This is a genomic window from Shewanella sp. BJSY2023SW007 (genome assembly GCF_047314525.1).
In the GTDB taxonomy this organism is placed as follows: Bacteria; Pseudomonadota; Gammaproteobacteria; order Enterobacterales; family Shewanellaceae; genus Shewanella; species Shewanella chilikensis.
Genome location: NZ_JBKORL010000074.1, coordinates 1 through 57,549 on the forward strand (window position 1 = coordinate 1; position 57,549 = coordinate 57,549).

Consider the following 57,549-nt stretch of genomic DNA (forward strand, 5'->3'; position numbering starts at 1 on the left):
ATATGGCGGAGGAGCAGGGATTTGAACCCTGGATGGGCTATAAACCCATGCCGGTTTTCAAGACCGGTGCATTCAACCACTCTGCCACCCCTCCGAACGCTGCAAATACTATAGCGAGGATATGAGACTGTAAAGCAGAAAATGTCACAGCCTTATCTATTTGCTCAATCTGCACTCAGTCTTTGGGCGTTTCTTCTGCATGCAGTGCCAAACGCGCCGGATCCGGCTTGGTAAAACCTGCCCTCACCTGCGACCAGTCGGCAAACTGACGCAGTTTATAACCAGCCAATACCAGCACACTGCAACCCAGGATCCCCCAGGCAATCGCAGTTTCCCCGGCCGAGGCCCACACAGCAACCAGACTTGATGCTCCGAATGCCAAAGTTATCTGTAAAAAATTTTGCAGCCCGGCCGCTTTGGAGGCGCACTGACTGAAATGTTGCAGCGCACTGTTAACCACTATCGGATAAATGGCACCATTGGCCGCGGCCAGCACAGAAAATGCAATAAGCAATGGATAGATTGTTTGCGCCTTGAATACCAAAGTCGCCAAGGCTATCGCCAACACACATAGACCAAACAGCGCCAGTAGAAATTTAAGTGTCATCTCGCTGCCTACCCGGCGGATAAGCAACTTACTGGCATAGCCGCCGACGATAAACATGATGGTTTGCGGAATAAAGCTTAAACCTATGGCGTCTGCCTCATAGCCGTGCTGCTCCATCACAATCGGCCAAAGTGTCAGGTAGGCGAAGAAAGCCCCTGAACATGCACCATAGATGAGCACATTGCCCAAATAACCCGTGTTGTTGAAAAAGGTCTTGTAAGCCACTTTTGCTTCAGCTTTGGCAGCACTCTCGCTTGCCGGCTTAACCAACACCATGGTCAGTGCCATCAATGCCAGCGCCGTCGCCGCCAAAATGAAAAATATCGCTTCCCAGCCCAGATGCCCAAGCACCTTGGCACCGAGAATAGGCGCCAATGCCGGTGACAAGGCCACCAAAGGCATGATGTTGGAGAAGATGCGCTGCGAATCTTTGGCATCATACTGCTCTACCACCAAAGCCTGCCAGATAACTGCCGCGCTGCAGACGCCAATCGCCTGGAAGAAACGGGCGCAGTTGAGCATGATGATATTGTCACTGAAACCTATACTGACTGTTGCCAGGGCGAACAGTGCCAAACCACCGAGCAGTGAATTACGTTTACCGAAACGCTGCACCAAAGGGCCGTAGAGCAGTTGCCCCAAGGCCAATCCGGCCAGGAAAGAGGTCAAGGACATGGCTACCTGAGAAGCGCTGGCATCAAGAGAGCTTTCAATTGCTTTGAATGCTGGGAGATACATGTCGGTCGCGATGAAAGCCAACATGCTCAGAAGCGCGAGATAGCATAAAAACATGAAATATTTAAGAGTCATATACAACCTGATTACAACTTAAGACAAAAGTAATATGAATACTGGTGCAGTCTAAAGTCTTGCTCAATCGAGGTGAAACGTTTATTTTTGACTTGTGTCTTCAAATATTCTCACAGCAAGGGATCGCCATGCTTTCTGAACAGTCGTTACAACTTATCGATATTGTTTCTCACCTTGGCAGTTTCACCGCCGCAGCCAACAAGCTGCATAAGGTGCCCTCCGCCGTGAGTTATGCCATTAAGCAGATTGAGGAAGAGTTGGGGGTTGTGCTGTTTGAGCGTCATCACCGCAGCGTCAGTTTGACGCCCGCCGGGGCTCACTTCGTCAAGGAAGCCAGGATCATGCTCAAGCAACTGGACGATCTGAAACGGGAAACCCAGCGGGTGGCCAATGGTTGGCAGCCGACACTGTCCATCGCCCTGGATAATATTGTCAGGGCCGACAGGATCAGTGTACTGATTGCCGACTTCTATCGTCACTTCACCGACGTGGAACTGATCATTCGCATTGAGGTGTTCAACGGTGTTTGGGAAGCCTTGTCTACCGGGCGCAGCGATGTTGCCATAGGTGCGACCACTGCCATTCCGGTCGGCGGCGCCTACCATCACAGAGACATGGGCGACATCGAGTGGGCATTTTTGGTGAGCAAGTCTCACCCATTGGCGGCCATCGACCGGCCACTGGAGGATGAAGAGCTCAGGCCCTTCCCTTCCATTTGCCTGGATGACACGTCAAGAGAGATCCCCAAGCGTCACACCTGGTTGCTGGATAATCAGCGCCGCTTGGTGGTGCCGGATTGGATCCGTGCCATCAACTGTTTCCGCGAAGGCTTGGGGATAGGCTATATGCCGGTGCACCTCGCCAGCCCCTTTATTCGCGCCGGTGCCCTGGTGGAAAAACAGTTGGCAACGCCGTTACCGGCCAGTTCCTGCTGCCTGGCATGGAATGCCAACAAGATGTCACCGGCACTTAAATGGGTGCTCGATTATCTGGGCGATACCGAAAAACTGCACAGAGAATGGCTCGCCTGACTTTAATTCATAAAAGATTCAGTGTTTAATGACACAATTCTTAATAGGAAAACGACAGCGGAACCTAATAAGGTTTAAGCTGCTCTAACATGGAAACTAGCCGGGCCATTAACCCTGGCTATGTCAAGTCAACCTTCGGAGAAGCAAATGACTCAGCAAACCCTTTATTCGAGCCAAACTTCCACTATGGAAGTGAACAAAATGCTCAGAAACACCTACATGCTGCTGGCAATGACCATAGGGTTTTCAGCCGTATGTGCCGCCATCGCCATGGCTATGGGTATCGGCCCCATGATGTCACTGGGACTTTCCATCGGTGGCTTGGTGTTGCTGTTCGTTACCCTGAGAAAAGCGGAATCTGCCGCCGGGATCTTTTGGGTATTTGCCTTTACCGGTATGGAAGGCGCGTCTCTGGGTTATATCCTCAATCATTACGCCGGTATGAGTAACGGCCCTGAGCTGATTATTCAGGCCTTTGGTCTGACATCAGCCATCTTCGTCGCCCTGTCGGCCTATGCCGTGACCACCAAGAAAGATTTTTCCTTTATGCGCGGCTTCTTGATTGCCGGTCTGGTGGTCGTCATTGCCGCTGCGGTGATCAATATCTTTGTCGGTAACGGCGCGGTATTTATGGCTGTCAATGCGGGTATCGCCCTGCTGATGACAGGTTTTATCCTGTTTGATACCAGCCGTATCGTTAATGGTGGTGAGACCAACTATATCCGCGCTACCATTGCCTTGTACCTGGATTTCCTCAACCTGTTTATCAGCCTGCTGCACCTGATGGGTGTTGGTGGCGATGACTGATCCCCACGGGATGGAAAATAGGTTAAAATGGCCCTAATTCAGGGTCATTTTTTTTGGTATGAGCAAACTTATTATTATGGTGAATGGCAGTGTCTACGGCCCGACGGCCGGCTTCCATGCACTCAAATATACCCGGGCGGCGCTGCAAGCGGGCCATGAGGTTCACTGCGTATTCTTTTATCAGGACGGCGTGAGCCAGTCCAATGCCCTATGCGCGCCGGCGTCTGACGAACTGGACTTAACTGCCGCATGGCAACAGTTGGCGAAGGAGTGGCAGCTTAATCTGGTGAACTGCGTCTCTGCCGCCCTGCGCCGCGGTGTGCTTTCAGCACAGGATGCCAAGGATAACGCCAAAGCGAGTGCCAATCTGGCCGCGGGCTTTACCATGGGTGGGCTTGGCGAGTTGGTTACCGGGCTTGAAAAGAGTGATCGTCTGGTGAGTTTTTAATGAAGAAAATAGCCATTATTTTTCGCCGGGCCCCCCATGGCTCGGCTTCCGGGCGCGAAGGCCTGGATCTGGCGCTGCTGAGCGCCAGTTTTGAGCAAGAGGTGAGCCTGATCTTTACCGATGAAGGCGTGCTTACGCTGCTGAAGCAACAGCAACCTGAGCTTATCGGCTGCAAGGATTATATCGCTACCTTGGGTGCGCTGCCCCTCTATGACATAGACACAGTGCTGGTCTGCAAACAATCGTTGCAGGAGCTGGGACTTGGCCGCACTGAACTGGTTATTCCTGCCACTATTTGTGATAACGAGCAGATCCGCCAGACTCTGCTGGATGCCGATGAGGTCATGGTTTTCTGATGATATTGCACCAAATACAAACATCGGCGGCGCGCGACACTGCGCTGTCCTGCGCACTGAGATATGCCGGCAAGACAGATGTGTTTCTGTTGGCAGGCGATGCTGTAAACGCCCTGCTGAAACGTCAATGGGCCATGGCGCTGTCCCCTTTTAAAGTTGTGCTGGTGGCCGATGACGTCAAGGCCCGCGGGCTCGAGGACTTTCTCTCCAATTATGAACAGTTGGATTATCCGGCGCTGGTAGCGCTGACATTAGCTCATACAAAGGTTATTTCGTGGTAGATTTCATTCAATTCAATGACAAGCAGATAGCGACTGATCCTCAAGGGTATTTGAAACAAGTTTCAGACTGGACGCCTGAGCTGGCGCCTGTCATCGCCGCAGCTGAAGATATAGAGCTGACAGATGCCCATTGGGAAGTGGTTAACTTTGTGCGGAACTTTTATCTTGAATACAAGACCAGCCCGGCTATTCGGGTATTGGTCAAGGCTATCGGGCAGGCACTTGGACCGGAGAAAGGTAACTCCAAGTACCTCTACACCCTGTTTCCTATGGGGCCGGCCAAGCAGGCCACCAAGATTGCCGGACTGCCCAAACCGGCCAAGTGTATTTAATGCGACTCGATTCTGCACACAAAAAAGCCCCGGTTCTCGGGGCTTTTTACTATGCAGAATAACTATTTTAAATTCTCATATACCAGCATGGCTGCCTTGCCGAGCGTGGCTAAAAACAGGGCAGAAAAAACTGCGATGACGGCCACGTAGGCAAGCCAGCGCAGGTAGCGCTGACCTTTATCCATATGACCTCGCCCATCAACCTATTTTTTCAATGCCGCCCATATAGCTACGCAGTGCTTCAGGTACTGTGACACTGCCATCGGCATTTTGGTAGTTTTCCAAAATGGCCACCAGAGTACGGCCAACCGCCAGCCCTGAGCCATTTAGAGTATGAATAAGCTTGGGCTTGTTGTCGTCTTTGGCGCGATAACGGGCCTGCATACGCCGCGCCTGGAAGTCACGCACGTTGGAGCAGGAAGAGATCTCACGATAAGTTTTTTGAGCCGGAACCCAAACTTCAACGTCGTAGGTCTTGGCGGCACCAAAGCCCATATCACCGGTACACAGGACGATAGTTCTGTGCGGCAGACCCAGCTTCTTCAGTACGTTTTCGGCGTGACCGACCAACTCTTCCAATGCAGCTTCAGAATCCTGCGGCTTCACCAACTGCACCATTTCGACCTTGTCAAACTGGTGTTGGCGGATAAGGCCGCGGGTATCTTTACCGTAAGAGCCGGCTTCACTGCGGAAGCATGGTGTGTGAGCAGTCAACTTGATTGGCAGCTCGGCTTCATCCAGTATGGTGTCGCGGGCCAGGTTGGTCAGCGGCACTTCGGCGGTTGGGATCAGGCTAAGCCCCTGACCTTCCTCTGTGGCAGGTTTGGTGTGAAACAGATCTTCACCAAACTTGGGCAGTTGGCCTGTGCCCTTGAGGCTGGCTTCGTTGACCAGTAAAGGCACGTAGCATTCTGTGTAGCCGTGCTCCTGGGTATGCAAATCAAGCATGAACTGCGCCAGAGCGCGGTGCATACGGGCAATTTGGCCTTGCATAAAGATGAAGCGCGAACCTGTTACCTTAACAGCACTCTTGAAATCCAGTCCTTTGAGCAGTTCACCAAGATCCACATGATCTCTTACCGGGAAGTCAAACTCCCTTGGCGTGCCCCAGCGGCGGATTTCCACGTTGTCGTTCTCGTCTGAACCGACAGGTACAGATTCATCCGGCAAATTGGGAATGCTCATGGCAATAGCGTCCAGCTCTTCAAGCAGTGCACTCAGCTCCTGCTTTTTGCTGTCCAACTGGCTGCCGAGATCGCCTACCTGCGCCATGATTGGAGCAACGTCCTTACCGCGGGACTTGGCTTGACCTATGGACTTGGAGATGGCATTGCGACTGGCCTGCAGCTCTTCGGTTTCCACCTGCAGCGACTTGCGCTTTTCTTCCAGCTTGGTCAGCCTGTCTACATCGAGGATAAAACCACGGGTCGCCAGGCGCTCCGCAGTTGTTGCGAGTTCATTACGCAGATATTTTGGATCTAACATGTCTACTTGTCTTATCAGTTATACACGTGAAAAAATCAGCAGTTGTCCCAGATAAACCATGGCCAGGCACAGTCCCAGGTTCAACGCCACATTCAGAAATGCCTTTAGCAACTCACCTCCCTGTATCAGCAGTAAGGTTTCATTTGAGAAAGTCGAGAAGGTTGTCAGTGCTCCAAGGAATCCGACACCGACCAGCGCCTTGATCTCAGGGCTGATATGACTGAGTTCTCCCAGTGCATAGATCATCCCCATCAGAAATGAGCCAAGTACATTAACAACCAGTGTACCAAAAGGAAAACCACTGCCAAATAGCTGGAGCACAAATATCGATATCAGGTAGCGCAAAACTGCGCCGGTTGCACCGCCAAGGGCGACAACGGTCAGATTAATCATACCTTTTGTTCTCACTTTGGCTATCGAGTTGGCAAAGCTGCGCCAACTTATCGCGGATCCGTTTCTCGAATCCTCGCTCAGTCGGATAATAAAAACGACTCTCGGCCAAGGCTTCCGGGAAATAACATTCGCCGGCAGCGTAAGCATTGGCCTCATCATGAGCATAACGATAGCCTTCACCGGCGCCGATGGATTTCATCAGTTCAGTCGGAGCGTTTCTCAAGTGCATGGGTACAGGCTGCTGGCCGGTTTCCCGGGCCAATTGTCTGGCCGCCTTAAAGGCTGTATACACCGCATTGCTCTTGGGCGCCGAGGCGAGATAAACAATCGCCTGCGCTATGGCGCGCTCACCCTCTGCCGGGCCAACCCGGTGAAAGCAGTCCCAGGCGTTGAGAGCAACTGTCATCGCGGTAGGATCGGCATTACCCACATCTTCAGAAGCTATCGCCAGCAGGCGTCTTGCGACATACAGAGGATCGCAGCCTCCTTCCAGCATGCGACAAAACCAATAGAGCGCCGCATCCGGCGCCGAGCCGCGAATCGATTTGTGCACGGCTGAGATCAGGTCGTAGTATTGATCGCCATTCTTATCGAACCCCGCCAACTGCTCACCGGCCACCTGCACCAGCATAGCCTCGGTAAAACTACCACCATCCGGCAGCATGTCACTCATCAGCTCTACCAGGTTGAGAACCTTGCGGGCATCGCCATCGGCGAGAGTCGCCAACTTGGCCATCAGCTCCGGTGGCATCTGCAACCGGCGTTTGCCTAGGCCACGCTCTTCATCAGCAAGTGCCTGGGTCACTATGGTAGCAATCTCGGCTTCATCGAGACGCTTAATCAGATATACCCGTACTCTGGAGAGCAAAGCATTATTGATTTCAAACGAAGGGTTTTCTGTGGTGGCGCCGATAAAAATCACTGTGCCATCTTCAATAAAAGGCAGAAAGGCATCCTGCTGGCTCTTGTTGAATCTGTGCACCTCATCGACAAACAGCAAGGTGCGCTGGCCGCGCGATTGCGCCACGTTTTTGGCGTGTTCTATCGCCGAGCGGATCTCTTTCACCCCGGATGTAACCGCAGATATTCGCTCCACATGGGCGTTGGCATAATGAGCAACCAGCTCTGCCAGCGTAGTCTTGCCGGTACCCGGCGGCCCCCAGAACATCATGGAATGGGCCTTGCCGGCTTCCAGTGCCAGTCTCAGCGGTTGCCCAGGTCCCAACAGATGCTGCTGACCGACGTACTGTTCAAGCGTCGCCGGGCGCATTCTTGCAGCCAGGGGGCGAAAGTCGGGGGCGAAATCAAAGCTCAGGCTGGACAAGGTTAACCTTCCCGCCCCGGGCGCTGATCGTCAATGGAAACGCCTTCGGGAACCTCAAATTGGAACAGTGTCTTGTCGCTATCTGTCAACGGCTGCTGCCCGCTCAGGTTGAACTGACTGAGATTACCCTGAGTGTCTTTCAGGGCCAGTTGGGTCAGAGTATCATCCTTGAAACAGACGCTGACCTGTTGCACTCCGGCCTCTTCAGTTTTGGGTGCTATCTGGAAACACTCTTTGTCCAGAGTGATGTTATAGCGAGCCCAACTGGTCTCGTCACGGCGCACCAAAAGCGTCATGGGCGAAGCGGCAATGGCATTTTCCAGCGCCAGCACGCTTACTTCCTCGGCGAACGGGTTATAGATCCAAACGTCTTTACCATCTGCCACTATCACAGATTCATCCGGCTGCTGCAGATGCCAGTAAAACCGATTGGGCTGCGCCAAGGCGAGCTCGCCACTGCCTTGTTGAATAAGTTTGCCATTGATATCTGTAACCTGCTGTTGAAAATCGGCTTTCAGACCGGCAATGGCATCTAACTTAGCTTTGAGTTTTCCGGCATCATCGGCCACGGCCGGTAAGCTCATTGCCAGAGCAAGAAACATAACGTTTTTTTTCATCTGTACCTCAAATCTGTCTTATCTTGGCGGCGGTGGCGCCAATACTTCGCGGTTGCCATTATGGCCCTGGGCACTGACCACCCCTTGAAGTTCCATCTGCTCTATGATACGAGCGGCGCGGTTATAGCCTATTTTGAACTTACGCTGCACACTGGAGATAGAACCGCGGCGGGTTTCGGTAACAAAAGCCACGGCTTCATCGTAGAGTGCATCCAGTTCCTCCTCGCCGCCTTCCGGTGCTTCACCGGGCAGCAACACCTGTTCGCCGTCACTGGCACCCTGAAGAATTTCATCAATATATTGAGGTTTACCACGGGCATGCCAATCGGCAACCACGGCATGCACCTCGTGGTCGTCCACAAAGGCGCCGTGAACCCGGTTGGGCACGCCGGTACCTGGGGGCAGATAGAGCATATCGCCCATCCCAAGCAGGGTTTCGGCGCCCTGCTGATCCAAAATGGTGCGCGAGTCGATGCGGGAAGAAACCTGGAACGCGATTCGGGTGGGGATGTTGGCCTTGATAAGGCCGGTAATCACATCCACAGACGGACGCTGGGTCGCCAGAATAAGGTGTATACCGGCAGCGCGGGCCTTCTGGGCGATACGGGCAATCAGTTCTTCCACCTTTTTACCGACTATCATCATCATGTCGGCAAACTCGTCCACGACAACCACGATAGAGGGCAGCTTGTCGAGTTCAGGCGCCGTATCTTCCATGCTTTCGTTGGACTTCCACAGCGGATCACATATTGGCGTACCAGCGGCCTTGGCCTCGGCAATTTTGGCGTTGAAGCCCTTGAGGTTACGCACCCCGAGCGCCGACATCAGTTTGTAACGCCGCTCCATCTCACCAACACACCAACGCAATGCATTGGCTGCCTCTTTCATATCCGTGACCACTTCACACAAGAGGTGCGGAATACCTTCATAGACAGAAAGCTCCAGCATCTTGGGATCTATCATGATGAAACGCACATCTTCAGGGCCGGACTTATACAGCAGACTGGTGATCATCACGTTGACCCCAACCGACTTACCCGAGCCTGTGGTGCCTGCCACCAAAAGGTGCGGCATCTTGGCCAAATCCACCACGACAGGATCGCCTGCAATGTCTTGTCCCAGCACCATGGTGAGATTGGATTTACTGTCCTTGAATGCCTGGCAATCGAGCACATCACGCATAAATACGGTTTCGCGGAACTTGTTGGGCAGTTCCAGCCCCACATAGGCTTTACCCGGAATAACCTCCACCACCCGCACACTTTCGGCCAGCAGGGAACGGGCTAAATCCTTAGATAAGTTGGAAATTTTTGAAGCTTTGACCCCAGGAGCCAAGTCCAGCTCAAAGCGGGTGATCACTGGGCCAGGATAGACTCCGACCACTTGCGCGGTAATATTAAAGTCAGCGAGTTTGCTTTCCACCAAACGCGCCACCTGATCCAGTTCTTCTTTACTGATAGGGTTTTTCTTGCGGTTGGGCACATCCAGCAGCGAGATGCTCGGCAAGGGATCCATGGGTTGTTTATGCTCTTTGGAAGCGCCCTCTTCACCGGGTAAAATAATAATACCGTTTTCAACCCTGGCTTTCTGGGTCTGCAATTGCCGCTCTTTATGGCTGATAGCCCCTGTTGATGCACGCTTGTCGAAGTCGATTGTGTCACTGCCTTCGGTGCTATCTTGCCAAGGCGGCGTGTCTTCAGCATTGCCCGAGGGAATGTCCGCAGCCTTGTCAGCCGCAGTTCCGGCAACGCCAACCGAAAGCACAGGCTCTACCCTGCCCTGACGCTTGGGCTCAGTATCAGTATTCTCATCGGCCAATTCCGCGGCTTCCCGCTCCAGAGTTTGCTGATCCTTTTTACGGAAACGACTAAGGAGTCCAGGCTTCTTGGCGGGCGCCTCTACGACATCTTCATCGTCATTTTCTTCGAATACTTCTTCCAGCTCAACTGTATCGCGTTCACGGCGGAACTTGTCCACTACCGACATAAAGCCGCGGGTATCTTCGGTTTCTTTCGGACCAGACAGGCGTGCCGGCAACTGCTTGAGCTTGCGAAAACACCAGATAGTTGCCAAGCCGGTGAGCTCAACTATGGTAAGCCAGCTTATTCCGGTCAGCAGAGTGAAGCCCGCACCGACAAAGCAAAGCAGCAGCAATGTGGTACCCAACTGGTTGAAGTAAGGCAACATAGCTTGGGCTATCACATCACCGGCCACACCACCGGCCGAAAATTCATAGATATCGCCGGCATTCATACTGGCCAAGGCTGCCAGGCTGAGCACCATCAATAGGAAGCCAATCAAGCGCAAGCCGACCGAGAAGTAATCCACTTCCAACAGTTTGTGAGCACGCCTGAAGATCAACCAACCGGTTCCGGCGATGATGATAGGGATTAGGTAGGCGGTGTAGCCAAAGAAATAGAACAGAACATCGGCCAGCCAGGCACCTACGGCACCGGTGACATTTTCGATCTCCCCTTGATAATTAGACTGACTCCAACCGGGATCGCCCGGATGAAAGCTGCCCAGCGCCAACAGTATATAAATGGCGATCATGCAGCATAGAATAAGCCCCCCTTCCAGCAGGCGTTGCAGGCCGCTGAGGGTTCTGACGCTATTTCCCTGAGACAAATGCGATTTCCATAAGCAAACGAAAAACGGATGGATTTAAGATACCAGAATCATCCTGAATGTGCAGCGAATAAGCCTGCGAAAGCCACTAAAAGCAAGTGGATAGGGAGACTTTGTGTATCAGACTTTCTATTCCGGATTAAAAAGCAAACAGCCGTGGTGAAAAAAGGAGCCAAATTGACTCCTTTTTCGAGGACGGTATCGGGATCAAGCTTCGGCTGAAATACTGATGGCCACTTTACTGGTTTGCTTCACCTCTTCCATTACCACATAGGTGCGAGTATCGGATACGGAAGGCAATTTCAGTAGGGTTTCACCGAGCAACCTGCGATAGGCAGACATATCAGACACCCGGGTCTTGAGCAGATAATCGAAATCGCCTGATACCAGATGACATTCCTGAATATCATCCAAAAGCTGTACCGCACGGTTAAACTTATCAAAGACTTCCGGAGTATCTCTGTTAAGAGTAATCTCAACAAATACCAGCAAGGATGCACCTAAAAAGTGCGGGTTGACCAGTGCAGTATAACCGTTAATGTAACCTTGTTTTTCGAGGCGCTTAACGCGTTCAAGACAGGGAGTTGGACTCAAACCAACACGTTTGGAAAGCTCAACGTTGGAAATGCGACCGTCAATTTGCAGTTCATTAAGAATATTACGATCGATACGATCCAAGTCTTTTACAGGACTCTTTTTATTATTTACCATATTTTTAACCTTGTTTTATCACTAAAACAACATTTAATTTTGCGTATGTCACAAGTTTAGCAGCATAATCTGCCCGGGCAATACTATACTAGACTTTCCTGAATTGATCACGTTCAGGTCACTATAAAATAACAATTATGCCCATTAAAAGTGGGTTTTTTAGTATATTGAGGCTCGAAAATGATAATTGGTGTTCCAAAGGAAATCAAAAACCATGAATATCGCGTGGGTATGGTGCCATCCAGCGTACGCGAACTGACTATGCATGGCCATCAGGTTTTTATCGAAACGAATGCTGGTAATGGGATCGGTTTTACCGATCAGGACTATATCAATGCCGGAGCGTCCATTTTGGACACGGCCGCCGAGGTTTTTGCCAAGGCTGAGATGATAGTCAAAGTCAAAGAGCCACAGGCCGTAGAACGTGCCATGTTGCGCCATGACCAGATCCTCTTTACCTATTTGCATCTTGCCCCCGATCTGCCTCAGACAGAAGAACTGGTCAACAGCGGCGCTGTTTGTATCGCTTATGAAACAGTTACCGATGATCGTGGTGGCTTGCCTTTGCTGGCTCCCATGTCAGAAGTGGCCGGACGCATGTCCATCCAGGCAGGCGCAATGGCGCTGGAAAAATCCATGGGTGGTCTGGGCATGTTGCTCGGTGGTGTTCCCGGAGTTGAGCCCGCCAAAGTTGTGATCATCGGTGGCGGTATGGTTGGAACCAATGCCGCACAAATGGCAGTAGGGATGGGCGCCGATGTTGTGGTGCTAGATCGCTCCATCGACGCGCTGCGTCGTTTGAATGTACAGTTCGGCTCCAAGGTCAAGGCTATCTATTCTACGGCCGACGCCATTGAGAAACATGTACTGCAAGCCGATCTGGTCATTGGTGGCGTATTGATCCCCGGGGCAGCTGCGCCGAAACTGGTTACCCGAGAACATATCAAGAAGATGAAGCCAGGTGCCGCGATAGTGGATGTTGCCATAGATCAGGGGGGCTGTGTGGAAACCTCTCATGCCACAACTCACCAGGATCCTACCTATATTGTCGATGATGTAGTGCATTACTGTGTAGCCAATATGCCTGGTGCCGTGGCGCGTACTTCGACCTTTGCCCTGAACAACGCGACCCTGCCCTACATTCTCAAGCTGGCCCGTCTGGGTTACCGCGACGCGCTCTTGTCTGATAAGCACTTACTGAATGGTCTTAACGTGATGCACGGTAAGATCACCTGTAAAGAAGTTGCCGAAGCCCACAATATGGCTTATACCGCAGCCAACGAACTGTTACAGTAAATAAATTCATTACTAGGTTAAAGGAGCCTTTTGGCTCCTTTTTTTTCGATTAAACCAATCTGGAAGATTCTGTTCCAAGCGCTTTACCCTTTGGGGGAAATTACCTACAATCGCTGCTATTTGCCAAGGCACGGAGAGAATAAAATGAGCCAAGCCAAACATTGTAACCTACTTATCTTGGGGTCTGGCCCCGCCGGCTATACCGCAGCCGTTTATGCTGCCCGCGCCAATCTTAATCCAGTGATGATCACTGGTATCCAACAGGGTGGACAGTTAACCACAACGACCGAAGTCGAAAATTGGCCCGGCGATGCTGAAGGCCTGACAGGCCCGGCGCTGATGGAGCGGATGCAAAAGCATGCCGAGAAGTTTGATACCGAAATCATCTTCGACCATATCAATGAAGTTGACCTGCAGCAGCGCCCTTTCACCTTGAAAGGTGACAACGGTGAATACACCTGTGATGCGCTGATCATAGCCACAGGCGCCTCGGCCAAGTATCTCGGCCTGCCATCTGAAGAAGCCTTCAAGGGACGTGGTGTATCTGCTTGTGCCACCTGTGACGGTTTCTTCTACCGCAACCAGAAAGTGGCGGTTATCGGCGGTGGGAACACAGCTGTGGAAGAAGCGCTCTATCTTTCCAACATAGCGGCTGAAGTGCACCTGATCCATCGCCGTGACAGTTTCCGCTCTGAGAAAATTCTCATCGATCGTCTGATGGACAAAGTCGAAAACGGTAATATCATTTTGCACTTGGATAAGACATTGGATGAAGTGACCGGCGATGCCATGGGCGTGACCGGACTCAAGATGAAGAGCACCAAAGACGGCAGTATTTCCGATTTGGAAGTGGCCGGGGTGTTTGTCGCCATTGGCCACAGCCCCAACACAGGCATTTTCGAAGGCCAGTTGGAGATGAATGGCGGCTATATCAAGGTTGAAAGTGGCCTCAACGGCAATGCCACCCAAACCAGCGTCAAAGGCGTATTCGCCGCTGGCGATGTGATGGATCAGCACTACCGCCAGGCTATCACCTCAGCCGGAACCGGTTGTATGGCGGCTCTGGATGCCGAGCGCTTCCTGGATGCCCAGAAATAAGCTCTGCCGATATACTGAAAAAGCCAGTCATTGATGACTGGCTTTTTTGTTTAAGACATTGAAATATAGACAAATCACAGGCATGAAAAAAGGGACCTAAGGTCCCTTTTTAACAGCTACTACAACTTATCTCCAGAGAGATTAGTTTGCCAGTGCTTCCTTCGCTTTTTCTACCAGAGTAGCAAACACTACTTTGTCGAATACAGCGATGTCTGCCAAAATCTTACGATCGATTTCGATAGACGCCTTTTTCAGACCGTTGATGAAACGGCTGTATGAAAGACCATTCTGACGAGAAGCCGCGTTGATACGTGCAATCCACAGTTGACGGAATTGACGCTTCTTCTGGCGACGGTCACGGTAAGCATATTGACCTGCTTTAGTTACTGCTTGTACCGCTACACGGAAAGTACGTGAACGGGCACCGTAGTAACCTTTGGCAAGTTTAAGAACTTTCTTGTGACGAGCTCGTGCTGTTACACCACGCTTAACTCTTGGCATTTTTCAATTCCTCCTAATTAAGCGTATGGCAGTTGGCGTGCGATCATAGGCACGTCAGCTTTGGCAACTAAACACTTGGCGCGCAGATGACGCTTACGCTTGGTGCTCTTCTTGGTCAGGATGTGACGCAGATGGGCTTGCTTACGCTTGAAACCATTGGCGGTTTTCTTAAAACGCTTCGCTACACCCTTGTCGGTTTTCATTTTAGGCATTACTAAAACTCCGCATTGGGACATTAATAAAACGCAAGGCGAGCAAAGGCCCGTAGACCTTTGCTACTTTTCAGGGTTGCCCTGCTATTTCTTCTTGGGCGCCAGCACCATGATGGCTTGTCTACCTTCCATTTTCGGGAAGGATTCAACAACCGCATACTCTTCCAGATCGGCCTTGATACGGTTCAGAAGATCCATACCCAGGTTCTGGTGTGCCATTTCGCGTCCGCGGAAACGCAGCGTAACTTTCGCTTTGTCTCCATCTTCCAGAAAACGAATCAGGTTGCGTAGTTTTACCTGATAGTCGTTTTCATCAGTACCAGGGCGGAATTTAACTTCCTTCACCTGGATCTGTTTCTGCTTCTTCTTCTGTTCTTTCTGGGCTTTTGCCTTATCGAACAGATACTTACCGTAGTCCATGATACGGCATACAGGCGGCTCAGCATTAGGACTGATCTCAACCAGATCCAGACCTGCCTCATCGGCTACTTCCTGAGCCTCTTTGATGCTGACGATACCAATGGCTTCACCATCAACGCCATTCAAACGTACCTCAGGTACGCCGGTAATTTCTTCATTAATTCTATTCGGGGCCGCCTGACGGCCTGCTGATTTTTTGATCTTTATGACCTAATCCTCCAACAATTCAAGACTACGGAGTGAAATTTGTTGCTTAACCTTAGCGGCGAAATCATCGATTCGCATCTTGCCTAAGTCCACCCCGTCTCGGGTACGCACAGCGACTTCCCGATTTTCCATCTCCTGATCACCTATGACCAGCAAATAAGGAACCCGCCTCAAAGTGTGCTCGCGTATTTTAAAGCCTATTTTTTCATTCCTCAAGTCTTTAGAGGCACGTATGCCCTGTTCCTTGAAGAATTCGACTACTTCTTCAACATAATCAGCTTGTTTGTCTGTTATGTTCATAACAACAACCTGCACAGGTGCCAACCAGGTTGGGAAGCGACCGGCGAACTCTTCGATGAGAATACCGAGGAATCGCTCCAAAGAGCCCAAAATCGCACGGTGGATCATTACCGGAGTCTGACGGCTATTGTCTTCGGCGACATAGGTCGCGCCCAGGCGTCCTGGCAAAGCGTAGTCAAGCTGCACTGTACCGCACTGCCAGGCGCGGTCCAGGCAGTCGTGCAGAGTGAACTCGATTTTAGGACCGTAGAAGGCACCTTCACCTGGCAGTATTTCAAATTCAATATCGTTGCTGCGCAACGCTTGTTTCAGAGCTTCTTCTGCCCTGTCCCACATGGCATCGTCACCGATACGCTTCTCTGGACGGGTAGAAAGCTTAACCACGATATTACTGAAGCCGAAAGTGGAATAGGTGTCGTACACCATCTTGATACACTTGCTGACTTCGGATTGCACCTGCTCTTCAGTACAGAATACGTGCGCATCGTCCTGGGTAAAACCACGAACTCGCATCAGACCGTGCAAGGCACCCGAAGGCTCGTTACGGTGACAACAGCCAAATTCAGCCATCCGCAGCGGCAGATCGCGATAGGACTTGAGTCCTTGGTTGAAAATCTGTACGTGGCCGGGGCAGTTCATCGGCTTGATGGCGTATTCGCGGTTCTCACTGCTGGTTGTAAACATCGCCTCGGCGTATTTATCCCAGTGACCGGAGCGTTCCCACAGCACACGGTCCATCATCAGAGGCCCCTTCACTTCCTGATAGTCGTACTGGCTCAGCTTCTGGCGAATAAAACGCTCAAGCTCGAGGAATACGCTCCAGCCATCATTATGCCAAAACACCATGCCCGGCGCTTCTTCCTGCATGTGGTACAGATCCAGCTGCTTGCCGATTTTACGGTGATCACGTTTGGCTGCTTCTTCCAGACGAGTCAAGTGAGTCTTGAGCGCTTTCTTGTCGGCCCACGCAGTACCATAAATACGCTGCAACATCTTGTTGTCTGAGTTACCGCGCCAGTAGGCACCGGCAACATTCATCAGCTTAAAGAAATGGCAAAAACGCATGTTGGGCACATGGGGACCACGACACATGTCTGTGTATTCTTCGTGGTGATACAGCGCCGGGGTGGCATCACGGCTAATGTTTTCATCCAGGATCGCCATTTTGTAAGGCTCGCCGCGAGACTCAAAAGTATCACGGGCTTCCTGCCAACTAACCACGCGCTTGACCACGTCATAGTTGGTCTTGGCCAGTTCCAGCATGCGTTTTTCCAGCTTTTCCAGATCTTCCTGGGTCAGTTTATGCTCCAGGTCGATGTCATAGTAGAAGCCGTTATCGATAACAGGACCAATCGCCATCTTGGTTTCAGGCCACAGTTGTTTGATCGCATGACCCAACAAGTGTGCGCAAGAGTGACGAAGGATTTCCAGCCCTTCTTCATCTTTGGCCGTGATGATCGACAGTTCTGCATCTGTTTCGATCAGATCACAGGCATCTTTTAACTCGCCGTTGACTCGTCCGGCAATACAGGCTTTCGCCAGACCAGGACCAATATCAGCAGCAACATCGAGTGTAGAGACTGGGTTGGCAAACTCGCGTTTGCTCCCATCGGGAAGTGTAATTACAGGCATGAAAATTCCTTGTCCAGTGGTGACCCACACGTAGGGCCACTTGGCTATCAATGATAAAAATGTATGTTAGCCCTTGGGTTAAGGCAGTACAGGAGCCTTAAGGTCTCCGCCGGGCAGACTGGTAATTTTACGGGATAAGACCCGGCCCACGCAACCCAAAAACGTTCAATGAATAAGCTTTGGCTCACAGGCCGGGGCTATACTTACTGTATGTTGCAGGCTTGGGTTCTATCGTCCAAAGGCATGGCGCTAGACGGCAGAGGAGGAAACTATGCAACTCAAAAGTCAAACCATTTGTTGCCCCCATTGTGGCCACCATCAAAAAGTAGAACTCGATGCCAGCGGCGGCGATCAGGAGTTTTACAATGATTGTCGGGTATGCTGCAACCCCATCCACATGAGGCTGCACATCAATGACCAGAGGCATATGATAGAACTGTACGTCGATGGCGATGACGAACAACTCTACTGAGAGCTACCACATAAGATCGTCCGGAATAACATAATCTGCGTAAGGATCATCTTCGTCCGTAACTTGCGCGGCGTTGTTCTCGGCCTGCCACAAATAGCCACACCAGGCCGGCACCAACAGATTAACCCGCTCGGCGAGTTTATGAGGCACCAGATAGCTGCTTTGCTCAATTCGCACTATCCCCAAGCGGCCACCAAGTAGCTGATTCTGGAGTTTCTCATTGATATACAAAGGGTATATCTTGTTCTCCAACGTATAGTTGAACTTGATTTCGCCATCTTTCGGCAGCGCCACCGCATTTTGCTTAACTTCGGTGACCAGACCACGAACCAAACCTTTCTCTGTGGCCTCGGCAAAGCGTTGTTCGTTGAGTGCCTTGTCCTTTTCTGCCTGCTGCTTTTTCTGCTGAGCAATTTGCGCTTTCAGCTCGGCTGAGCCGTCATCGATATTGGACTTACGGTTACGTTTCTTCTGGGTTTTGACATCGCGAACTTTTTGCTTGCTGGCGAGACCCGCCTTGAGCAACTGTTCCTGTAATGCGTTTGCCATTTTATAATCTCTCTCTTGCTACTTACTTGATTCTTGCTTTGCTGCCAGTGCTCCGAGCTGACTCATAGCCGCACTAGCACCGCCAAGCGACCAACCGCCGTCAACCGGCAATACGGTTCCAGTAATATAAGAAGCCATTGGCGAGGCGATAAAGAGTGCGGCATTGGCTAAGTCTTCCCCCTCACCATTGCGTTTTAACGGTACACTTTCGGCCACCTGTTGCTGCAATTGCGCCGACGGCGCCAAACGATTGAACCCTTCGGTACCGGCAATCGGCCCGGGAACCAGGGAGTTTATCCGAATACCCTCTGGCCCCCATTCCAAAGCCAGGGTGCGGGTCAACATATCAACGCCCGCCTTGGCGGCGCAAACGTGGATCTGCATCGGCATGGCAATATACGCCTGCGGCGCCGAAATTTGAATAATGCTGGCGCCAGGGCGCTTAAGCATGGGATAGGCTTGCTTCAACACCTGAAAACTGCCCAGCAAATCGATATCCATGACAGATTTAAAACCGTTGGCACTGAGCTTGGCGGCACTGGCGGGGAAATTGCCGGCTGCGCCACTGACAAGCACATCGATATGCGGGAAACTCTGGGCCAAGACGGTAAAGCCTTGCTCGAGTGCCGGTAAATCCCTGACATCGAAGCTCAGGCCCAGATGTTGACCTTGTGGATTGGCTTCATTCAATAACGCCACCGCGACTGCCACTTTTTCCGGGTTACGGCTGGCAACCGCCACATGGGCACCGGCAACCGCGAACGCCTTGGCGATACAGAGGTTAATGCCGCTGGTACCCCCGACGACCACTACATACTTACCCTGATAATCGAACATTGAGCTTCTCTCCTATCCACTGATCATTCGTTATTCCGGTCCATACTGCGAGTTGCCGGTATGTCACAAGTTTATGCCAGCGATTGATGTATCGCCTGCAGTGTTGCCAAAGGATCGGCCGCTTGAGTAATGGGGCGACCTATAACCAGATAATCTGAGCCCGCCGCCATAGCTTCGGCCGGGGTCATGATGCGTTTCTGATCGCCGGCATCACTGCCCGCCGGACGAATGCCCGGAGTCACCAGTTTAAAATCGGCGCCAAGTTCGGCCTTGAGCATACTGGACTCACGGGCCGAGCAGACCACACCGTCGAGACCGGCTTTTTGCGCCAGGCGCGCCAGCCTGCGAACCTGATCTTCGGCGCTACCTTCAACACCAATAAGCTTGAGCTCATCGTCGCTCATTGAAGTCAACACAGTAACGGCAATCAGCAAGGGGGCATTATCCCCGTAAGGTAATAAGGCCCGGCGGGCGGCTTCCATCATAGCGAAACCGCCACTGGCGTGGACATTCACCATCCACACCCCCATTTCGGCGGCGGCAGCAACCGCCTTGGCCACTGTGTTGGGAATGTCGTGGAACTTCAGATCCAGAAACAGATCAAACCCTCGGTCATGGATCTCTTTCACCAGTTGAGGCCCGAACAGGGTAAACATCTCTTTGCCTACCTTAAGGCGACACATAGACGGATCCAACTTATCAATAAGTTGCAATGCTTTGAATTTATTATCAAAGTCCAAGGCGACCACAATAGGTGTCTCTGTCATTTTTACTCCGTTATCTGAGGGTTATTCGCCGTCCAAACCGCGAACCCGTTTAATACTGCCCCAACTCTTGCAGGATGGGCAGTGCCAATACAAGGTATGTGCCGGGAAACCACACTCCCGGCAGCGGTAACTTGGACGGAATCTAATTTGTTGCTCTACCAGTTTTTCCAGCATCGCCAGGCTATCTCGTGCCTGGCCCTGCTCAGCCTGTTTGATATGCATCTGCATCAAGTGCTGGAATCCCCGCATGGTGGGGTGGCGATAGAGAGCTTGCATCACCATGTCTTCGGCGCCTTTGATGTCGCCGTCTTCAATCATACGTTGTGCCAATGCCACCACAACTGAGGCACCCGCGCCTTTATCTATCGCATGAGCCAACAACTCGCGATAACCGTCGATATCGTTGAGCTCTTGATAGAGCTGTCGGGTACAGGCGAGAGCATCGGCAAAAAGTTCGGCATCGGCGTCAATCAGTTGATTAAGCATCTGCTTGGCCTGAGGTAACTGCCCTGCGTCGAGGTAAGCGTTGGCCAGTGACAACAAGGCGCGGCCACATTGAGGGTCTTGCTTAAGCGCTGCTTGAAAGCCCTTGAGTTTACCCGCTTCTTCGCCGGCTTCTTCGGCCAATTGACAATAGAAATGAGCGATAACAGGTTTAAGCCCTTGTTGGCTTTTTCGGGGCAAGCGCTTGGTGATATCTATCGCCTTTTGCCAATCTTTGGTGGTTTGGTAAATGGAGATCAGTTGGGTTTCCGCTTCTTCGCTGTGATCGTCCTGACTGACCAGGTTAAGGAAAATCTCCTCAGCTCTATCGTAGAACCCGGCGGCCATATAGTCCTTACCGAGCTCCATCATCGCCATGTCTCTTTGCTCGGTGGCGAGATTGGGACGGGCTATCAAGTTTTGGTGAATTCTAATGGATCTGTCCACCTCCCCCCGTTTGCGAAACAAGGAACCCAGCGACAGGTGAGTGTCTATGGTTTCATCATCGACATCCAACATGCTGATAAAGAGATCAACAGCCTTGTCCGACTCATTGGAGAGCAGAAAGTTGAGTCCGGTGAAGTAGTCTCGGCTCAGTTTCTTTTGCGCTGAATTCTGTTTCTGCTTCAAACTGCGGCGGCCCATGTACCAACCGTAAGCCGCAGCAATAGGCAGCAACAGAAAGAGAAGTTCGAGCATACTAGGCGTCTTGCCCCTGCTGCTGCGTTAATGTCTGGATCTTTTTACGGGCATTACGCAATGACAATTTCAACTTCATAATGTAGTAGAAAGCAATGACCCAACTGAGGATAAATCCCGCCAGAAATACGACGGCCAACACCACAGGCAAGCGGAACTCTCCCTGAGCCACAAAATAACTGATGGTGACCAGCTGTTCATTGCGAGAGCCAAATACCAGTGCCACTACAAACAACATTGCCACCAGTACGGTTGCGACAAATGACTTCACGTTGCACTCCATAAACGCGTTTCAATGTTCTGATTATCCAGTAAATTGACTGAGCTGACCAGCTTTAGCCAAGCTCCGGGCATAAAAAAGCCCCCTTTCGGAGGCTTTTAATACAACAGCGATTAACGGTTATAAGCGTCAACGCGTTCGCGCAGTTCTTTGCCTGGCTTAAAGTGCGGGACGTACTTGCCATCCAACTCGACTGATGTTCCCGTCTTGGGATTACGACCAGTGCGAGGTGCACGATAGTGAAGTGAAAAGCTGCCAAAGCCACGGATCTCTATGCGGTCACCGCTTTCCAATGTTTTAGCCATTTGCTCCAACATCTCTTTGATGGCGCCTTCTACTTCTTTCGCCGACAGTTGCGACTGCCCACTGGCGAGTTTTTCGATCAGTTCGGATTTAGTCATCCTAGCTACCCCTATTATCAAGCCAAACACAGTCACCTAACAGGGGGCTAGCCCCCTGTACTACAGGCACTTACTTACGAGCTGCTTTAAACGCTTCAGCCATTGCATTAGTCATGATAGCGTCGTCCTGCTTGTTCAGGTTAGCCATCACTTCTTTTTCTTCAGCTTCGTCTTTAGCACGTACAGACAGGCTGATTGCACGGTTCTTGCGATCTACGCCCATGAACTTGGCTTCAACGCTGTCACCTACATTGTAGACGCTTGATGCATCTTCAACACGGTCACGGCTGATGTCAGATACACGGATGTAACCTTCAACAGTGTCAGCCAACTCAACAGTCACACCTTTGGCGTCAACAGCAGTAACAGTACCAACTACGATAGTACCTTTCTTCTTGTCGGCCAGGTAAGCGTTGAATGGATCGTCTTCAGTCTGCTTAACACCCAGGCTGATACGCTCACGCTCTGGATCAACAGACAGAACCACTGCAGTGATTTCGTCGCCTTTCTTGTACTCGCCAACAGCGTCTTCGCCGCTACCGTTCCAAGAGATGTCAGACAGGTGAACCAGACCGTCGATACCGCCGTCCAGACCGATGAAGATACCGAAGTCAGTGATAGACTTGATCTTACCGGTAACTTTGTCGCCCTTGGCATAACGGTTAGCGAAGTCTTCCCATGGGTTGGTCTTGCACTGCTTGAGACCCAGAGAAATACGACGACGCTCTTCATCGATGTCCAGAACCAGAACTTCAACTTCATCACCCAGGTTAACAACCTTGGATGGGTGGATGTTCTTGTTGGTCCAATCCATTTCAGAAACGTGTACCAGACCTTCAACGCCTTCTTCGATTTCAACGAAGCAGCCGTAGTCAGTCAGGTTGGTTACGCGACCAGTCAGACGAGTGTTTTCTGGGTAGCGCTTGCTGATTTCCAGCCATGGGTCTTCACCCAGTTGCTTCAGACCCAGAGATACACGAGTGCGCTCGCGATCGTACTTCAGTACTTTGACGTTGATTTCGTCACCAACATTCACGATCTCAGATGGGTGCTTAACACGCTTCCAAGCCATGTCGGTGATGTGCAGCAGGCCGTCAACACCGCCCAGATCTACGAATGCACCGTAGTCAGTCAGGTTCTTAACGATACCTTTAACTGCTTGACCTTCTTGCAGGTTTTCCAGCAGAGCATCACGCTCAGCGCTGCTTTCAGATTCGATAACAGCACGACGAGAAACAACAACGTTGTTGCGCTTCTGGTCCAGCTTGATAACTTTGAATTCCAGTTCTTTGTTTTCCAGGTGAGCAGTATCGCGTACTGGGCGAACGTCAACCAGAGAACCAGGCAGGAACGCACGGATACCGTTCAGCTCAACGGTGAAACCGCCTTTAACCTTGCCGTTGATGACACCGATTACAGTTTCAGCATCTTCGTAAGCTTTTTCCAGAACGATCCAGGCTTCGTGGCGCTTGGCCTTCTCGCGAGACAGTTGAGTCTCACCGAAACCGTCTTCAACGCTATCCAGCGCAACGTCAACTTGGTCGCCAACGGCGATTTCCAGTTCACCTTGAGCGTTTTTGAATTGCTCAGCTGGGATTGGGCTCTCAGATTTCAGACCGGCGTCAACCAGTACCATACCGTTTTCGATGGCAACTACAGTACCACGAACGATAGAACCTGGGCGGAATTCCAGTTGTTGAAGGGATTGTTCAAACAGATCAGCAAAAGATTCAGTCATGTTAATTAACTTTAAGTAATAAACCACGTATCTATCCTGAACGTGGAGTCAGTAAAATAACTCGCCTCTTCCCTGTGGCGAATGCCTACCCCGCCAGTCTCAGAGACTGACGTCAGATAACTTGTCGACTATGTGCCTGAGCGCCAGCTCCAGCACAGTATCAATTCCGAGTCCAGTAGTGTCTATCACCAGGGCATCTTCTGCGGGCACCAAAGGCGCAACGGCGCGATTCATATCCCGGTGATCTCTTTCCTGGATCTCGGTTAAAAGACGCTCGATATTAACATCGAAGCCCTTGTCCTGCAACTGATTATAGCGCCGCTGGGCCCTTTCTTCAGCCGAGGCTGTCAAAAACAATTTAACCGGTGCATGCGGGAAAACAACGGTTCCCATATCCCGGCCATCGGCTATAAGCCCGGGGGCAACTCTGAAAGCGCGCTGCCTTCTGAGTAAGGCTTCTCTCACCCGGGGAAACGCCGCCACTCTTGAGGCTGCGTCAGAACATTCTTGAGTGCGAATGGCATGGCTGACATCTTCGCCTTCCAGCACTACTTTTATGGCTTCATTTCCGGCTCCCGCCAGAAACTGTACATCCAGGTGTGCGGCCAACAGGGTGATGGCTTCTTCGTTATCCAGTTCCACGTCGTGGTGAATAGCGGCAAGTGCCAGCACTCGATATATGGCACCACTGTCGAGCAGTTTCCATCCAAGTTTGTTGGCAAGCAACTGACTTATAGTGCCTTTTCCCGCACCGCTTGGGCCGTCAATTGTGACAACAGGCGCCCGTTCAGACATAAATTCCTCCGCAGTAATTATCATCTTCCATGAGGACACAGTATGAGTTCACCGAAAATGAGCGGCCAATATTATATATCAACTGCATGCTTTCCGTATGCTGAATTCAAGGTCAATTTCGGGCTGCAGTAATCAACAGCCCGAAATTCAGCCGCTTAACCGGCCAAGGCCACAAAGCGTTGGAAGTAATCCGGGAAGGTTTTTGAGGTGCAATCCGGGTCATTGATGGTGACACCGCATTCGGCAAATGCCAGCAGCGAAAAACACATGGCCATGCGGTGGTCGTTATAGGTATCGATAGCGGCATGCTTGGGCGTAAGTGGTGGATTAACCAGAATATAATCCTCACCTTCTTCCACCTCGGCACCAATTTTACGCAGTTCTGTCGCCATGGCGCTGAGACGATCAGTCTCCTTGATACGCCAGTTGTAGATATTGCTGAGGCGGGTCGGCCCTTTGGCAAATACCGCAGCTGTGGCTATGGTCATTGCCGCGTCGGGAATATGGTTCATGTCCATATCTATCCCCTTGAGCTGGCTGCCCCTGGCAATAATAAAGTCATCTCCCCATTCAATCTCAGCGCCCATGGCGGCCAGCGCATCGGCAAACTTGACATCGCCCTGAATGCTGAGACGGCCAACCCCGGTGACTTTCACCTCGCCGCCGGCGATGGCGCCTGCGGCCAAGAAATAAGACGCCGATGAGGCATCGCCTTCCACCAATACCTTGCCCGGTGACAGATAGCTTTGACCGGATGGGATCTCAAAACGCTGATAATCGTGGTTGATAACCTTGACACCAAATTGCGCCATCAAGGCCAAAGTAATATCGATATAGGGCTTGGAAACCAGTTCACCCTTGACCTTGATATTGACAGCGGCACCGGCCAGCGGCGCAACCATCAGGAGCGCGGTAAGAAACTGGCTGGAGAGATTACCGGCAATTTCCACATCCCCGCCACTGAGACCCGTTGCCTTGATTTTTAAAGGCGGGAAGCCGGGATCCTTCAGATATTGAATATCGGCGCCCAACGCCTTGAGACTGTCGACCAAATCTCCTATCGGCCTCTCCTCCATTCTGGGTTCACCCGTGAGAACAAACTCACCGTTCCCCAGGGTCAGCGCGGCGCACAAGGGCCGCATCGCGGTGCCGGCATTACCGAGAAACAGCTCTTGCAGCTTGTTGCTGTTGATTGCGCCGCCAAGGCCCTGCACGCTGCAGCGGCTCTTGTCTTCGGAAAGCTCAAATTGCACACCGAGCTGTTTCAGCGCTGCCAACATGTGGCGAATATCATCTGAGTCGAGCAGATTGGTCAGTTCTGTGGTGCCGTTGGCCAGGGTAGCCAATAGCAACGCCCGGTTGGAAATACTCTTGGAGCCGGGGATGTTGACCTCCCCATGCATTCTACTTATGGGATCCAGTCGCAATTGCTTCATCTTTTTCGGATTCTTGCATCTGTGTTTGACGGAGCTGCAGCGTCATGCCACATACCGCCAAAGCGGGTTAAAAGACCTTGTCACCGATTATGGGATAAAACCGGCAAATCAAGACAAAAGATTAGATACAGCGAGTGCTGATAGGCCTGAATTAAGTGTTCGTGGCATTAAAGTTACCTGAGCGCCACAGGGATTCAACCGTTTTTTGCTGAAAAAAGCCGATTTCAGCGGAAAATTATTCAAGCAGCGCTAAATAAGCTCTTTGCTGTCCGATTGACTTTCGAAGACGTGACTCACAGATGCGACTCTGCTTTCCTGCAACTGAGCTTTACACCCTGGAAGCCCAGCTTGCCAGTTGCACCACTCAGGCTATCGCTTGCTGCAGCCTCGCCAGCCGTTAACAAATAGCCTAAATGCCGTTATGCTAATCCTCTTCAACAAGTATTCAATCCAGGGAACCCTATGTTCAGCACACTCAAGGCGATGCCAGCCGATCCCATTCTTGGGCTGCTCAGCCAATATCGCGACGACCCTCGCGGTGAAAAAATTGATTTGGGCGTTGGTGTCTATAAAGACATCTTGGGAAATACCCCCATCCTCGACTGCGTTAAAACTGCCGAGCAGCGCCGCACCGCCACAGAAACCACCAAGGTGTATATCGGCCCTGCCGGTAGCAGTGATTTCAATCGGCTCATTGCCGAGCTGGCATTCGGTGAGCAGCACCCTACCCTGAGCTCAGGACGCATTCGCAGTGTCTCCACTCCCGGCGGCACCGGCGCGCTGCGGGTCGCCGCCGACTTTATTAAACGTTGTCGCCCAGGCGCAACCGTTTGGGTCAGCGATCCTACCTGGGCCAATCACAGCGGACTTTTTGAGGCGGCCGGTCTCAAGGTTGAGCGTTATCCTTACTATGACTACGCCACCAAGGCGCTGAAATTTGATGAAATGCTCGCCAAACTCAACACTCTTGGGGAAAACGATGTGGTGCTGCTGCATGCCTGTTGTCACAACCCATCGGGCCAGGACCTCAGCACCGAGCAGTGGGACCAAGTGGTACAAGTCGCCGTCAAACGCGGTTTTACCCCGCTAATCGATATGGCTTACCAGGGCTTTGGTGACGGTGTCGAGGAAGATGCCTACGGCGTTCGCAAGATGGCGGCCGCCGTGGAAGACATGTTGCTCTGCTCCTCCTGCTCAAAGAACTTTGGCCTTTATCGCGAACGTATCGGCGCCTGCAGCATCATAGCCAACAGCAGTGCTGCCGCCGATGTAGCCTTGTCGGTACTGCTTTACGTGGTACGTTGCCTCTACTCCATGCCGCCGGCACATGGCGCGGCGTTGGTGGAAACCATTCTCGGCGACAATCAGCTCAAACAGCAGTGGCTGGATGAACTCAAGGTGATGCGTGACAGGATAAACGGTAACCGTGCCATCCTGGTTGAGCGTTTAAAGGCGATAGGCGTCGAGCGGGACTTCAGCTTTATCGCCCGCCAAAAAGGGATGTTCTCCTTCCTTGGGGTGTTGCCAGAGCAGGTTGAACAACTTAAGCAGGAGTTCGGTATCTATATGGTGGATTCAAGCCGGATCAGTATCGCCGGGATAAGCAATAGCAATGTCGATTACCTTGCCAAGTCTATCGCCAAGGTGTTGCAAGGTTAAAATTGGAGAGTTAGATGAAAAAAGCGAATGCCTCGGCATTCGCTTTTTTATGGAACTTGTTGCAATAACGCGCTTTTCGCCGGGGTTCAGCTGCTGTGCTTGGCCGCAAACGCCTGCATAAAGGCAACCAGGGCCTCAACGCCGGCCAAAGGCATGGCGTTATAGATACTGGCGCGCATCCCGCCGACAATTCTGTGCCCCTTAAGAGCCACCAAACCTGCGGCCTCCGCCTCTTTCAGGAACTCACCATTGAGCGACTCATCGGCCAATTGGAAAGTTACATTCATCCGCGAGCGGTTTTGCGCCGCCACACCATTGCGGTAAAAGTCCAGTTCATCGATACAGGCGTAAAGCAGTTCGGCCTTGGCCTTGTTGAGCTCTGCCATCGCCTCGATACCGCCCATTCGGTGCAGCCACTCAAACACTTCGGCCGCCAGATACCAGGCAAAAGTAGGGGGAGTGTTAAACATGGAATCGTTTTCGGCCGCCAAGCGATAATCCATGATGGACGACTGTGGCATGGCCGGCAAAGCCAGCATCTCTTTACGCACTATCACTATGGCCAAACCTGAAGGGCCGATATTTTTCTGCGCCCCGGCATAAATGAGCCCGTAACGACTGACATCGATTTCACGGGACATGATGGTGGATGACATATCCGCGACTATTGGCCAGGGAGACTCCAACTCTTCAAAAATTTCGATACCATCTACCGTCTCGTTGGGGCAATAGTGCACATAACGATACTTACCACTATCACCTTCCAGCTTAGGCAAGGTTACTTTATTGAGTCCATTGACCTTTTCAACAATGCTCAGGCTATCAATTCTGTCATCTCCGGCCAACTTTCTGGCCTCTGCAGTGGCCGATCTTGACCACTGACCGCTCTCCAAATACAGGGCTCTGCCGTTATTGCCCAAAAAATTATTCACGACAGCCGAGAACTGACCGCGACCACCGCCATGCATAAACAGGACATGATAATCTTCGGGAATATTCATCAACGAGCGTAATCTGGATTCGGCAGCTTTGGTGAGATCGATAAAGGCCTGACTGCGGTGACTGATCTCCATGACGGAGACACCGTGCCCCTGCCAGTCCAGTAATTCCTGCTGGGCTTTTTGCATTACCGCGGCCGGCAACATGGCTGGTCCGGCACAGAAATTATAAATCGTGCTCACTTCATTGTTCTCCTTGAAAAAAAGAGCGTCCAGATGGACGCTCAGATATGCTTGATGCTGTTATTCCTGCTCGGCTTCAGGTGCTTCGGGCGCTTGGCCTTCAGTATCCTCGGCTGCAGCTTCGGCCACTATGGGTTCGCCGTTTTCATCGAATTCCACTTCGTCTTCATCAGACTGGATTTCATCGATACGTTGTAAACCCACCACGGCCTCGTCACCGGCAGTGCGGATAATGGTCACGCCCTGGGTATTACGGCCTATGATGGAAACACCGGCCGCTGGGGTTCTCACCAGTGTGCCCTTGTCGCTGATCAGCATGATCTCATCATTGTCGCCGACCTGAACCGCACCGACTACGGCGCCGTTACGTTCGCTGACCTTGATGGAAACCACGCCCTTGGTAGCACGGCTCTTGGTTGGGTATTCACTCAACTCGGTACGCTTACCAAAACCGTTCTCTGTCACTGTCAGAATGGCGCCATCTTCTTTTGGCACTATCAGTGAAACCACTTCCTGACCGTCTTCGAGTTTGATACCGCGAACACCGGTAGCGGTACGGCCCATGGCGCGCACCTGATCTTCGCTAAAGCGAACAACCTTACCTTCGTTGGAGAACAGCATGATTTCATTGCTGCCGTCGGTCAGGTCAACGCCAATCAACTGATCACCGTCTTTCAGGTTAACGGCGATAATGCCGTTGGCTCTGGGGCGACTGTATTCGATAAGCGATGTCTTCTTCACGGTACCGTGGGAAGTGGCCATGATGACATACTTGTCGGCTTCGTATTCACGAACCGGCAGAATCGCTGTAATGTGCTCCCCTTCGGACAATGGCAGCAGGTTAACGATAGGCTTACCGCGCGACTGACGACTGGCCAGCGGCAACTGATAGACCTTGAGCCAGTAGAGTTTGCCAAAGTCAGAGAAACACAAAATAGTGTCGTGGGTATTGGCAACCAATAGCTTCTCAACGAAGTCTTCGTCTTTGACCTTGGTGGCGGCCTTGCCCTTACCACCGCGGCGCTGCGCCTGGTAATCACTCAGCGGCTGATACTTGGCATAGCCCAAGTGCGACAGGGTCACTACCACATCTTCTTCGCAGATCAGATCTTCGAGGCTGATATCCACGGCAGAAGCGTTGATTTCGGTGCGGCGCTCATCGCCATACTGCTCGAGCACTTCTTCCAGCTCTTCTTTGATCACTTCCATCAGACGCTCCGGGCTTCTGAGGATATGCAGCAATCCGGCGATTAGCTCCAGCAGCTCTTCATATTCCTGGAGGATCTTCTCGTGCTCAAGACCGGTCAGACGGTGCAGACGTAGCTCGAGGATAGCCTGGGCTTGCTGCTCAGTCAGATAGTAGAGGCCATCGCGAATACCAAACTCCGGCTCCAGCCACTCGGGACGGGCGGCGTCATCACCGGCTTTTTCCAACATGCCCTGCACGTTGCCGAGCTGCCAACCGGTTTCCACCAGTTTTACCTTGGCTTCGGCCGGTGTTGGCGAGGCCTTGATCAGCGCAATCACAGGGTCGATGTTAGCCAGGGCGATAGCCAGGGCTTCCAGGATATGAGCGCGTTCACGGGCCTTACGCAGTTCAAACACGGTTCTGCGAGTCACCACTTCACGGCGGTGCAGAATAAAGGCTTCCAGCATCTCCTTAAGGTTGAACAACTTGGGCTGACCATTGGTCAGGGCCACCATGTTGATACCAAAAGAGGTTTGCATCTGGGTCTGGGCATAGAGGTTGTTGAGTACCACCTCGGCCACTTCGCCGCGCTTGACCTCAACGACGATGCGCATACCGTCTTTATCAGACTCGTCGCGCAGGCCGCTGATGCCTTCAATTTTCTTGTCTTTTACCAGCTCGGCAATCTTTTCAATCAGACGAGCCTTGTTCACCTGGTATGGGATCTCGGTAACAATGATCCGCTCGCGGCCATTGTCTTCAGTTTCCACCTCGGCACGGGCGCGCATAATCGCCTTGCCGCGACCGGTACGGTACGCTTCCTCTATGCCTTTCTTGCCATTGATAATGGCGGCTGTCGGGAAGTCCGGGCCCGGGATATAATCCATCAGCTGTTCGATAGACAGCTCAGGTTCTTCGATAAGTGCCAAACAGCCTTTAACCACTTCGGTCAGGTTGTGCGGCGGAATATTGGTGGCCATACCCACGGCGATACCGGAGGAGCCGTTGACCAGCAGGTTGGGGATCCGGGTCGGCAACACGGCCGGGATCATTTCGGTGCCGTCGTAGTTGGGGACATAATCGACGGTTTCTTTCTCAAGATCTGCCAGCAGTTGATGCGCCAGCTTTTCCATACGAATTTCGGTATAACGCATGGCCGCCGCGGCATCGCCATCGATGGAGCCGAAGTTACCTTGGCCATCCACCAGGGTGTAACGCAGCGAGAAAGGCTGCGCCATCCGCACTATGGTGTCGTACACGGCGCTGTCACCATGAGGGTGATACTTACCTATCACGTCACCGACAACACGTGCCGACTTCTTATAGGGTTTATTCCAATCGTTTTTCAGCTCGTTCATCGCAAAGAGTACGCGGCGATGTACCGGCTTGAGGCCATCGCGTACGTCTGGCAATGCCCGCCCGACGATAACGCTCATGGCGTAATCCAGATAGGAGTTCTTTAGTTCGTCTTCAATATTTATTGGCGAAATTGATAAAGCCAGATCAGTCATAAACTGCTCGATCCCCTTAAATTAGCTGACAACTTGTAATCCGTGTCATTGTCGAGCCCAACAAACGTGATTTGGCATTCTAACACAGTTATTTAATGTCGGAAGTCCTTAAAGCCGCCTTTGCAGCCAAAAACGCCAAGGGCATGATACAAGTCGCGAGCGGGGCTGATATCACTGTCATAGACATGAGTTCTGTTGGTGTTTTTATCATCAAAAACCGAATCTTGCCGATATTTTGTGCAGCTTTTAGCCTTTAGTGCCATCGATCACATTGAGGCGCCAATTTATGCTGCCCTTCCCTATGGCTTATATGGTTATAATGGGCGCATCTTTATTATTGCTGTTTCAGGTCTGAATATGTCTTCTCAACCCAATGTCGACCCTCAGGAAATTGCCAAGTTTGAAAGTATGGCCGCCAGTTGGTGGGATCCTGCCGGTGAATTCAAGCCACTGCATGAACTCAACCCCCTGCGCCTTAATTATATAGACGCTCAATCCGGCGGTATCTTTGACAAACTGGTGCTGGATGTCGGCTGTGGCGGTGGCATTCTGTCCGAGAGCATGGCCCGCATCGGCGCCAAGGTCACCGGGCTGGATATGGGCTTTGAGCCGTTGGAAGTCGCCAGGCTGCATGCACTGGAAGCCGGCGTCAGCATAGACTACTTACAGGAAACCGCCGAAGTGCATGCCCAGAATCATCAGGGGCATTACGACACAGTTACCTGTATGGAGATGCTCGAGCATGTACCGGATCCGCAATCTGTGGTCCAGGCTTGTTGCGATATGGTCAAGCCCGGAGGTTGGGTGTTCTTCTCCACCATTAACCGCAACATCATGTCTTGGGTGCAAACCATACTCGGTGCCGAGTATGTGCTGAAAATGCTACCGGCCGGTACCCACGACCACAGCAAATTTATCCGCCCGTCCGAGTTGATCGCCATGGCGGAACACACCGAACTATTGTGCCGTGACGCGCTTGGCATCAAATACAATCCCTTGAGTGGCGTATTCAGTTATACCAAGAGCGTTGAAGTCAACTATATGATTGCCTGTCAGCGCCAGGACTGATGCCATGACGCCTAAGCTGCCGTTTCAAGGGATTCTGTTCGACTTGGATGGAACTTTGGTGGATACCGCCGAGGACCTGACCGAAGCGCTGGCTTTGGCACTGGCATCCCGTGGCGTTTCGATAGAGGATAAGCGCAAACTTCTTCGCACTCTGGCCTCTCACGGCTCGCTCGCCATGGTGCAAGCCGCCGTGCCCCAAGCCTCAGCAGAGGAGCAGGAGCATCTCCGGCAAGCGATGCTCAGGGAATATGACGCGGTCAACGGCCAAAAAGCCTGTTTGTTTGAAGGCATAGAAGCCTTGCTGGACAGTGCCCTATCAAGAGCCATGCCGCTGGGGATTGTCACCAATAAACCGGCGCGTTTTACCCGCCCCTTGTTAGAGCGCATGGGGCTGCTTAAGCGCTTTAATGCGGTGATCAGTGCCGATACCACCCGCTATCGCAAGCCCCACCCGGCTCCTATGTTACTGGGGGCTCAGCAGCTTAACTGCGCTCCTGAACGTATTCTCTATCTTGGCGATGCCGAGCGCGACATAGTCGCGGCGCAGGCGGTCAATATGCCCTCTGCCATCGCTATGTGGGGATATCTGGCGGCCGAGGATAAACCGGCAGACTGGGGCGCAGATTGGCAGTTGAACCATCCACAGGCAGTGATGTCGCTGCCATTGTGGCAACAATGATAAGAAAAACGCTAAATCGGCACTGTTTTCCCGGGAAGACAAGGCCTTAATCAAAGTCGCAGTCCGGATGCTGCTTTAACCGACCGGATCTGCGCAGGATCGCGGATCGATGCTTATTTTAGCAGTCGATCACCTTGAGTGAGATCGCTTGATTTTTGACCATGACGACTGTGCGCCAGCAATGATGCAGCTTTGCGGAATCGGTCAATCAATATCCTCAAGATATCCACAAGATATACCCAAAACTCAGGCTTGCAAAAAGTGCCACACCTCACTATCTTGTTATCCGAGATATAGAAAAACACCATATCTTGTGTATCAGTCGCAATCAAACATACTAGTCTTGCACTGAAAACTCCCGGTTAACAGAGCCCACTCGGGCCGCCGTCGTTAACTGTTCGGTTGATTGTTTTACAAGGGAAGGTTTAATGACGCCGACGCGTCATTGTCACAGATATTACAACCAAGGCCTATCTTCAATGAATAGCACTATGACAGTTACCAAACGCAGTGGCGCACGCGAGACGATAGATCTCGATAAGATCCACCGTGTTATCACCTGGGCAGCCAAAGGATTAAACAACGTCTCGGTCTCCGAGGTGGAGTTACGTTCTCACCTGCAGTTTTACGATGGTATTCCCACTGAAGCCATCCATGAAACCATTATCAAGGCCGCAGCCGATCTGATCTCTCCAGATTCTCCGGACTATCAGTTCCTGGCCGCCCGCCTTGCTGTTTTTCATTTGCGTAAGAAGGCCTTTGGTCAGTTTGAGCCGCCAAAACTGTACGATCACATCAGCAAGTTGGTTGCCATGGGCAAGTACGACAAGCACCTGTTGGAAGACTACAGCCGTGAAGAGCTGGACGTACTCGACAGCTATATTGACCACTGGCGCGACATGAACTTCTCCTATGCCGCCGTCAAACAACTGGAAGGCAAGTATCTGGTACAAAACCGTGTGACTCATGAAGTCTACGAAAGTGCCCAGTTCCTCTACATTCTGGTAGCCGCTTGCCTGTTTGCCCGTTATCCGAAAGAAACCCGGCTGCAGTATGTCAAAGACTTCTATGATGCGGTATCTACCTTCAAGATCTCTTTGCCGACGCCTATCATGTCCGGTGTGCGTACGCCGACCCGTCAGTTCAGCTCTTGCGTGCTGATCGAGTGTGACGACAGCCTGGATTCTATCAATGCCACGGCCTCTTCCATCGTCAAGTATGTCAGCCAGAGAGCCGGTATCGGTGTGAATGCCGGCCGCATTCGCGCCCTGGGTAGCCCTATTCGTGGTGGTGAAGCCTTCCACACAGGTTGTTTACCTTTCTACAAGTATTTCCAGACTGCGGTGAAATCCTGCTCCCAGGGCGGCGTTCGCGGCGGTGCTGCAACTCTGTTCTACCCTATCTGGCACCTGGAAGTTGAATCACTGCTGGTACTGAAAAATAACCGTGGTGTTGAAGACAACCGTATCCGTCACCTGGACTACGGTGTGCAGATCAACAAACTGATGTATCAGCGGATGATCAAGGGACAAAATATTACTCTGTTCAGCCCATCAGATGTTCCCGGCTTGTATGACGCCTTCTTTGCCGATCAAGACGAGTTTGAGCGTTTGTATGTGAAATACGAGCAAGACCCGAGCATTCGCAAGAAGACTCTAAAAGCGGTCGAGCTCTTCTCTTTGATGATGCAAGAGCGTGCCTCCACCGGCCGTATCTATGTACAGAACGTGGATCACTGTAACACCCACAGTCCGTTCAACGCCGAAGTGGCCCCTGTGCGTCAATCCAACCTGTGTCTTGAGATAGCCCTGCCAACCAAGCCACTGAACAATATTGACGACCCAAATGGTGAAATCGCCCTTTGTACTCTGTCAGCGCTGAACCTGGGTGCGATAAAAGACTTGGGCGAACTGGAAGGCCTTGCCGATTTGGCCGTGCGCGCCCTGGATAACCTGCTGGATTATCAGGACTACCCAATTCCTGCAGCCAAGACGGCATCAATGAACCGCCGCACTCTGGGTATCGGGGTCATCAACTTCGCCAACTATCTGGCCAAGAACGGGGTGAAATACTCTGACGGCAGCGCCAACGGCCTGACCCACAGAACATTTGAAGCCATACAGTACTACCTGCTCAAGGCCTCGATGAATCTGGCCAAAGAGCTCGGTGCCTGCCCGCTGTTCCATGAGACCACTTATTCTCAGGGGATCATGCCGGTAGATACCTACAAGCGGGATCTGGACAAGATTTGTGATGAGCCGCTGCACCTGGATTGGGATGCTCTGCGTCACGATATCAAGCAGCATGGCCTGCGTAACTCGACTCTGTCGGCACTGATGCCATCCGAGACCTCTTCGCAGATCTCCAACGCCACTAATGGTATTGAGCCTCCACGCGGCCTTATCAGCGTCAAGGCCAGTAAAGATGGCCAGCTCAAGCAAGTGGTGCCCGATTTTGATGAGCTCAAGGACAAGTACGAGCTGCTGTGGCAGATGCCCGGCAACGACGGTTACCTGCAGTTAGTGGGTATTATGCAGAAGTTCGTCGATCAGGCGATTTCGGCCAATACCAACTATGACCCATCCAAGTTTGAAAGTAACAAGGTTCCGATGAAGCTGCTGCTCAAGGATCTGTTGACCGCCTACAAACTCGGGGTCAAGACCCTTTACTACCATAACACCCGGGACGGTGCTTCCGACAAATTCGATGACATTACCAGCATCGAGAAGGAAGACGACGGTTGTGCCGGCGGCGCCTGCAAGATTTAAGCAGGATTAAGTAACAAGTTCGGGGCCCAGGTGGCCCCGTTGTTTGGAAAGAGTAGATCATGGCTTATTCAATTTTTTGTCAAACCCCCAACGATGCCACCCGCGAACCTATGTTTCTCGGTCAAGCGGTTAACGTGGCCCGTTACGATCAACAGAAGTACGAAGTATTCGAGAAACTGATCGAAAAGCAGTTGTCTTTCTTCTGGCGCCCGGAAGAAGTGGATGTCAGCCGCGACAAAATCGATTTCGGCGCCCTGCCGGATCATGAAAAGCATATCTTCCTCTCCAACCTCAAGTACCAAACCCTGTTGGACTCGATTCAGGGCCGTAGCCCCAATGTGGCTTTCCTGCCACTGGTGTCCCTGCCCGAGCTGGAAACCTGGATTGAAACCTGGTCTTTCTCCGAGACCATTCACAGCCGCTCCTACACTCATATCATTCGCAATATTGTCAACGACCCATCCGTGGTGTTCGATGACATAGTGGTCAATGAGGAGATCCTCAAGCGCGCCGGCGATATTGCCGAGTATTACGACCGCCTTATCGAGCTGACTCAGCTGTATCACCTGCATGGTGAAGGCAAGTTCGACGTCAACGGTCGCACGCTTGAAGTCACTACCCGCACCATCAAAAAAGCCCTCTATCTGTGCATGATGTCGGTCAATGCGCTTGAAGCAATACGTTTTTACGTCAGCTTCGCCTGCTCCTTTGCCTTTGCCGAGCGCAAATTGATGGAAGGCAACGCCAAGATCATTCGCCTTATCGCCCGCGATGAAGCTTTGCACCTGAACTCGACCCAACACATTATCAACCTGATGCAGGGTGGTAAAGATGATCCTGAGATGGGTGAAATCGCCAAAGAGTGCCAGCAGGAAGCTTACGATCTGTTCCTGCGCGCCGCCGAGCAGGAAAAGGCCTGGGCCAAGTACCTGTTCAAGGATGGCTCCATGATAGGCCTGAACGAAACCATTCTCTGCCAGTATGTGGAGTTCATCACCAATCAGAGAATGAAGGCGGTTAACCTGGGTGCACCATACAGTGAGCAGAGCGATCCCCTGCCCTGGATGAAAAACTGGCTGGAGAGCGATGCCGTGCAAGTTGCGCCTCAGGAAGTGGAAGTGTCATCCTATCTGGTCGGCCAGATAGATTCGGCTGTCGATGACGATGAGTTCTCCGACTTTGACCTTTAACAAAGCCCCTATCGTGCTGCTGCGCGGAGAGCCCCTGCTGCTGTATACCACAGAGCACAGGACTCTCCTGACAGCGCTCGAAGCCCGTAAGGTGAGTATTTTTTCCGAGTGCCGCAGCGGGTTTTGCGGCGCCTGCAAGACCCGGGTGCGCAGTGGCGCGGTCACTTACCTGACCACGCCATTGGCCGAGTTAAAGGCTGATGAATGCCTGCCCTGCTGCTGTGTACCCACGGAAGATCTGGACTTGGATCTCTCCAGCGAAGGCGCCGACATGCCGCTGCTGCGGGTTAAACACTTGGCCTGAAACAAGCGCAAAAAACACCGTCAATGGCAGATATCCTACAGTCAAACAAGCGTTTTTTCGTTGTAAATCCTGCCTGACTCCGGTACTCTGCCGGACTTATGAAATCAGACTCAAGTTATTCATTCAAAAGTCTTTATTGCGCTTTTGATCGCTACCCTCTGCCCAAAGGCGCTTCGACCCATATACGTTATATGGCGTCAACCCTGTTTGCCTTCCAGTCCCCTGGTATGCTCTATCTGCAAGGTGATCCCCAGATGCCTTCCTGGCAGCAGGAAACCCTGTCACTCGGCAGCAATCCCAGCGAGGTAAGCAGTGAGGTCAGTATCGTCAGGCACCAGCTAAACCCAAGCTCGGGCAATAACGTGCTTGCCAAGGCGCTGGACTATGCCAATCAGCTTGGGGCACTGCTCAGGCAAAATCGCGATACCTTGACATTGGCGCAGTTTCGCGACCCCTGGGCGGGGGTGCCTTTACTGGATCATCGCAAGGACAATCCAGCGCTCAAGCTCGTCTATGAGGTCAATGCCCTGCCCAGCATAGAGCTGCCTATTCACTTGTCGCTGCCGCGAAAAACCCTGGCCAAAATCAGCGCCTGGGAGCAGCGTTGCCTGGATGGTGCCGATCTGATTGTGACCCCATCAAAACTCACGGCTGCCGGCCTTGAAAAACGCACTACCACTCCAGTAGTCTATCTTCCAAACGGCGCCGAGTTGCCGCCTGCCGAGCCATTGAGGCAAGCAGAGGATGCGAGTCTGCCCAGGCTCATCTATTTTGGTGCTGCCCAGCGCTGGCAGGGGCTTAGGGATCTGCTCAAAGCTTTTGCCTTGGTGCGTCAGCAGTTAGAGGTCCGGCTGGATCTCTGCCTGTCACTCGAAAATCGCCAGGCCCGGCAGGTAAAGGCCTGGCTCAAGTCCATGGAACTGGAAGATTGTGTTTCGCTGCATTTCGGGCTGGACCAAGCCAGTCTCAGGCAAAAAATTCAGGCCGCGAGCGCATCTTTGGCGCCGCTCACGCCCTGCAGGCGCAACATGCTTCAGGGATGTTGCCCTTTGAAAGTGCTCGAATCCATGGCTTGCGGCACCGCAGTTATCGCCTCGGATCTACCGGTCATTCGTGAACTAGTAACCCATGAAGAGCATGGGCTCTTGGTTCCCCCCTCCAGGCCCTCCGAGCTCGCCAGAGCCTGTATTGAGCTGCTCAGCCAACCGGCCAAGGCCAAAGACTTGGGACTCAAGGGCCAACAAAGGGTGGCAGAGCAGTTCCAATGGCAACAGATCTGCGCTCAGCTCAGCGACTTGTATCACCAGCTGAGCCAAGGCCCAATGCAAGCTAGCGCTTAATAGCTACTCGTTTAATAGCACCTGTTTAATGTCAAGGAAACGATATGGAAACAGCCGTAAACCCTTTTAACGCCCCGCTTCACTACTGGCGAATGCGCAAAGTGTTCAAGCAGTTAACCCCGGCGGAGCAGGAATTTATCCGCACCAAGAAGTTGGATGCAACCCATTCGACCCAGCACTGGTTACTGTTTCTCAAGCGCCTGACCCGATTGGATCGTATGGGCAGCCCATTGAGACGCCAGTTTCGCCGCAGCCGCAATTGGTTAATAGGTTTCACTATTGTCAGCATATTCCTGCCCGTACCTCACCTGGTGGTGTATGCCTTGGTGGGTTTGACCCTGGCCTCGATATTACTGCTTCACAGCTGCAACCGTATGGACGTCAACGACAATGTGCGCACCGGTCTTATCAAGTTAATGCAGGTATTGGCTATGGAGACTAACAGCGTACAGCTGAAACTGGATCTCGACTCCATACACAAGCGTAAGCCAGCCCGAACCGAAAAGCCCGAGAAGAGCACCCAACTGGCCTACTTTGAAGTGCCACTGTTGCAATTCAGGGCCAAACTCAAAGACGGCAATGAGCTGCAACTGCGGGTGGATGATGTTATCTGTCGTCGTAAACGCACCCGTCGCAACGCCCGAGGCAAGGTCAAAACCAAGATCAAGTACAAGGGACGGCGCAGCATTCGCAGCTGCCTGACGCTGAATGCTGAATTTTATCATCTACGCCAGGGTAAACTGGCACCAACTAGCAAGGCACAGACTCAAAACGGCATCACCAAGGTGAAATCCAACTCCACCTTTAAATTTATCGGTGAGTCACGTTTGATGGATGCCGAGAATATTCTCAGAACCATCGCCAAGTCCTATCAACAGACCAGTATTCGAGCCAGGGGATAATATGAGTCAGTGTCAGCTAAAAATCGGTTTTTTCACCCTCAGCCCTTGCGGCCAACCTGCCGTTGGCAGTTGCAGTGAGTGCCAAGCCAGTGTCTGCGAACATCATCTGGATCCCAAAACCTGTCTGTGTTTTCAGTGCGCCGCCAAACCCTTGAAGGTTGGCAAGGAAGTCTATGAAGATCCGCGCTCAGGCACCAAATATGAGCAATTGAGCCTACAAGGCGTTAAACCTGAGGATCCGCTTGCCGGTTTCGCCCTCAAACAACTGTATCTCGGCAGTGCCTGGTATCAACTGCACACCAAACACGGCAGTTACAACAAGGAGTTTGATGCCGAAGACTTGGCCGCTTTTGAGCTCCCGGTCGACGAAGATGATGAGCAGTTGCCGGATTACGAGTATCGGGATATCTATGACAGCTAACCCCAGGCTACTGTGGCTGACTCAACACTACCCGCCGGCCAAAGGCGGCATGGCATTGTCCTGCGATAGACTGGTGCGCCATTTGCGGCGGCTCGGGGTACATATCACCCTTTATCATTTACGCTCCGGCGGCCTGGAAAAGGAAACCGGCTATTTTGCCGAGCAGGGTTGCGATCACAACTTTCCCATGGGTAGCAACCCGGCGCACTCGCTCAATCTTCTATGGCATAAGCTGGAGGGTGAATATGATGCTGTTGTTGCCTATGGCTATCCCTTCTCCATGCATGCCGGGCGCATCTTTGCCGCCTGGTTTGGGTTACCGCTCATCACATTGCTGCGCGGCAATGACTTTGACTTGAGTATTCTCGATCATCGTCGCTATCAAGTGCTGCAGGATACGCTGCAAGCCAGCGCGCTGATATTGACCGTCAGCGCCGACAAGGCAAAACGGGTCAAAGCCCTGTGGCCGCAAGTCAGAGTTCACAACATGAGTAATGGCCTGGATAGCGAACGTTGGCAGCCATTGCCGCTGGATAAAGAGCAAGCCAAAGCCTGGCGTTCCAATAACCTGGAAAATCCCAGTCAGCCTGTGATTGGCCTTTTCGGTCATTTGAAAGAGAAAAAAGGTTTGGCCTTTTTTATCGAGACCTTCAAACGCAGCCCCTTGGTAAACAACTGCCATCTGTTGTTGATTGGCGAGCTGGATGAAAGCGCCGCCGAGCTGTTGCAGACCCTGCCCGAGGGCAGTTACACCCTGGAGCCGTTTCTTGACAGGTATCAGCTGATAAGCCGTTATCTGGTATGCGACCTTATCGCCATTCCCTCTTTCTATGAGGGAACCCCCAATGTGCTGCTGGAGGCGGCGGCGCTCAACATCCCTGTGCTCGGCGCCTGCTGCGGCGGTATGGCCGATCTTATCTTCGACAGTCTGCATGAGCGCGAAAAGCATGTCTTAGAAGGCCGTTTGACTGACAGTGACGCGGCCCATAATCTCCGCGGTCAAACGGACTCAGGTTATCTGTTTCATCCAACTTCTGCGGAGTCGCTTTTGGATGCGTTGGTGCATTGGCAAACCGATACGGCTTCGATTCGCGCTGCCAAGAGCCAGGCCTTGTACCAAACGGTACTGAGTCAATGCAGCGCCGAGGCTGAAGCCGAGCGTTATTTGGATGCCATCAAGACACTGGTCGCTCAAACGGCGAGTCACTGATGCTTATCTATTACGCCCCCGGCGGCGGGCTCGGGCACTTGAGCCGGGCACTGAAAGTGCTCGGCTTTATCAAGGCGCAGCAAGCGTTGGTGATCACAAGTCCGCTGCCATTAGCGGTCGATGCGCTGCTACCAAAGGGCATTCAACACATCAGTCTGCCGCCCAGGCTTCAGAGCCGAGCCGAACTCAGCGCTTGGCTCACGCAGTTACTGGCATCGCTCAATAAGCAACAAGAGTGTCGGCTCATGCTGATAGATGCCTTCCCCGGGGGCATTTGGGGCGAACTTGGGGATATTCTCTTGCCTGGCAAACTTGTCTATATCGCCAGATTGCTCAATTGGAATGTCTATCGCCAGCGCGTTGCCCATATTCCCCGTTTTCAGCAAATCTGGTTTTGTGAATGGCCAACCCCGGAGCAGGAACAGGCGCTCTCCAATCAAACGGGCCAACGCTTCTGGCTGCCATTACTCGGCGAAGACAAGTCCAAAGGCGCAACCCCAAATGGTTTTGAAAAGCCTAAACAGACTCTGGTGATCCACTCGGGAAGCCTTGCCGAACAGGCTTTGCTGCTTGAACACGCCACAAAGGCGGGGGAAGAGATAGATATTATTGCGCCGCCGCACCCAAGCGCCGACGCAGGCTTTAATAGCAACCCCCTTGATAGCAAATCCCTTGATAAGAGTGCTCTGAGCGACTTCAACAACTGCACCAACAAAGAGCACGAACCCGGATTAACCCGGTTGCAGCTGTACCCGGCCTCAGATATTGGCTGGCAGTATCAAAAGGTTATCTGTGGCGGCGGCTTCAACCTGGTGAGCGAATATATCCTGCATCCCGGCGCCCTCTTCGTGCCCCTGACCCGGGCGCTGGATTTGCAGCATCTGCGTATCGAACGCGGCTTGGGCGGTTTTTTACCGCCGCCCGGGTTGAGCTCAGTGCCGAACGATATTCTCAAGCGACTTTGAAACGCTCATACTCATATAGTGGTGCTAGCGGAGCTTGTCACTCAAGGCTGTGACTCGGCTATCCGGGCGTGAATACGGTTGACCTCCAGCAAAGCCGCACTGCCGTACCAGGCTTTAAGTTCCATGATAAGGCTACCGGCCTGAACAGCAGGATCGCTGGCCGTCAAGGCTTCCGCCTCAGCCAAACTGGCAACATCAAAGATATAAATCCCCCGCCACTCTCTACAAAAGAGAAGGCCAAAAGGACTTATTCGCACCTTCCCTAAACCCGGATAAAGACTAGATCCGCATCGCCAATTCTGCACCCTGACGAATGGCGCGTTTGGCATCCAACTCGGCAGCGACATCAACGCCGCCAATGAGGTGCATTGGCAAGCCGCACTCTTCCAGTTCCGGCAACAGCACTCGGTTGGATTCCTGACCTGCGCAGATCACCACAGTATCCACTGGCAGCAGTTGCGGCTTGTCATCAATCAGTATGTGCAATCCCTGCTCGTCAAAGCGCTCATAGCTGACCCCACTGAGCTCTGTCACCTTGTGCTGCTTAAGCACCATGCGGTGGATCCAGCCCGTGGTCTTACCTAAGCCTTTACCCAGCTTGCTCTTCTTGCGTTGCAGCAAATACAGCTCTCTGGCCGGGGCATGCGCCTGGGCTTGTTTGGCCAGTCCGCCACGCTCGGCGTAACTTGTGTCTATCCCCCACTGACGATACCAGCGCTCCGGCTCCAGCGTGCTGGACTCCTGCTCGCCGAGGAAATGCGCCAAGTCAAAACCTATGCCACCGGCGCCGATAAGTGCCACCCGCTGGCCGACTTCCACCTCGCCCCGCAGCACCTGTTGATAACTGACCACCTTGGGAGAATCAAACCCGGGCAAGTTGAGCTCTCTTGGTACAACACCACTGGCGACCACCAACTCATCAAAAGCCTCATCCCTGAGCACAGAGGCGTTGAGCGGCGTATTCAAACGCAGGTCCACCTTAAAATGTGCGAGGCGATTCTTGAAATAGCGTATGGTTTCGTTGAATTCCTCCTTGCCAGGGATCTTGCGCGCCAGGTTAAACTGGCCACCGACTTCATCTCGGGCTTCAAACAAGGTCACCTTGTGTCCCCGCTCAGCTGCGTAGACGGCAAACGCCATCCCAGCCGGGCCCGCGCCCATCACAGCCAGGCGTTTGGGTGACTCAGTCTTGGGGAAATTAATCTCTGTCTCATAGCAGGCTCTTGGATTAACCAGGCAAGTAGCACGCTTGAGCGAGAAGGTATGATCGAGACAAGCCTGATTACAGCCGATGCAGGTATTGATGGCTTCGCTTTGATTGGCCGCGGCTTTATTGACAAACTCAGGATCAGCCAGGAAGGGCCTTGCCATGGAAACCATATCCGCCTGCCCCGAGGCAAGGATCTGCTCGGCTATCTCAGGCGTATTGATCCTGTTGGTGGCCACCAAAGGAACACTGAGTTCTTTTTTCAAACGTTCGGTAACCCAGGCAAAGGCGCCTCTGGGTACGCTGGTGGCTATGGTCGGGATCCTTGCCTCATGCCATCCTATGCCGGTATTGATGATAGTGACACCGGCTTGTTCCAGCGCTTTGCCGAGCTCAATGACCTCCTCGAGGCTTGAGCCCTTGTCGACCAAATCCAGCATAGACAAACGAAAGATAATGATGAACTCGGGCCCGACCTTGGCGCGGATAGCGCGAACAATTTCCAGTGGCAGGCGAATACGGTTGGCAAAACTGCCGCCGTACTCATCGCTGCGCTGATTGACCCGCTCACAGATGAACTGATTGATGAGATAGCCTTCAGAGCCCATCACTTCCACGCCATCATAACCGGCCCGTTTGGCCAATTCGGCAGAGGTGGCATAATCCTTTATGGTGCCGCGGATTTGCCGCAAAGACATGGCGCTCGGCGTAAATGGGGTAATGGGCGATTTGACCTTGCTCGGTGCCAGTGAAAAAGGATGATAGCCATAACGACCGGCATGAAGGATCTGCATACAGATCTTGGCGCCGCCCTCATGCACGGCGCGGGTAACGATTTGGTGTTTGCCCACTTGCCAGGGAAAACTCAGCTGACAGGCGTTGGGGGCCAAACGGCCGCGAAAGTTTGGCGCTATGCCGCCGGTGACAATCAAACCCACACCACCCAGCGCCCGCTCCTTGTAGAAGTGTGCCAGTTTCTCAAAACCGCCCTTTTCTTCTTCCAACCCGGTATGCATGGAACCCATGAGTACCCGGTTTCTCAGCTGGGTAAACCCCAGATCCAAGGGTTCTAATAAATGAGGAAAGCCCGACATTAAAACATCCTTTTTAAACAAGTGATTTAAATCAGCATAACCTGAGCCGCCATCAAGCTCAACATAAAGCATGCATTGCAATCTCCCTTCGGCTAAGCCGGTAAAAGCACGCGTATAAAATCACTTACAAATGTGTTTTCCCGTTGCTGTTATTTTCAGTTAGCATTAGCGGAATGCATGGAAAAATGGAGTGGCTATGTCCGCAAAACCCCTGACAACCAAGAATACCCTGATGTTGATCTGGAATGTGATCAACTTCATTCGCAAGCTGGTGTTGAACCTAGTGTTCTTCCCGCTGTTCTTTATCGCTTTGATAGCCGTGGTCATCGCCATGGTCAGCAGTGATGAAATCCAAGTTGAGGATGGCTCGGCGTTGGTATTGAACCTGGCCGGCGGCATAGTGGATCAGAAACGCCAGATTGACCCGTTCGAGGCGATGTTAAACCAAGGCAAAGGACCCGATGTCAACGGCGAAATCTTATTGAGTGATGTGCTCTATACCATTAACAGCGCCACCAATGACAAGCGGATTAAGGCCCTGGTATTGGATCTGTCCGAGTTGCAATATGGCGGCCTAAGTAAGCTCAGCGCCATAGGCCAGGCACTCAATGAATTCAAGGATAGTGGCAAGCCTGTGGTCGCCATAGGTAACTATTATGATCAGAACCAGTATTTCCTGGCGAGTTTTGCCGATACAGTCTACCTCAACCCAGAGGGTATGGTGGCGGTAGATGGCCTGAGCCGCTACCGTCAGTACTATAAGTCGGCACTGGATAAGTTAAAAATTAAAGCGCACATTTTCCGTGTTGGTACTTTCAAGTCAGCGGTTGAACCTTTTATCCGTGACGACATGTCAGAAGCCGCCAAGGAAGCGAACTCTGTTCTGCTCAACGACATCTGGGGCAGCTATACAGACACAGTGGCAGCCAATCGCGGCATAGACAAGTCCAGCCTGGGTCTTAATGCCACAGCTTATTTGGCAGAGTTGGAGCAAGCCGACGGCGATTCAGGCACCATGGCAGTTAACCTCAAGTGGGTCGATAAACTGGCCAGCGCCGAGGACTTCCGCCTGGCGATGTTGGACTTAGTGGGCAAAAGCAAGGAAGGCGATAGCTTCAAGCAGATCAGCTACTATGACTACGCCAAGTTGATGGCACCGCTGCCCGAGTTAGTCCCTTCAGAAGAGATTGGCGTTATAGTGGCCAAGGGCAATATTCTCAACGGCAGTCAGCCGGCCGGTGATATCGGCGGCGAAAGTACCTCCGCCCTGCTGCGTAAGGCGCGCTTCGACGACACTATCAAGGCCGTAGTACTCAGGGTCGACAGCCCCGGCGGCAGCGCCTTTGCTTCCGAGCAAATTCGTCAGGAAGTGCTGGCATTGAAGAAAGCCGGTAAGCCTGTGGTGGTCAGCATGAGCAGCATGGCTGCATCAGGCGGGTACTGGATTTCGGCCAGCGCTGACTATATCTATGCCAACCCCACTACCCTGACCGGATCCATCGGTATTTTCGGCATGATAACCACCTTCGAGGACTCCCTGTCTTCCATCGGCGTCAATACCGATGGGGTGGCCACCTCTGACTGGGCCGGTCTTTCTGTTACCCGGCCACTTTCCGATGGCGTCAAGGCGGTGATCCAGCGCCATATCGAACGTGGCTACAAAGACTTTATCTCACTGGTGGCCAACGAGCGCAATATGACACTCGAGCAGGTGGATAAGATTGCCCAAGGCCGCGTTTGGTCCGGCAAGAAAGCCCTGGAGCTGGGTCTGGTGGATGAGCTTGGCGATCTCGATAACGCTATCGCCAAAGCGGCCGAATTGGCCGAGCTCGATAAGTTCGACAGCCGAGTGATAGAACAGGAACTGACACCTGAGCAACTCTTCATTCAGGAGATGTTCGCCAGTGTCTCAGCTTATCTGCCTCACAGCGTCAAGCAGTCCAGCGTACTGGAAAAGCTGCTGACTCAATGGAGCCAGGTACTGGAAGAGTTTGCCGCCTTTGACGACCCCAACGGCGTCTATCTCTACTGTGATAACTGCAGTTACTGATAATCCTGAAAGCCCGGTTCGCCGGGCTTTTTTGTGCCTTATGCTGCCGGGGTTGATTTGCTATAATCCGGCCTCTCTTTTGCTCCAATGATAAATAAAGCCAGATTATGAACAAAAAAAAGTCCATCTATGTCGCATACACGGGCGGCACCATAGGGATGCAAAAAACCAGTAATGGCTTTGCCCCGGTCGCCGGTTTCCTGACGGAATGCGTCAACTCCATGCCGGAGTTTTTCCATGAAGAGATGCCGACGTTCGTGATCCAGGAATATAGTCCGCTGATAGACTCCTCCAACATGGCTCCCAGCCACTGGCAGATGATAGCCGACGACATTCAGGCCAACTATGACAAGTATGATGGCTTTGTTATTCTTCACGGCACAGACACCATGGCGTTTACCGCCTCGGCGCTATCTTTCATGCTGCAAGATCTCGGTAAGCCGGTTATCGTCACCGGCTCGCAAATTCCATTGGCGCAGCTGCGTTCAGACGGTCAAACCAACTTACTTAATGCGCTGTATATAGCGGCAAATTACCCAGTTGCCGAGGTTTGCCTGTTCTTCAACAATAAGTTGTTCCGCGGCAACCGTACCACCAAGGCTCATGCCGACGGCTTCGATGCCTTTGCTTCGCCGAACTTTCCTTTATTGCTGGAAGCCGGGATCAAGATTCGCCTGCGCGCCGGTAAAATTGCTCCGCCCTGCGATAAGCCCCTGAAAGTGGCGCCCATTACCCCTCACCCCATAGGTGTGGTTACCTTGTATCCCGGGATCTCCACCGAGGTATTCAACAACATATTGCAGCAGCCGGTAAAAGCACTGATATTACTGACCTATGGTGTCGGCAACGCGCCGCAGGACCCCGCCTTGCTGGAAACTCTCAAGCGGGCCAACGACAAAGGCACAGTGCTTATTAATCTGACTCAGTGCCTGCAGGGAAAAGTCAATATGGGCGGTTATGCCACAGGCAACGCCCTGGCAAAAGCCGGCGTTATCAGCGGCGCCGATATGACCACGGAAGCCGCCTTGACCAAGTTGCATTACCTGCTCTCCCAAGGGCTGAGTACAGAAGAGATAAGACGGCAGATGCAACAAAACCTCTGTGGCGAACTCACTTCGGATTGAATTTAATTGATAGTAAAAAGCCCTGTTTATACAGGGCTTTTTTATCATTCGAATCCAGAAACTTAATCAAAGATCAGATTCTTTGAACTCAGCAATGCTCTCACCGCGAAACTGCTTTTTCAGCTGCGCCTTGGACAGCTCGTTGAGCTGGCCACCGGCGCCTATGGTAAAGTGCTCGGTTTGCTCCAAACGCCTGGCCTGATAGAGCATCACCAGTTGCAGTGTGTTTTCCCGCTGCTCCTCGGTCAGCACAGTGCCATCTTCCCACTTACCTATCTCGGCGGCGCTGCGCAGTCTCTCATAGACCTCAACCGGCATCTCTTCAATCACTTTGTTGATATCTGTCATACACTTTTCCGCTTGTGCAAAATAATACGTATCCGGGTTATCAGGTAACCCACGAAACCGAGCGTAAAGCAGATGGCACCGGCGATAGCTCGATTGCCTTCGGCGACTTCTCCACCCCAGAACCAGATAACCACCCCGGCGATAAACAGGGTCAAGGCCAGAAAGCTCTGGTTCATCAGTTTGGTCGACTGCTGAATATGGCTGATCCTCGACAGCGACTCGGTGTTGGGCCCCAGTTTGGAACTGCAGTGTGGGCAACTAGGTGCCTTACTGGAGATCCGCTTGCGGCATAAAGGGCATTCAACCAGTGCCATAGCTGCTCCTTACCTGAGTTTATCCACGACGGCCAGCATGGCGGTCAATGAGGCTTCCCCCAAGTACAGGCAACGCTCGGGAGACCAACCCACCAGCGGATCAGCCAAATTATCGTTGTCCTTAAATGGCATTTCCAAGGTGTTGGACAGGCAGTTGAAGGTTTCGCCGACCCAGTTGGAACCTATGGTCAAGTTGGCCTTGCCAGGCTCGTCCTTTTCATAGCCGTGTTCGGTCTGGAAATCCGGGCTAACCAGCAAGAGCGCCGAGGCAAATTCCTGTTGCAGCTGAGTCAAGCGCTCATCCCAACAAGGAATGCCTTCACAGCCTGCCAGGAATACATAAGGTAGACCTTCATCACCGTGGACGTCATAGAAGAGGTCCACACCGGTTTCTTTCATCTTTTGTACCACATGGTACACCTCGGGGCTCTTCTCCAAGCTTGGCGTTTGCCACTCACGATTTAGGTTAACACCGGCGGCATTGGTACGCAGATGGCCGCGGGCGCTGCCGTCTGGATTCATGTTGGGCACCACATAGAAATTGGCCTTATCCAACAACTGTTTGGAGACAGGATCATCCGAGTCCAGCAAACGATACAGTAAACCTTCCACCAGCCATTCGGCCATGGTTTCCCCTGGGTGCTGACGGGCTGTGATCCAGATATTGCGCTTGCTGCTATCGCCATCTCCCACCTTGACCAGGGTCAGATCGCGACCATCCAGGGTCAGCCCCAGGTGCTCCAGGCTCACTTCAGGATGCACTTGCACTGCACTGAGCAGATCCAGGTGGCGTTCATAACTGTAAGGTGCAAAATAGGCTATCTGAATCGCATCGGCGTCCAATTCAACATTGATGCTTAGTTTACCGTCTTCATATTTGGTCGGCAGACGGAACCAGTGCTGGCGATCATAACTGGCAACCGCCTGGTAGTTTTCCCAGCCTTTGGGATAAGAAGCGCTGCCGGCGTTGATGATATTGAGGGTGTAGCTATTTCCTACCTGGCCTTCAAAACGGAAATTGAACCACTGGTAGAACTCTCCGCCCTGATCCGGGCGGATCGCCAGTCTGATGTCGTCCTTGTCATCCAAACTGATGACCTGAATATTGCCACCATCAAAATTCGCGCTGATCCGCATGATGTTTTCCTTCATTGCTTTTATAGGGTATGGAGCCCGAAGGCTCGCGCAAGTGGGCTATAGGATAAACCAAATCGGCCGCGCTTGAAAACGCGGCCGACTCTGGCTTGATATGCGAAGATTAATCAGTGATGGTTTACAGCTACTCACCAAAGGCTGAAACTGTATCCCTGGCCGCGCACCGTATTGATAAGGCTTCTTGGCAAACGGGTCTGCTCCAGTTTTCGCCGGGTATTGGAGATATGCATATCCAGATTTCGATCAAACCGCCCTAGCTCTTTTTTTAACACCCGTCGCTGCAGCTCTTGCTTGGTAACTACTTGGCCCTTACGCTCAAACAGATATTTAAACAAACGAAACTCAGTCTGAGTCAATGCCAACTGCTGATCGGCAATAGCCACAGTGTAATCCGTCTCATCAAATTGGATCTGTTTATTGAGCGCCAGATCAGCAGGTTCCTGCCCCTTGCTGATATTTATCCTTCTTATGAGCGCCTGAATACGGACCAATAACTCTTTGACGCTGAATGGCTTACTCAAAAAATCATCCGCCCCCAGCTCATAGCCTTTAATCCTTTCCTCTTCGCTATCGACAGCCGAAATCACTATCACAGGTGTGCTGTCCTTACGGGCAAGCAACATCTCAAAACCATTGAGTTTGGGCATCATTAAGTCGAGCAAGATAACATCTGGGGTAAAAGTGTCGAGTCTCATCAGTGCATCCAAACCATCAGCGGCACAAATAACATCGTGCCCCTCGCCCTCCAGTGCTTCCTTGAGCAAGTCCCTGAACTCCAGGTCATCGTCCACCAATAAAATTTTCGTCATTTTCGTTAATAAAATTCTCAAATAAGAACCATTACCATTAACGTTAACATAATTATCCTGGTCGAGCCAGAAAAATTCACGGGTTATAATGATGTAAGGTGCACAGAGTCACATATAAGGAGTTATGAAAAAGGGACAGCTGGTCAAACTGTCCCTGTAGTCAACAGGACAAGTTAAGATTACCGCCACTGAGGCTGCAAACTTTATCCCTGCCTTTTATTGTCCACCTTACTTGTCTTGCATAAGCTGGCTGATGTATTTGACCGGAGCACTACCATAACTGAGGAAGTTTTCGTGGAACGTCTTGAGATCAAATGCCTTGCCTTGCTGCTGTTTAAGTTCTTCCCTTAAGTCGTAAATTTCACGATAACCAGCGTAATAGCTGGTTAACTGTACCTGGCTCAGCGTTGCCCGGCGCCACTTACCTTCCGCCTCGGCTTGCTGCTGGAAAGCTTCGTCAGTCATCAATTTAATGGCCTGCTCTTCAGTCATCCCCTTGACCTGAATGCTGTAGTCAAGAATGGTGTTGCAAATTACCCTGAGGTTCCACTTGTAGTACATCAGCCACATTTCCGGCTCAAAGTTACCATAGCCCTGTTCCAGCATCATACGCTCGGCATAAACGGCCCAACCTTCGACCATGGCGCCGTTACCAAACAGACTCTTGACTAGGCTCGGTGACTCATTGGAGTACACCAGTTGGGTGTAATGGCCGGGGATCGCCTCATGTATGTTCAGTACCTGCAATATCCAGTGGTTATACTCGCGCAAGTAACTTTCGGCCTGCTCGTCAGTCATGCCATCAAGGGGAGTCACGTTATAATAGGTGTTGCCGCCCTTCTCATAGGGGCCGGGAGCACTGATGGAAGCACCGGCAAACCCCCGCATGTATTCAGGTGTTTCCCTGACCACCAAAGGTTTTTTCGGATCCAGAGTCACCAGCTCGTGTTGATTGACAAACTTCACCAGCTCGGGGATCTGTGCCCTCACCTCGTCGACAAAATCTTCCCGCTTGACATGCCGGGCCGAAAGCTTGTCGATCAACTGCCTGATAGCCTTTTTCTCGTCTTGCGGCTTGGGCTCTTGGAAATACTTACCCCAGAGCTTGTCGGTAATTTTTGCCATTTCGCCCTGAACCCTGGCCTTATCGGCCAGCGCCTTTTCATAGAGGACCTTGGCGCTCATACCAGCCTGAATATCGAAGGCGAACTTCTCCTCATAAAGCACTTCACCTATCCGGAAACTACGGCTGCCTTCCTGCTTAAGTTGCTGTTCCAGCTGTTTGAGAAACTGGATATGCCCTTCGATGGCCGCCACGGCTTTATCCATTCTTTGCTTGAATAACGCCTTTTCATCAGCGTTCAGGCCAGAGGCGTTCACCTTGGCGAGCAGTTCATCGGACAATACCGAAAAGGCGCCCTGATTTTGCATGATGGCCAACTCTGTGTGCTCAAGAGTGGGATTATCTATGTTTTGCTGCGCCGCCCGGTAATAGGCCGGCACATTTTCCAATCGGCCCAATACAGAGCGCAACCTTTGCTCCAGAGGTGCAAAGTCCTCATTGATGATTTGCGCAAAGCCCCCAGCCACGTTGTAACTGGACGGGTCCCACTGCCAGGACTTGAAGCGCTTGATTTCCCACTCCATGCTACCGAGGACGTTTTCAATCAAGCGATAGTCAATCAGGTTGGCAGCGGTAAGCGCCGCAAAATCAAAGCTCGCCATCTTGGCTCGCTGCTGCTGAATAAAATTCAGCGTTGTAGTACGGCTGGTCGCGTCCGGTACCAGGAGTTTGGCATCATATTGATGAAAGCCATTATAGAGCGCCCATGTCGGTGCAACTTGCCACAGAGAATCGATAAAGCTTTGACTGAATGAACTAAAGGCTTGGTTCTGATCTTGTTTAACGGCAGCAGAAACGTTAGATGCCATCGCTTCGGGCGAGCTTTGGGTTTGACATGCGGACAAACCTGTCAGCGCCAGTGACACCGCCAGGCACAGAGTGAGTTTTTTCATATGATTTCCTTCCCGGCACCCGTATGTTGGAAATTTGAATTCTTATCGGTTTTTCGGGTGCATAGTTTGCTAGTAAATCATGGAAGCAGGAACTTTTCAGCAATTGATTAATAAAGAGACATGCTTTGTTACAGTTTGCGAGCTGGCATGAATTGCATATGACCATAGTGAAGCCCAGAGGAGTGAAGCGATTTCAAGCTTCTATAGAAAACCAACTGATACAGAAGAAGCATTTCATACGCTGAAAGCAAAGAATATCTGACATAGAGAAGCTTTTTAAACGAGTTTTTATATTCTTTAATTTTAACCGGCATATAAAGGATGCTTGTGTGCTGGGCCGCGGTGATTCCATATATACCGAGCAATTAAAAATGCCGCTCATTGCAACTGAGCGGCATCCTGGTTTTAGTACAAGGCTATTTTTAGTCGCGGTAAATCTCGCCGTAGAAGCTCGCCAGCAACAAGGCTTTTAACTCACTGATCAGAGGATACCTGGGGTTAGCACCTGTACACTGATCATCAAAAGCATCTTCAGCCAGCTCATCCAATTTATCCAGGAAATCGGCCTCCTTGACGCCGGCTTCCTGAATTGAAACCGGGATCCCCAAAGCCTGTTTCAACTGTTCGATTTTAGCTATCAAACGCTCGACTTTTTCGGCGTCACTCAGCCCAGCGTCTGTCAGTTTGAGGTGATCGGCAATAGCGGCATAGCGGCAGAGCGCCTTGGGTCTGTCATACTGGCTAAAAGCAGCTTGCTTGGTTGGCAGGTCGGTGGCGTTGAAACGGATGACATTGCTTATGAGCAGTGCATTGGCCAAACCGTGGGGCAGATGGAATTCGGCGCCCAGTTTGTGGGCCATAGAGTGACATATGCCCAAGAAAGCGTTGGCAAAGGCAATACCGGCAATGGTGGCGCCGTTGTGCACTTTTTCGCGGGCAATCGGCGCCGCTGCGCCTTCTTCGTAAGCCTTGGGCAGGTGCTCAACCAGAAGATCCAAGGCCTGCAATGCCTGGCCATCACTATACTCATTGGCCATCACGCTGACATAGGCTTCCAAGGCATGGGTGATGGCATCTATCCCGCCAAAGGCGGTCAAGGACTTAGGCATGTTCATCACCAGGTTGGGATCCACAATCGCCATATTGGGAGTCAGTTCATAATCGGCAATGGGATACTTGGCACCTGTCTGCTCATCAGTCACCACGGCAAACGGTGTAACTTCAGAGCCTGTGCCCGATGTGGTAGGGATAGCTACCATCTTGGCCTTGCGCCCAAGTTTGGGGAACTTGTAAATACGTTTGCGAATATCCATGAAACGCAGCGCCAAATCGGCAAAGTCCACCTGCGGATGTTCATACATCACCCAGATGATCTTAGCGGCGTCCATGGGGGAGCCGCCGCCCAGTGCGATGATCACATCCGGCTGGAAGCTCTCGGCTACTTTAGTGCCGGCGCGAACTACCGCTAAGGTAGGATCGGCCTCCACTTCATAAAACACTTCAGTATCCAGCCCTAATCCTTTGAGGATCTTGACGGTTTCATCACAGTAGCCGTTATTGAACAAGAACTTGTCTGTCACTATTAAGGCGCGGCGTTTGTCGGCCAACTCTTCCAGGGCAATAGGTAGGCTGCCACGGCGGAAATAGATGGAGGATGGAAGCTTGTGCCACAACATATTCTCGGCCCTCTTGGCGACGGTTTTCTTGTTGATAAGATGACTCGGGCCCACGTTCTCCGAAATCGAGTTCCCTCCCCAGGAGCCACAGCCCAAAGTGAGAGAAGGTGCCAGCTTGAAATTATAGAGATCGCCAATCCCGCCTTGAGATGCCGGGGTGTTTATCAGAATTCGAGCGGTTTTCATCCGCTCACCAAAACGCTTGACCCTTTGCACCTGGGTATCTTGATCTGTATAGAGCCCAGAGGTATGGCCGATACCACCGAGTTTCACCAAGGCATCAGCCTTATTCAGAGCCTCATCAAAGTCTTTGGCGCGGTACATCCCAAGCAGCGGCGAAAGCTTTTCATGAGCGAAAGCTTCGGCTTCGGTTATTGCATCCACCTCACCGATCAGCACCTTGGTCCAGCTCGGTACGCTGAAGCCGGCCATTTCGGCAATACGCGCCGCACTCTGGCCAACAATGTCGGCATTGAGAGCGCCATCTTTGAGGATAACCTGTTTCACGGCAAAGCATTCTTGGTCATTGAGCAGGTAACCACCATGATGAGCAAAACGCTCTCGTACTGCTTGATAGACGCTGTCGAGCACCACAACAGCTTGTTCAGAGGCACATACCACACCATTATCAAAGGTTTTTGACATCAAAATGGAAGCCACCGCGCGTTTGATATCTGCGGTTTCATCAATAACCACGGGTGTGTTACCTGCGCCGACACCTATGGCAGGTTTTCCGGAAGAGTAAGCGGCTTTCACCATACCCGGGCCACCGGTTGCCAGAATGAGATTTATCTTTTCATGGGTCATCAGATGATTGGAAAGTGCGACGCTGGGTTCATCTATCCAACCTATTATGTCCTCGGGGGCTCCGGCTTTAATGGCTGCATCAAGCACTATTCGGGCAGCCGCGACTGTGGATGCTTTGGCCCTGGGGTGTGGAGAGAACACTATGGCATTACGGGTTTTCAGGCTGATCAGCGCCTTGAAGATAGCAGTGGAGGTTGGGTTGGTTGTCGGTACTATGCCGCAGATGATCCCCACGGGTTCGGCAATTGTGATAGTGCCGAAGGTGTCGTCTTCTTCCAGAATGCCGCAGGTCTTTTCATCTTTATACTTGTTGTAGATGTACTCTGAAGCAAAGTGGTTTTTAATCACTTTATCCTCCAGCACTCCCATAGCGGTTTCGGCGGCGGCCTGTTTCGCCAGCGCGATTCTGGCATCGGCGGCAGCCAGCGCCGCGGCACGAAATATCTTGTCGACTTGCTGCTGACTGAAACCTGCGAATCTCGCCTGAGCCTGGCTGACTCTTTCCAGTAGCAGATCCAGTTCCTGGGTATTGGTGACTTTCATAATCAGTTTCCCGTAAAAAAATTTAACAAAGGCTCATCTTGGTTAAACTCTCTCACATGAAATAAAATTACATCCAAACCGGGTGGACATCTGTGATCTTGGCCACAGGCATGGCGTTTTATGTAATTCAACAACGTTACATCAGATTCAAGCATAGAAAAAATCTTTGTATTAGAATCGACTATACTGCAGCTTTGACTGCACTGATATTACGAAAATTTATTCGAAGTTGTGACCAAGTATAGAAAATCTCATTTCTGGGGTTTGTTAACTTAGGGTAGAGTATGCACCGTCTCAAGTTACTGTTTCCCGGTGAGTTCCCTACACTGGAAGGATACGAAATTGGATTTGACCCTGTACGTTAAATTTTTCCTCGGACTGGTGGCTATCATCAACCCGGTGGGCCTGTTGCCGGTATTTGTCAGCCTGACCAGTCACCAGACTGAGGCTGAGCGTAACCATACCGCTAAAATATCCAACTTTGCCGTGGTAGTAATCCTCCTGGTTACCACAGTGGCGGGTCAGTATATATTGAATATGTTCAGTATTTCGTTGTCGGCATTCCGAATTGCCGGCGGTACACTGATTGCCATCATCGCCATGTCCATGTTGCAAGGAAAGCTGGGCGAGGTGAAACGCAACCAGGAAGAAGACAGAGAAGCCTCTGCGATGGAGTCGGTTGCCGTAGTACCGCTGGCTTTGCCTCTAATGGCTGGCCCCGGGGCTATCAGCTCAGTTATCGTCTTTGCCGCCGAGCATAAAGGCCTGGCTAATCTGCTGGCCATGTCGGTGACTGTAGCACTGTTCGGTCTGCTCAGCTTCGCATTGTTCAGAATGGCTTCGGTTATCAATAAGCTGCTCGGTAAAACAGGGATCAACGTGATCACCCGTCTGATGGGACTCTTGATGCTATCCATTGGTATCGAGGTAATAGCCGCAGGTTTTAAGGGGCTGTTTCCCAACTTACTGGGTTAAAATAAATCGCGTAATATATTGATATTATGGATACCCCTCTCACAAATTGTGCCGCTATACGTCAGGCTCAATCGTACAAGCTAATTCACTGTAAAAAAGTTTGGAATCTTGACTGCGTACCCGATATTATTCAAAGGATTATGCTTAGAAAGATACCCTCCGACATAGTCGGAGGTTTTTCATATATGCCTACAAGGCTTTCTTACAGCAGCGCCCTAACAAGCCGGCACGAAGTCTGACAGTTCATATAAACCAATACAGCCTAATTAAGAATGGATATGGAATACAATAGAGAAAACATTGAGCAACTGCTAGAAGGGAAATTGCAACAAGCTTTAAGTGATTTTGGTGAAAAAGAGCTAAAAATCATTGATGTAGGAGTGTTTCCTTGGCACTCCGAGATTAGCGTATCCTTTCTCTTCAGCGAAGATTCGGCAGCTGAAGATGATATCGCGGCATGGCCCCATTTTGATTACTCCAAGATATTTGCAGGTGATTGGGACCAAGCCAGAGAATTAGCCAAGAGAATGAATGAAAAGTGGGCTACCAATAATGATCCTATCCCATTCTTCTTTGATTTCGGTTCTGCATTAACATCTGACCGAATATCGAGCGTTATAAAACGGTTTAATCTGGCACCGGACTTTAGGATACAAGTACTGAACCCAGATGATCCTAAAAGTGAGAACTTCTGTTGTTGATGAGTAACAGTAATCTGCTGTCGAACCGCTAATTTCAAAGCAAATCACTCTCTACAAAATGAATGCTAGAAGATTTGTTTGAATCATCCTTTGATATACTGGCCTTGTGATTCTTTGCCCATATTTTATCGGATAGCGCATTAGGCTGTTGATTAATCCAACACTCTAGAAAACACTATGCTTGATACCCACAGGGATTATTAAGTCAGGATGGATAAATAAGTGAACGAAGCAGTAATACTGAAATTAAGGACTCTCATGACATACATCAGGGAGAAGAGAACTACAGATGCTATCGACTTGCTGCAGATGAATTCCGAGCTGGTTCGATTACAAACGCCATTGGGCAGCTTGCTTCATATTGCTGCAGATCATGACAACTTGGAATTG

General features: G+C 51.7%; 56 protein-coding genes and 1 tRNA gene (1 of these 57 only partly in view). 25 read left to right on the plus strand and 32 right to left on the minus strand.

What is annotated here, in order from left to right; translation table 11 throughout:
* Positions 1–3: 3 nt before the first annotated feature.
* Positions 4–94 (minus strand) — tRNA-Ser (locus ACMHXE_RS11805).
* An 81-nt stretch (positions 95–175) separates the two neighbouring features.
* Positions 176–1,417, minus strand: coding sequence for a purine nucleoside transporter PunC (punC, locus tag ACMHXE_RS11810; protein WP_286995786.1), 1,242 nt, complete (start codon positions 1,415–1,417; stop codon positions 176–178).
* Between the two features lie 128 nt (positions 1,418–1,545).
* On the opposite strand from punC, the gene punR reads away from it, so the two are divergent.
* The 6 genes from punR to ACMHXE_RS11840 all read left to right on the plus strand — a co-directional run bounded on the left by punR (position 1,546) and on the right by ACMHXE_RS11840 (position 4,672).
* Complete coding sequence (gene punR / locus ACMHXE_RS11815) at positions 1,546–2,448, plus strand: DNA-binding transcriptional activator PunR (RefSeq protein WP_039032966.1); 903 nt, start codon at positions 1,546–1,548, stop codon at positions 2,446–2,448.
* Between the two features lie 147 nt (positions 2,449–2,595).
* Positions 2,596–3,255, plus strand: coding sequence for a Bax inhibitor-1/YccA family protein (locus ACMHXE_RS11820; protein WP_100143689.1), 660 nt, complete (start codon positions 2,596–2,598; stop codon positions 3,253–3,255).
* A gap of 58 nt (positions 3,256–3,313) precedes the next feature.
* Positions 3,314–3,703, plus strand: coding sequence for a sulfurtransferase complex subunit TusD (tusD, locus tag ACMHXE_RS11825; RefSeq protein ID WP_335917311.1), 390 nt, complete (start codon positions 3,314–3,316; stop codon positions 3,701–3,703).
* Positions 3,703–4,059 (plus strand): sulfurtransferase complex subunit TusC, encoded by a 357-nt coding sequence (gene tusC / locus ACMHXE_RS11830; RefSeq protein WP_039032968.1) that lies wholly within the window; start codon positions 3,703–3,705, stop codon positions 4,057–4,059. The genes tusD and tusC overlap by 1 nt, the downstream gene beginning before the upstream one ends.
* Positions 4,059–4,340, plus strand: a complete 282-nt coding sequence (gene tusB / locus ACMHXE_RS11835) for a sulfurtransferase complex subunit TusB (protein WP_101056518.1) — start codon at positions 4,059–4,061, stop codon at positions 4,338–4,340. Before tusC ends, tusB begins: the two co-directional genes overlap by 1 nt.
* A complete protein-coding gene (locus ACMHXE_RS11840) occupies positions 4,334–4,672 on the plus strand; it encodes a TusE/DsrC/DsvC family sulfur relay protein (protein WP_101056517.1) in 339 nt (112 codons plus the stop codon). Before tusB ends, ACMHXE_RS11840 begins: the two co-directional genes overlap by 7 nt.
* A 62-nt stretch (positions 4,673–4,734) precedes the next feature.
* On the opposite strand, the gene ACMHXE_RS11845 is transcribed toward ACMHXE_RS11840, so the two are convergent.
* The 7 genes from ACMHXE_RS11845 to lrp form a co-directional block, all read right to left on the minus strand.
* Entirely contained in the window at positions 4,735–4,857 is a 123-nt protein-coding gene (locus ACMHXE_RS11845; RefSeq protein ID WP_025009737.1) for a hypothetical protein, read from the minus strand.
* Positions 4,858–4,870: 13 nt separating this feature from the next.
* Complete coding sequence (serS, locus tag ACMHXE_RS11850; RefSeq protein ID WP_413732304.1) at positions 4,871–6,157, minus strand: serine--tRNA ligase; 1,287 nt, start codon at positions 6,155–6,157, stop codon at positions 4,871–4,873.
* Between the two features lie 18 nt (positions 6,158–6,175).
* Positions 6,176–6,550: a fluoride efflux transporter CrcB gene (gene crcB, locus ACMHXE_RS11855; protein WP_071475559.1), complete on the minus strand. Its 375-nt coding sequence runs from the start codon at positions 6,548–6,550 to the stop codon at positions 6,176–6,178.
* Positions 6,543–7,874, minus strand: coding sequence for a replication-associated recombination protein A (locus tag ACMHXE_RS11860; protein WP_101056514.1), 1,332 nt, complete (start codon positions 7,872–7,874; stop codon positions 6,543–6,545). The genes crcB and ACMHXE_RS11860 overlap by 8 nt, the downstream gene beginning before the upstream one ends.
* Before the next feature lie 2 nt (positions 7,875–7,876).
* On the minus strand, positions 7,877–8,491 hold the full coding sequence (lolA, locus tag ACMHXE_RS11865) for an outer membrane lipoprotein chaperone LolA (protein WP_165565086.1): 615 nt from the start codon (positions 8,489–8,491) through the stop codon (positions 7,877–7,879).
* 18 nt (positions 8,492–8,509) lie between these two features.
* Entirely contained in the window at positions 8,510–11,119 is a 2,610-nt protein-coding gene (locus ACMHXE_RS11870) for a DNA translocase FtsK 4TM domain-containing protein (protein WP_413732307.1), read from the minus strand.
* A gap of 207 nt (positions 11,120–11,326) precedes the next feature.
* Positions 11,327–11,830, minus strand: coding sequence for a leucine-responsive transcriptional regulator Lrp (gene lrp, locus ACMHXE_RS11875; RefSeq protein ID WP_101056511.1), 504 nt, complete (start codon positions 11,828–11,830; stop codon positions 11,327–11,329).
* A gap of 180 nt (positions 11,831–12,010) precedes the next feature.
* On the opposite strand from lrp, the gene ald reads away from it, so the two are divergent.
* Together ald and trxB are read left to right on the plus strand one after the other, a co-directional pair.
* Positions 12,011–13,126 carry an alanine dehydrogenase gene (gene ald, locus ACMHXE_RS11880; protein WP_101056510.1) on the plus strand — a complete coding sequence of 372 codons (1,116 nt, stop codon included), beginning with the start codon at positions 12,011–12,013 and terminating at the stop codon, positions 13,124–13,126.
* Positions 13,127–13,270: 144 nt separating this feature from the next.
* Positions 13,271–14,224, plus strand: a complete 954-nt coding sequence (gene trxB, locus ACMHXE_RS11885; RefSeq protein ID WP_101056509.1) for a thioredoxin-disulfide reductase — start codon at positions 13,271–13,273, stop codon at positions 14,222–14,224.
* Between the two features lie 141 nt (positions 14,225–14,365).
* On the opposite strand, the gene rplT is transcribed toward trxB, so the two are convergent.
* The 4 genes from rplT to thrS all read right to left on the minus strand — a co-directional run bounded on the left by rplT (position 14,366) and on the right by thrS (position 17,496).
* Entirely contained in the window at positions 14,366–14,725 is a 360-nt protein-coding gene (gene rplT, locus ACMHXE_RS11890) for a 50S ribosomal protein L20 (protein WP_025009729.1), read from the minus strand.
* 17 nt (positions 14,726–14,742) lie between these two features.
* Entirely contained in the window at positions 14,743–14,937 is a 195-nt protein-coding gene (gene rpmI, locus ACMHXE_RS11895) for a 50S ribosomal protein L35 (protein WP_025009728.1), read from the minus strand.
* Between the two features lie 84 nt (positions 14,938–15,021).
* Complete coding sequence (gene infC / locus ACMHXE_RS11900; protein WP_039032977.1) at positions 15,022–15,564, minus strand: translation initiation factor IF-3; 543 nt, start codon at positions 15,562–15,564, stop codon at positions 15,022–15,024.
* Positions 15,565–15,567: 3 nt separating this feature from the next.
* Positions 15,568–17,496: a threonine--tRNA ligase gene (gene thrS, locus ACMHXE_RS11905; RefSeq protein WP_226563924.1), complete on the minus strand. Its 1,929-nt coding sequence runs from the start codon at positions 17,494–17,496 to the stop codon at positions 15,568–15,570.
* A 271-nt stretch (positions 17,497–17,767) separates the two neighbouring features.
* Here thrS and ACMHXE_RS11910 point away from each other — a divergent pair, with 271 nt between their 5' ends.
* A complete protein-coding gene (locus tag ACMHXE_RS11910; RefSeq protein ID WP_039032979.1) occupies positions 17,768–17,968 on the plus strand; it encodes a CPXCG motif-containing cysteine-rich protein in 201 nt (66 codons plus the stop codon).
* Positions 17,969–17,971: 3 nt separating this feature from the next.
* On the opposite strand, the gene ACMHXE_RS11915 is transcribed toward ACMHXE_RS11910, so the two are convergent.
* From ACMHXE_RS11915 to aroA, 9 genes are all read right to left on the minus strand, one after another.
* Positions 17,972–18,517, minus strand: coding sequence for a DUF2058 domain-containing protein (locus ACMHXE_RS11915; RefSeq protein ID WP_101056507.1), 546 nt, complete (start codon positions 18,515–18,517; stop codon positions 17,972–17,974).
* 18 nt (positions 18,518–18,535) lie between these two features.
* Positions 18,536–19,354 carry an SDR family oxidoreductase gene (locus ACMHXE_RS11920; protein ID WP_165565089.1) on the minus strand — a complete coding sequence of 273 codons (819 nt, stop codon included), beginning with the start codon at positions 19,352–19,354 and terminating at the stop codon, positions 18,536–18,538.
* A 71-nt stretch (positions 19,355–19,425) separates the two neighbouring features.
* Positions 19,426–20,121 carry an orotidine-5'-phosphate decarboxylase gene (gene pyrF / locus ACMHXE_RS11925; protein ID WP_413732311.1) on the minus strand — a complete coding sequence of 232 codons (696 nt, stop codon included), beginning with the start codon at positions 20,119–20,121 and terminating at the stop codon, positions 19,426–19,428.
* A 21-nt stretch (positions 20,122–20,142) separates the two neighbouring features.
* Positions 20,143–21,303, minus strand: coding sequence for a lipopolysaccharide assembly protein LapB (gene lapB / locus ACMHXE_RS11930; protein WP_413732313.1), 1,161 nt, complete (start codon positions 21,301–21,303; stop codon positions 20,143–20,145).
* 1 nt (position 21,304) lies between these two features.
* Complete coding sequence (locus ACMHXE_RS11935) at positions 21,305–21,574, minus strand: LapA family protein (RefSeq protein ID WP_039032984.1); 270 nt, start codon at positions 21,572–21,574, stop codon at positions 21,305–21,307.
* Positions 21,575–21,696: 122 nt separating this feature from the next.
* Complete coding sequence (gene ihfB, locus ACMHXE_RS11940) at positions 21,697–21,984, minus strand: integration host factor subunit beta (protein ID WP_025887377.1); 288 nt, start codon at positions 21,982–21,984, stop codon at positions 21,697–21,699.
* A gap of 70 nt (positions 21,985–22,054) precedes the next feature.
* Positions 22,055–23,722, minus strand: coding sequence for a 30S ribosomal protein S1 (rpsA, locus tag ACMHXE_RS11945; RefSeq protein ID WP_025010414.1), 1,668 nt, complete (start codon positions 23,720–23,722; stop codon positions 22,055–22,057).
* Positions 23,723–23,821: 99 nt separating this feature from the next.
* A complete protein-coding gene (gene cmk, locus ACMHXE_RS11950) occupies positions 23,822–24,517 on the minus strand; it encodes a (d)CMP kinase (protein ID WP_101056523.1) in 696 nt (231 codons plus the stop codon).
* A 155-nt stretch (positions 24,518–24,672) separates the two neighbouring features.
* Complete coding sequence (gene aroA, locus ACMHXE_RS11955; RefSeq protein WP_413732315.1) at positions 24,673–25,953, minus strand: 3-phosphoshikimate 1-carboxyvinyltransferase; 1,281 nt, start codon at positions 25,951–25,953, stop codon at positions 24,673–24,675.
* A gap of 462 nt (positions 25,954–26,415) precedes the next feature.
* Between aroA and ACMHXE_RS11960 the strand changes: the two genes are divergently transcribed.
* The gene (locus ACMHXE_RS11960; protein WP_413732317.1) at positions 26,416–27,612 is read left to right on the plus strand and encodes an amino acid aminotransferase; all 1,197 of its coding nucleotides are present in this window, start codon (positions 26,416–26,418) and stop codon (positions 27,610–27,612) included.
* 86 nt (positions 27,613–27,698) lie between these two features.
* On the opposite strand, the gene serC is transcribed toward ACMHXE_RS11960, so the two are convergent.
* Together serC and gyrA are read right to left on the minus strand one after the other, a co-directional pair.
* On the minus strand, positions 27,699–28,793 hold the full coding sequence (gene serC / locus ACMHXE_RS11965) for a 3-phosphoserine/phosphohydroxythreonine transaminase (protein WP_165565093.1): 1,095 nt from the start codon (positions 28,791–28,793) through the stop codon (positions 27,699–27,701).
* Positions 28,794–28,853: 60 nt separating this feature from the next.
* Positions 28,854–31,493 (minus strand): DNA topoisomerase (ATP-hydrolyzing) subunit A, encoded by a 2,640-nt coding sequence (gene gyrA, locus ACMHXE_RS11970; RefSeq protein ID WP_044734507.1) that lies wholly within the window; start codon positions 31,491–31,493, stop codon positions 28,854–28,856.
* Between the two features lie 357 nt (positions 31,494–31,850).
* On the opposite strand from gyrA, the gene ubiG reads away from it, so the two are divergent.
* The 10 genes from ubiG to ACMHXE_RS12020 all read left to right on the plus strand — a co-directional run bounded on the left by ubiG (position 31,851) and on the right by ACMHXE_RS12020 (position 42,340).
* A complete protein-coding gene (gene ubiG, locus ACMHXE_RS11975) occupies positions 31,851–32,561 on the plus strand; it encodes a bifunctional 2-polyprenyl-6-hydroxyphenol methylase/3-demethylubiquinol 3-O-methyltransferase UbiG (RefSeq protein ID WP_101056522.1) in 711 nt (236 codons plus the stop codon).
* Between the two features lie 4 nt (positions 32,562–32,565).
* A complete protein-coding gene (locus ACMHXE_RS11980) occupies positions 32,566–33,240 on the plus strand; it encodes an HAD family hydrolase (RefSeq protein WP_165565094.1) in 675 nt (224 codons plus the stop codon).
* A gap of 479 nt (positions 33,241–33,719) precedes the next feature.
* Complete coding sequence (gene nrdA, locus ACMHXE_RS11985) at positions 33,720–36,008, plus strand: class 1a ribonucleoside-diphosphate reductase subunit alpha (protein ID WP_101056498.1); 2,289 nt, start codon at positions 33,720–33,722, stop codon at positions 36,006–36,008.
* Between the two features lie 59 nt (positions 36,009–36,067).
* Positions 36,068–37,198 (plus strand): class Ia ribonucleoside-diphosphate reductase subunit beta, encoded by a 1,131-nt coding sequence (gene nrdB, locus ACMHXE_RS11990; RefSeq protein WP_025010421.1) that lies wholly within the window; start codon positions 36,068–36,070, stop codon positions 37,196–37,198.
* Positions 37,167–37,502 carry a class I ribonucleotide reductase maintenance protein YfaE gene (yfaE, locus tag ACMHXE_RS11995; RefSeq protein WP_165565095.1) on the plus strand — a complete coding sequence of 112 codons (336 nt, stop codon included), beginning with the start codon at positions 37,167–37,169 and terminating at the stop codon, positions 37,500–37,502. Before nrdB ends, yfaE begins: the two co-directional genes overlap by 32 nt.
* Positions 37,503–37,600: 98 nt before the next feature.
* Positions 37,601–38,842 (plus strand): glycosyltransferase family 4 protein, encoded by a 1,242-nt coding sequence (locus ACMHXE_RS12000; protein WP_101056496.1) that lies wholly within the window; start codon positions 37,601–37,603, stop codon positions 38,840–38,842.
* Between the two features lie 44 nt (positions 38,843–38,886).
* Positions 38,887–39,744: a hypothetical protein gene (locus ACMHXE_RS12005; RefSeq protein ID WP_224866279.1), complete on the plus strand. Its 858-nt coding sequence runs from the start codon at positions 38,887–38,889 to the stop codon at positions 39,742–39,744.
* A 1-nt stretch (position 39,745) separates the two neighbouring features.
* Entirely contained in the window at positions 39,746–40,165 is a 420-nt protein-coding gene (locus ACMHXE_RS12010) for a hypothetical protein (RefSeq protein WP_101056494.1), read from the plus strand.
* Positions 40,155–41,375 (plus strand): glycosyltransferase family 4 protein, encoded by a 1,221-nt coding sequence (locus tag ACMHXE_RS12015; protein ID WP_413732322.1) that lies wholly within the window; start codon positions 40,155–40,157, stop codon positions 41,373–41,375. The genes ACMHXE_RS12010 and ACMHXE_RS12015 overlap by 11 nt, the downstream gene beginning before the upstream one ends.
* A complete protein-coding gene (locus tag ACMHXE_RS12020) occupies positions 41,375–42,340 on the plus strand; it encodes a hypothetical protein (RefSeq protein WP_101056492.1) in 966 nt (321 codons plus the stop codon). The genes ACMHXE_RS12015 and ACMHXE_RS12020 overlap by 1 nt, the downstream gene beginning before the upstream one ends.
* A 41-nt stretch (positions 42,341–42,381) precedes the next feature.
* Here the strand turns inward: ACMHXE_RS12020 and ACMHXE_RS12025 are convergent, their stop codons facing one another.
* Complete coding sequence (locus ACMHXE_RS12025) at positions 42,382–42,507, minus strand: hypothetical protein (RefSeq protein ID WP_413732324.1); 126 nt, start codon at positions 42,505–42,507, stop codon at positions 42,382–42,384.
* A 112-nt stretch (positions 42,508–42,619) separates the two neighbouring features.
* Entirely contained in the window at positions 42,620–44,641 is a 2,022-nt protein-coding gene (locus ACMHXE_RS12030; protein ID WP_413732326.1) for an FAD-dependent oxidoreductase, read from the minus strand.
* 196 nt (positions 44,642–44,837) lie between these two features.
* Between ACMHXE_RS12030 and sppA the strand changes: the two genes are divergently transcribed.
* Both sppA and ansA read left to right on the plus strand, forming a co-directional pair.
* Positions 44,838–46,691 carry a signal peptide peptidase SppA gene (gene sppA / locus ACMHXE_RS12035; protein WP_413732328.1) on the plus strand — a complete coding sequence of 618 codons (1,854 nt, stop codon included), beginning with the start codon at positions 44,838–44,840 and terminating at the stop codon, positions 46,689–46,691.
* 107 nt (positions 46,692–46,798) lie between these two features.
* Positions 46,799–47,815, plus strand: a complete 1,017-nt coding sequence (gene ansA, locus ACMHXE_RS12040; RefSeq protein ID WP_101096448.1) for an asparaginase — start codon at positions 46,799–46,801, stop codon at positions 47,813–47,815.
* Between the two features lie 66 nt (positions 47,816–47,881).
* On the opposite strand, the gene ACMHXE_RS12045 is transcribed toward ansA, so the two are convergent.
* From ACMHXE_RS12045 to adhE, 6 genes are all read right to left on the minus strand, one after another.
* Positions 47,882–48,163 carry a YeaC family protein gene (locus ACMHXE_RS12045; RefSeq protein ID WP_039032997.1) on the minus strand — a complete coding sequence of 94 codons (282 nt, stop codon included), beginning with the start codon at positions 48,161–48,163 and terminating at the stop codon, positions 47,882–47,884.
* A complete protein-coding gene (locus ACMHXE_RS12050) occupies positions 48,160–48,477 on the minus strand; it encodes a zinc ribbon domain-containing protein (RefSeq protein ID WP_165565101.1) in 318 nt (105 codons plus the stop codon). Before ACMHXE_RS12050 ends, ACMHXE_RS12045 begins: the two co-directional genes overlap by 4 nt.
* A 9-nt stretch (positions 48,478–48,486) precedes the next feature.
* On the minus strand, positions 48,487–49,614 hold the full coding sequence (locus ACMHXE_RS12055; protein WP_165565102.1) for a M14-type cytosolic carboxypeptidase: 1,128 nt from the start codon (positions 49,612–49,614) through the stop codon (positions 48,487–48,489).
* Between the two features lie 146 nt (positions 49,615–49,760).
* Positions 49,761–50,441 (minus strand): response regulator transcription factor, encoded by a 681-nt coding sequence (locus ACMHXE_RS12060; protein ID WP_101057519.1) that lies wholly within the window; start codon positions 50,439–50,441, stop codon positions 49,761–49,763.
* Positions 50,442–50,669: 228 nt separating this feature from the next.
* Positions 50,670–52,457 carry a DUF885 domain-containing protein gene (locus ACMHXE_RS12065; RefSeq protein ID WP_165565103.1) on the minus strand — a complete coding sequence of 596 codons (1,788 nt, stop codon included), beginning with the start codon at positions 52,455–52,457 and terminating at the stop codon, positions 50,670–50,672.
* A gap of 422 nt (positions 52,458–52,879) precedes the next feature.
* Positions 52,880–55,483 (minus strand): bifunctional acetaldehyde-CoA/alcohol dehydrogenase, encoded by a 2,604-nt coding sequence (adhE, locus tag ACMHXE_RS12070; RefSeq protein WP_413732331.1) that lies wholly within the window; start codon positions 55,481–55,483, stop codon positions 52,880–52,882.
* A 342-nt stretch (positions 55,484–55,825) separates the two neighbouring features.
* On the opposite strand from adhE, the gene ACMHXE_RS12075 reads away from it, so the two are divergent.
* The 3 genes from ACMHXE_RS12075 to ACMHXE_RS12085 all read left to right on the plus strand — a co-directional run.
* Positions 55,826–56,458 carry a YchE family NAAT transporter gene (locus ACMHXE_RS12075; RefSeq protein WP_025010407.1) on the plus strand — a complete coding sequence of 211 codons (633 nt, stop codon included), beginning with the start codon at positions 55,826–55,828 and terminating at the stop codon, positions 56,456–56,458.
* A 278-nt stretch (positions 56,459–56,736) separates the two neighbouring features.
* Entirely contained in the window at positions 56,737–57,159 is a 423-nt protein-coding gene (locus ACMHXE_RS12080; RefSeq protein WP_287590262.1) for a hypothetical protein, read from the plus strand.
* Positions 57,160–57,381: 222 nt separating this feature from the next.
* Positions 57,382–57,549 carry the start of an ankyrin repeat domain-containing protein gene (locus ACMHXE_RS12085; RefSeq protein WP_101057525.1) on the plus strand. The gene runs 336 nt beyond the window's last position, so the window shows 168 of its 504 coding nt (coding positions 1–168); the start codon lies at positions 57,382–57,384; the stop codon falls past the right edge of the window.

Excerpts from the sequence above, each read along its gene's own strand:
- ACMHXE_RS11820 (WP_100143689.1), top strand. The coding sequence starts at position 2,596 with ATGACTCAGCAAACCCTTTATTCGAGCCAAACTTCCACTATGGAAGTG.
- ACMHXE_RS12055 (WP_165565102.1), bottom strand. The coding sequence starts at position 49,614 with ATGCGGATCAGCGCGAATTTTGATGGTGGCAATATTCAGGTCATCAGT.
- rpsA (WP_025010414.1), bottom strand. The coding sequence starts at position 23,722 with ATGACTGAATCTTTTGCTGATCTGTTTGAACAATCCCTTCAACAACTG.
- rplT (WP_025009729.1), bottom strand. The coding sequence starts at position 14,725 with ATGCCAAGAGTTAAGCGTGGTGTAACAGCACGAGCTCGTCACAAGAAA.
- pyrF (WP_413732311.1), bottom strand. The coding sequence starts at position 20,121 with ATGACAGAGACACCTATTGTGGTCGCCTTGGACTTTGATAATAAATTC.
- lrp (WP_101056511.1), bottom strand. The coding sequence starts at position 11,830 with ATGGTAAATAATAAAAAGAGTCCTGTAAAAGACTTGGATCGTATCGAT.
- cmk (WP_101056523.1), bottom strand. The coding sequence starts at position 24,517 with ATGTCTGAACGGGCGCCTGTTGTCACAATTGACGGCCCAAGCGGTGCG.
- gyrA (WP_044734507.1), bottom strand. The coding sequence starts at position 31,493 with ATGACTGATCTGGCTTTATCAATTTCGCCAATAAATATTGAAGACGAA.
- ACMHXE_RS11920 (WP_165565089.1), bottom strand. The coding sequence starts at position 19,354 with ATGTTCGATTATCAGGGTAAGTATGTAGTGGTCGTCGGGGGTACCAGC.
- tusD (WP_335917311.1), top strand. The coding sequence starts at position 3,314 with ATGAGCAAACTTATTATTATGGTGAATGGCAGTGTCTACGGCCCGACG.
- yfaE (WP_165565095.1), top strand. The coding sequence starts at position 37,167 with ATGACGATGAGTTCTCCGACTTTGACCTTTAACAAAGCCCCTATCGTG.
- ihfB (WP_025887377.1), bottom strand. The coding sequence starts at position 21,984 with ATGACTAAATCCGAACTGATCGAAAAACTCGCCAGTGGGCAGTCGCAA.
- ACMHXE_RS12065 (WP_165565103.1), bottom strand. The coding sequence starts at position 52,457 with ATGAAAAAACTCACTCTGTGCCTGGCGGTGTCACTGGCGCTGACAGGT.
- lapB (WP_413732313.1), bottom strand. The coding sequence starts at position 21,303 with ATGCTCGAACTTCTCTTTCTGTTGCTGCCTATTGCTGCGGCTTACGGT.
- ubiG (WP_101056522.1), top strand. The coding sequence starts at position 31,851 with ATGTCTTCTCAACCCAATGTCGACCCTCAGGAAATTGCCAAGTTTGAA.
- nrdA (WP_101056498.1), top strand. The coding sequence starts at position 33,720 with ATGAATAGCACTATGACAGTTACCAAACGCAGTGGCGCACGCGAGACG.
- punR (WP_039032966.1), top strand. The coding sequence starts at position 1,546 with ATGCTTTCTGAACAGTCGTTACAACTTATCGATATTGTTTCTCACCTT.
- ACMHXE_RS12010 (WP_101056494.1), top strand. The coding sequence starts at position 39,746 with ATGAGTCAGTGTCAGCTAAAAATCGGTTTTTTCACCCTCAGCCCTTGC.
- ACMHXE_RS12045 (WP_039032997.1), bottom strand. The coding sequence starts at position 48,163 with ATGACAGATATCAACAAAGTGATTGAAGAGATGCCGGTTGAGGTCTAT.
- ACMHXE_RS12020 (WP_101056492.1), top strand. The coding sequence starts at position 41,375 with ATGCTTATCTATTACGCCCCCGGCGGCGGGCTCGGGCACTTGAGCCGG.
- trxB (WP_101056509.1), top strand. The coding sequence starts at position 13,271 with ATGAGCCAAGCCAAACATTGTAACCTACTTATCTTGGGGTCTGGCCCC.
- ACMHXE_RS12005 (WP_224866279.1), top strand. The coding sequence starts at position 38,887 with ATGGAAACAGCCGTAAACCCTTTTAACGCCCCGCTTCACTACTGGCGA.
- serS (WP_413732304.1), bottom strand. The coding sequence starts at position 6,157 with ATGTTAGATCCAAAATATCTGCGTAATGAACTCGCAACAACTGCGGAG.
- ACMHXE_RS11980 (WP_165565094.1), top strand. The coding sequence starts at position 32,566 with ATGACGCCTAAGCTGCCGTTTCAAGGGATTCTGTTCGACTTGGATGGA.
- ACMHXE_RS12030 (WP_413732326.1), bottom strand. The coding sequence starts at position 44,641 with ATGTCGGGCTTTCCTCATTTATTAGAACCCTTGGATCTGGGGTTTACC.
- sppA (WP_413732328.1), top strand. The coding sequence starts at position 44,838 with ATGTCCGCAAAACCCCTGACAACCAAGAATACCCTGATGTTGATCTGG.
- ACMHXE_RS11915 (WP_101056507.1), bottom strand. The coding sequence starts at position 18,517 with ATGGCAAACGCATTACAGGAACAGTTGCTCAAGGCGGGTCTCGCCAGC.
- ACMHXE_RS11845 (WP_025009737.1), bottom strand. The coding sequence starts at position 4,857 with ATGGATAAAGGTCAGCGCTACCTGCGCTGGCTTGCCTACGTGGCCGTC.
- ACMHXE_RS12080 (WP_287590262.1), top strand. The coding sequence starts at position 56,737 with ATGGAATACAATAGAGAAAACATTGAGCAACTGCTAGAAGGGAAATTG.
- ansA (WP_101096448.1), top strand. The coding sequence starts at position 46,799 with ATGAACAAAAAAAAGTCCATCTATGTCGCATACACGGGCGGCACCATA.
- tusB (WP_101056518.1), top strand. The coding sequence starts at position 4,059 with ATGATATTGCACCAAATACAAACATCGGCGGCGCGCGACACTGCGCTG.
- ACMHXE_RS11960 (WP_413732317.1), top strand. The coding sequence starts at position 26,416 with ATGTTCAGCACACTCAAGGCGATGCCAGCCGATCCCATTCTTGGGCTG.
- tusC (WP_039032968.1), top strand. The coding sequence starts at position 3,703 with ATGAAGAAAATAGCCATTATTTTTCGCCGGGCCCCCCATGGCTCGGCT.
- thrS (WP_226563924.1), bottom strand. The coding sequence starts at position 17,496 with ATGCCTGTAATTACACTTCCCGATGGGAGCAAACGCGAGTTTGCCAAC.
- ald (WP_101056510.1), top strand. The coding sequence starts at position 12,011 with ATGATAATTGGTGTTCCAAAGGAAATCAAAAACCATGAATATCGCGTG.
- ACMHXE_RS11910 (WP_039032979.1), top strand. The coding sequence starts at position 17,768 with ATGCAACTCAAAAGTCAAACCATTTGTTGCCCCCATTGTGGCCACCAT.
- ACMHXE_RS12000 (WP_101056496.1), top strand. The coding sequence starts at position 37,601 with ATGAAATCAGACTCAAGTTATTCATTCAAAAGTCTTTATTGCGCTTTT.
- aroA (WP_413732315.1), bottom strand. The coding sequence starts at position 25,953 with ATGAAGCAATTGCGACTGGATCCCATAAGTAGAATGCATGGGGAGGTC.
- ACMHXE_RS12060 (WP_101057519.1), bottom strand. The coding sequence starts at position 50,441 with ATGACGAAAATTTTATTGGTGGACGATGACCTGGAGTTCAGGGACTTG.
- lolA (WP_165565086.1), bottom strand. The coding sequence starts at position 8,491 with ATGAAAAAAAACGTTATGTTTCTTGCTCTGGCAATGAGCTTACCGGCC.
- adhE (WP_413732331.1), bottom strand. The coding sequence starts at position 55,483 with ATGAAAGTCACCAATACCCAGGAACTGGATCTGCTACTGGAAAGAGTC.
- nrdB (WP_025010421.1), top strand. The coding sequence starts at position 36,068 with ATGGCTTATTCAATTTTTTGTCAAACCCCCAACGATGCCACCCGCGAA.
- ACMHXE_RS12015 (WP_413732322.1), top strand. The coding sequence starts at position 40,155 with ATGACAGCTAACCCCAGGCTACTGTGGCTGACTCAACACTACCCGCCG.
- punC (WP_286995786.1), bottom strand. The coding sequence starts at position 1,417 with ATGACTCTTAAATATTTCATGTTTTTATGCTATCTCGCGCTTCTGAGC.
- ACMHXE_RS12050 (WP_165565101.1), bottom strand. The coding sequence starts at position 48,477 with ATGGCACTGGTTGAATGCCCTTTATGCCGCAAGCGGATCTCCAGTAAG.
- crcB (WP_071475559.1), bottom strand. The coding sequence starts at position 6,550 with ATGATTAATCTGACCGTTGTCGCCCTTGGCGGTGCAACCGGCGCAGTT.
- rpmI (WP_025009728.1), bottom strand. The coding sequence starts at position 14,937 with ATGCCTAAAATGAAAACCGACAAGGGTGTAGCGAAGCGTTTTAAGAAA.